This is a genomic window from bacterium (genome assembly GCA_021372535.1).
In the GTDB taxonomy this organism is placed as follows: Bacteria; Latescibacterota; Latescibacteria; order Latescibacterales; family Latescibacteraceae; genus JAFGMP01.
The window spans coordinates 1-45,431 of record JAJFUH010000123.1; the positions used below are offsets into that span (position 1 = coordinate 1).

General features: G+C 50.3%; 34 protein-coding genes. 12 read left to right on the forward strand and 22 right to left on the reverse strand.

Annotated features, from left to right (window positions below; genetic code table 11):
* Together LLG96_11495 and LLG96_11500 are read left to right on the forward strand one after the other, a co-directional pair.
* A partial coding sequence (locus LLG96_11495) for a hypothetical protein (GenBank protein MCE5250833.1) occupies positions 1-835 on the forward strand: 835 nt, incomplete at its 5' end.
* A 13-nt stretch (positions 836-848) separates the two neighbouring features.
* Entirely contained in the window at positions 849-1,406 is a 558-nt protein-coding gene (locus LLG96_11500; protein MCE5250834.1) for a hypothetical protein, read from the forward strand.
* Positions 1,407-1,606: 200 nt separating this feature from the next.
* Here the strand turns inward: LLG96_11500 and LLG96_11505 are convergent, their stop codons facing one another.
* The 6 genes from LLG96_11505 to LLG96_11530 form a co-directional block, all read right to left on the reverse strand.
* The gene (locus tag LLG96_11505; GenBank protein MCE5250835.1) at positions 1,607-2,743 is read right to left on the reverse strand and encodes an MFS transporter; all 1,137 of its coding nucleotides are present in this window, start codon (positions 2,741-2,743) and stop codon (positions 1,607-1,609) included.
* A 109-nt stretch (positions 2,744-2,852) separates the two neighbouring features.
* A complete protein-coding gene (locus LLG96_11510; GenBank protein ID MCE5250836.1) occupies positions 2,853-3,908 on the reverse strand; it encodes a sugar phosphate isomerase/epimerase in 1,056 nt (351 codons plus the stop codon).
* 96 nt (positions 3,909-4,004) lie between these two features.
* Entirely contained in the window at positions 4,005-5,165 is a 1,161-nt protein-coding gene (locus LLG96_11515; protein ID MCE5250837.1) for a Gfo/Idh/MocA family oxidoreductase, read from the reverse strand.
* A 67-nt stretch (positions 5,166-5,232) separates the two neighbouring features.
* Positions 5,233-6,549, reverse strand: a complete 1,317-nt coding sequence (locus LLG96_11520; protein MCE5250838.1) for a Gfo/Idh/MocA family oxidoreductase — start codon at positions 6,547-6,549, stop codon at positions 5,233-5,235.
* Between the two features lie 98 nt (positions 6,550-6,647).
* Positions 6,648-7,379 carry a hypothetical protein gene (locus LLG96_11525; GenBank protein ID MCE5250839.1) on the reverse strand — a complete coding sequence of 244 codons (732 nt, stop codon included), beginning with the start codon at positions 7,377-7,379 and terminating at the stop codon, positions 6,648-6,650.
* A gap of 1,011 nt (positions 7,380-8,390) precedes the next feature.
* Positions 8,391-9,158 carry a hypothetical protein gene (locus LLG96_11530; GenBank protein MCE5250840.1) on the reverse strand — a complete coding sequence of 256 codons (768 nt, stop codon included), beginning with the start codon at positions 9,156-9,158 and terminating at the stop codon, positions 8,391-8,393.
* A gap of 411 nt (positions 9,159-9,569) precedes the next feature.
* Between LLG96_11530 and LLG96_11535 the strand changes: the two genes are divergently transcribed.
* The 3 genes from LLG96_11535 to LLG96_11545 all read left to right on the forward strand — a co-directional run bounded on the left by LLG96_11535 (position 9,570) and on the right by LLG96_11545 (position 13,247).
* Complete coding sequence (locus LLG96_11535) at positions 9,570-10,751, forward strand: M20/M25/M40 family metallo-hydrolase (GenBank protein ID MCE5250841.1); 1,182 nt, start codon at positions 9,570-9,572, stop codon at positions 10,749-10,751.
* Positions 10,752-10,862: 111 nt separating this feature from the next.
* A complete protein-coding gene (locus LLG96_11540) occupies positions 10,863-12,044 on the forward strand; it encodes a M20 family metallopeptidase (protein ID MCE5250842.1) in 1,182 nt (393 codons plus the stop codon).
* A 21-nt stretch (positions 12,045-12,065) separates the two neighbouring features.
* Entirely contained in the window at positions 12,066-13,247 is a 1,182-nt protein-coding gene (locus LLG96_11545; GenBank protein MCE5250843.1) for an ArgE/DapE family deacylase, read from the forward strand.
* A 50-nt stretch (positions 13,248-13,297) separates the two neighbouring features.
* On the opposite strand, the gene LLG96_11550 is transcribed toward LLG96_11545, so the two are convergent.
* On the reverse strand, positions 13,298-13,972 hold the full coding sequence (locus LLG96_11550) for a CYTH domain-containing protein (GenBank protein ID MCE5250844.1): 675 nt from the start codon (positions 13,970-13,972) through the stop codon (positions 13,298-13,300).
* Positions 13,973-14,414: 442 nt separating this feature from the next.
* Between LLG96_11550 and LLG96_11555 the strand changes: the two genes are divergently transcribed.
* From LLG96_11555 to LLG96_11570, 4 genes are all read left to right on the forward strand, one after another.
* Positions 14,415-16,925 carry a CotH kinase family protein gene (locus LLG96_11555; protein MCE5250845.1) on the forward strand — a complete coding sequence of 837 codons (2,511 nt, stop codon included), beginning with the start codon at positions 14,415-14,417 and terminating at the stop codon, positions 16,923-16,925.
* A gap of 120 nt (positions 16,926-17,045) precedes the next feature.
* Positions 17,046-18,095 carry an HlyD family secretion protein gene (locus tag LLG96_11560; protein ID MCE5250846.1) on the forward strand — a complete coding sequence of 350 codons (1,050 nt, stop codon included), beginning with the start codon at positions 17,046-17,048 and terminating at the stop codon, positions 18,093-18,095.
* Between the two features lie 2 nt (positions 18,096-18,097).
* A complete protein-coding gene (locus LLG96_11565) occupies positions 18,098-18,868 on the forward strand; it encodes a polyphosphate polymerase domain-containing protein (GenBank protein ID MCE5250847.1) in 771 nt (256 codons plus the stop codon).
* Positions 18,869-18,893: 25 nt separating this feature from the next.
* Complete coding sequence (locus LLG96_11570; protein ID MCE5250848.1) at positions 18,894-19,568, forward strand: DUF4956 domain-containing protein; 675 nt, start codon at positions 18,894-18,896, stop codon at positions 19,566-19,568.
* A 186-nt stretch (positions 19,569-19,754) separates the two neighbouring features.
* Here LLG96_11570 and murD read toward each other — a convergent pair whose 3' ends face one another.
* From murD to LLG96_11635, 13 genes are all read right to left on the reverse strand, one after another.
* Positions 19,755-21,143: a UDP-N-acetylmuramoyl-L-alanine--D-glutamate ligase gene (gene murD, locus LLG96_11575; protein MCE5250849.1), complete on the reverse strand. Its 1,389-nt coding sequence runs from the start codon at positions 21,141-21,143 to the stop codon at positions 19,755-19,757.
* 33 nt (positions 21,144-21,176) lie between these two features.
* Positions 21,177-22,013, reverse strand: coding sequence for an HDOD domain-containing protein (locus tag LLG96_11580; GenBank protein MCE5250850.1), 837 nt, complete (start codon positions 22,011-22,013; stop codon positions 21,177-21,179).
* On the reverse strand, positions 22,006-22,311 hold the full coding sequence (locus LLG96_11585) for a hypothetical protein (GenBank protein MCE5250851.1): 306 nt from the start codon (positions 22,309-22,311) through the stop codon (positions 22,006-22,008). Before LLG96_11585 ends, LLG96_11580 begins: the two co-directional genes overlap by 8 nt.
* 23 nt (positions 22,312-22,334) lie before the next feature.
* The gene (lgt, locus tag LLG96_11590; GenBank protein MCE5250852.1) at positions 22,335-23,261 is read right to left on the reverse strand and encodes a prolipoprotein diacylglyceryl transferase; all 927 of its coding nucleotides are present in this window, start codon (positions 23,259-23,261) and stop codon (positions 22,335-22,337) included.
* Entirely contained in the window at positions 23,182-24,420 is a 1,239-nt protein-coding gene (rodA, locus tag LLG96_11595; GenBank protein ID MCE5250853.1) for a rod shape-determining protein RodA, read from the reverse strand. The genes lgt and rodA overlap by 80 nt, the downstream gene beginning before the upstream one ends.
* Entirely contained in the window at positions 24,404-26,191 is a 1,788-nt protein-coding gene (gene mrdA, locus LLG96_11600; protein ID MCE5250854.1) for a penicillin-binding protein 2, read from the reverse strand. Before mrdA ends, rodA begins: the two co-directional genes overlap by 17 nt.
* A complete protein-coding gene (gene mreD / locus LLG96_11605; GenBank protein ID MCE5250855.1) occupies positions 26,157-26,672 on the reverse strand; it encodes a rod shape-determining protein MreD in 516 nt (171 codons plus the stop codon). Before mreD ends, mrdA begins: the two co-directional genes overlap by 35 nt.
* A 176-nt stretch (positions 26,673-26,848) precedes the next feature.
* A complete protein-coding gene (mreC, locus tag LLG96_11610) occupies positions 26,849-27,703 on the reverse strand; it encodes a rod shape-determining protein MreC (protein ID MCE5250856.1) in 855 nt (284 codons plus the stop codon).
* Between the two features lie 3 nt (positions 27,704-27,706).
* Positions 27,707-28,717: a rod shape-determining protein gene (locus LLG96_11615; protein ID MCE5250857.1), complete on the reverse strand. Its 1,011-nt coding sequence runs from the start codon at positions 28,715-28,717 to the stop codon at positions 27,707-27,709.
* A gap of 37 nt (positions 28,718-28,754) precedes the next feature.
* Entirely contained in the window at positions 28,755-30,368 is a 1,614-nt protein-coding gene (gene purH, locus LLG96_11620; GenBank protein ID MCE5250858.1) for a bifunctional phosphoribosylaminoimidazolecarboxamide formyltransferase/IMP cyclohydrolase, read from the reverse strand.
* A gap of 38 nt (positions 30,369-30,406) precedes the next feature.
* Positions 30,407-31,288, reverse strand: coding sequence for a phosphoribosylaminoimidazolesuccinocarboxamide synthase (locus LLG96_11625; protein ID MCE5250859.1), 882 nt, complete (start codon positions 31,286-31,288; stop codon positions 30,407-30,409).
* 387 nt (positions 31,289-31,675) lie between these two features.
* A complete protein-coding gene (gene aroQ / locus LLG96_11630) occupies positions 31,676-32,113 on the reverse strand; it encodes a type II 3-dehydroquinate dehydratase (GenBank protein ID MCE5250860.1) in 438 nt (145 codons plus the stop codon).
* 239 nt (positions 32,114-32,352) lie between these two features.
* On the reverse strand, positions 32,353-33,294 hold the full coding sequence (locus LLG96_11635) for a ribose-phosphate pyrophosphokinase (GenBank protein ID MCE5250861.1): 942 nt from the start codon (positions 33,292-33,294) through the stop codon (positions 32,353-32,355).
* A gap of 451 nt (positions 33,295-33,745) precedes the next feature.
* Between LLG96_11635 and LLG96_11640 the strand changes: the two genes are divergently transcribed.
* Positions 33,746-34,720, forward strand: a complete 975-nt coding sequence (locus LLG96_11640) for a class I SAM-dependent methyltransferase (protein MCE5250862.1) — start codon at positions 33,746-33,748, stop codon at positions 34,718-34,720.
* A 365-nt stretch (positions 34,721-35,085) separates the two neighbouring features.
* Here the strand turns inward: LLG96_11640 and LLG96_11645 are convergent, their stop codons facing one another.
* Positions 35,086-38,187, reverse strand: a complete 3,102-nt coding sequence (locus LLG96_11645; GenBank protein ID MCE5250863.1) for a T9SS type A sorting domain-containing protein — start codon at positions 38,185-38,187, stop codon at positions 35,086-35,088.
* 607 nt (positions 38,188-38,794) lie between these two features.
* On the opposite strand from LLG96_11645, the gene asnS reads away from it, so the two are divergent.
* Both asnS and LLG96_11655 read left to right on the forward strand, forming a co-directional pair.
* Positions 38,795-40,099 carry an asparagine--tRNA ligase gene (gene asnS / locus LLG96_11650; protein ID MCE5250864.1) on the forward strand — a complete coding sequence of 435 codons (1,305 nt, stop codon included), beginning with the start codon at positions 38,795-38,797 and terminating at the stop codon, positions 40,097-40,099.
* Positions 40,100-40,285: 186 nt separating this feature from the next.
* Complete coding sequence (locus LLG96_11655; GenBank protein ID MCE5250865.1) at positions 40,286-41,419, forward strand: aspartate--ammonia ligase; 1,134 nt, start codon at positions 40,286-40,288, stop codon at positions 41,417-41,419.
* A 235-nt stretch (positions 41,420-41,654) separates the two neighbouring features.
* Here the strand turns inward: LLG96_11655 and nifJ are convergent, their stop codons facing one another.
* Positions 41,655-45,239: a pyruvate:ferredoxin (flavodoxin) oxidoreductase gene (gene nifJ / locus LLG96_11660; GenBank protein MCE5250866.1), complete on the reverse strand. Its 3,585-nt coding sequence runs from the start codon at positions 45,237-45,239 to the stop codon at positions 41,655-41,657.
* Between the last annotated feature and the right edge of the window lie 192 nt (positions 45,240-45,431).

Sequence of the window (45,431 nt, forward strand, 5' to 3'; positions counted from 1 at the left end):
TTATTATGCAGGAGTTAAATATGGTGAGTTTGATTTGGATAAAATACTTGAAAGTATTTCCTTTAAAAAATCTGAACGCTATTACATAGGAATCAAAGAGGAAGGGGTATATGCAATTGAACAATATATACTTGCAAAACACCATATGAACGCACAGGTTTATCGACATAGAATAAGGGGTATTACCGACCAGATGATTATTCGAGGTATCGAATATGCAATTCAAGAGGGTGACAAAAAGTTAAAGCAGCTTTTTTCTTTTAAAAATGATGATTATTTTATTAAAGAATACATTAAATGGGATGATTTTTCATTAATGAATTATCTACTTAAAAGCAAAATTACCAAAACGAAAGAAATATTTGATATGTTATCCCAAAGGAAACTATTCAAAAGAATATACAAAAAGTCAATATATGATATAGATGATGATGCCCTAAAACAAATTAAATTCCAGAGAATGCTTCAAAGCATCGATTTTGAACTTTTAAAAGAGAAAGAAAAGAAAATTGGAAATATCAAATCGTTGAATTGTGATAAAGATTTTATTATTATTAATGTTGTGTCAATTAGTAATCCTTTATATAGGCTTCCTTCAAGAATGACAAATGATGAAGAAATTATTGTTATTTCAGATGATAAAAAAAACAAATCAAATCATAATAAAACAATTAAGTTAATGGATATTCCGTGGTCGATAATGGGATCAATAGCTATAGAGGATAAACATCAATATTTAGAAGTATATGCTCTTTGTGATCCTTTTGAAATAATGAAAAATGATAAATATTTGGATAGATTAGAAAAAGATATTTCAGAAATTCTTCTTAATTGAAAAGAGCATACATATGGACACTCTTAGTATTATTCTTGCATATTTTGTGAATGAAAAAGACAATATTAATGTTGGTCGTACACTTTTACAGAAAAAAATATTTTTTCTCAACGAACTCATTGATGGACCTATCAAATATATTCCTTATTATTATGGCCCATATAGTTTTGAAGTAGCTCAAACAATAAATAATTTAGTATCATCAGGAGTTATAAAAGAAAAAAAAGAAATTTATGATACCAATACTACTCCATGGGGTGAAGCAACACGATATTCATACTCAATTGACAGTGATTTAAAAGAGACAATTAATAGTTTTTTAAAACAAATTCTTGGAAATGAAGAATATGAAATATTGAAAGGAAAATTGTTCTTTATCAATTCAAAGAATGATTCGAATGATTATCAGGCTTTGTCAATAGCCGCAAAAGTATTTCAAATACTAAAAAATAAAAATACTATAAGAATTTCTGAATTTTCATCTGAAGCAAAAAAGCTTAATTGGAAGTTAAATTCTAAAGAAGTAGAGAAAGCTTTAAAATTTATAAAAGAAATTGATTTGATTCAATAATCCAATATAACTTGCAGTAATATAGTATTATTTACAAGTTTTAATAAAACATATGATAATTCCGTCTTTATATAAAACATAGTGCTCCCGGAACCTTTCCTCTCCGGGAGCACTGACCTGAAGCGTTCTCCTCTCCACTTCAATAATTCATTGCAACTGTCAATCGGTCATTATTTCAGCCTGTATCCCATCCTTCCCGGTCACACCCTGCCCATGATGATGGCGATGATGAAGAGAACGAACGCGGCGGCCATCCCGATCATGAGGCTCTTGCGGATGGTCATGCCCTTCGAGAAGGAGCCGATTGCCGCGGGGATGGTGGTTCCGCCGAGCAGGCCCACGGCGAAGATGATTCCGAACGCGCTGCCGTAGAGGGACGAGTCTATCTTAGAGAAGGTTACTCCCACGATGGTCGGGAACAGCGGCCCGAAGGCAAAACCGGTGATGAGAACGAACAGCGCCGCCGGCAGTTTAGATTTTGAGGCAACCATGAATCCGATCGACACGGTCGCCACGAGAGCGAGCAGTGTAATAATCCATGCGCCGATCTCGGGGGTCACAATTGCCGAGTTGATGAGCCGGGCAGCGAGAAGAGCGATCCAGAAACCAGAGAGGACCATGTTCGCGGATTTTCCCTCGAATCCGACGCTTGTCAGGTATGTTGTAATGAATCCCCCCATCGATACCTCGAGCCCGATATAGCAGAACAGGGCAAGCGCGGACACGATGATCACCGGGTTCGACAGGAGCCCGAACGCGCTTGCTACCGCCTGTCCCAGCGTGACACCGGTCTTCTCGATTGACGGGTATCCGGCCGTTACAGCGAATATCACCGGGACGAGCATGATGAACGCTATCACCATGCCGGTTCCCTTGTACCCCATCTTACCGAGCAGCAGGCCAATGAGAAGCGGGGTGATGAACGCCCCGACACCGAAGAACACGTTCCCGAAATTCGAAGCGGCAGTGGGATTCTGTCCCCCGAACAGCACCATCGGGATGAGCGTATTGCCGAGATTGAGGCACATGGCCCCGATGCCGAGCACGACACATGAAAAAACCGCCATGCCGTACGTTTTTGCCGAAATGAGCATGAACACCGCTATGAAACCGAGCACAAAACCCATGATTGCGATGGGTTTATACCCGAACATGTCCACGAGCGGGCCGAAGGCCAGAACGACGAAGATACTCGTAAACATCAATGCGGAAATCAATTTACCGAACTGGGCGTCATCGATTTTCAGCACCTTGGTCAGCTCGAGCTTGAGCGCGCCAAGCACCGAAAACGCGATGCCGAGTCCGAAAACACTGAGTAATGCAACGGTCTGGATCATAATACAGTCTCCTCACCATGCCTGATTGTTGAGCTTCCGGCTCCCATTGCCTGCTCGAATTCAGGGAAACCGAAGGCTCCATTCCTGTCAACCGAACGCCGGCTGCATATCACTGGAGCCCGAGAATCCTCCGGTTCATCGCCTCATCGGCGCCCGTTCCGGCGAAATCGTCGAACGCTTTCTCGGTGGTTCGTATGATATACTGGCTGATGAACTCGGCGCCTTCCACCGCACCCTGTTCGGGATGCTTGAGGGCGCACTCCCATTCGAGAACAGCCCATCCGGGGTAATCGTACTGGGCAAGTTTACTGAAAATTCCCATGAAATCCACCTGGCCGTCGCCGAGCGAACGGAACCGTCCCGGCCTGTCGACCCATGACTGGTAACCGCCGTACACGCCCGAGCGCCCGGTTGGATTGAACTCGGCATCCTTGACATGGAACGCTTTGATGAATTCATGATAGATGTCGATGTAAGCCAGATAATCGAGCTGCTGGAGCACAAAATGGCTCGGGTCGTAGAGAAGGCATGCGCGCGGGTGGTTTCCGGCCGCCTCGCGGAACCGCTCGAACGTGACACCGTCATGGAGGTCCTCACCCGGGTGAATCTCGTAGCACACATCCACTCCCGCATCGTCGAAGGTATCGAGAATAGGTTTCCAGCGTTTCGCCAGTTCTCTGAAGCCCGTTTCGACAAGGCCCGCAGGACGCTGCGGCCAGGGATACATGGTGTGCCAGAGCAGCGCGCCCGAAAATGTCGGATGAGCGTTGAGCCCGAGGTTACGGCTTGCCTGCGCACAGAGCTTGAGCTGTTCGACCGCCCACTCGGTGCGGGCTTTCGGGTTACCGCGGACAGCTTCCGGCGCAAAACCGTCGAACAGGGCATCATATGCCGGATGTACCGCAACGAGCTGACCCTGAAGGTGCGAGGAAAGCTCGGTTATATCGACGCCAAGAGTTTTCAGCTTCCCTTTGAGCTCATCGCAGTACGTTTTACTTTCGGCCGCCTTACGGATATCGATGCAGCGGGTATCCCAGGCCGGGAGCTGTACTCCGACATAGCCGAGGTCCGCCGCCCACTTCACGATATGTTCGAGCGTGTCGAAGGGCGGTTTGTCCCCCATGAACTGCGCGAGGAAAATTCCGGGGCCTTTTATTGTTCTCATATGTCTCTCCTTTCCTTGTTGGCATATTCCGGTGTAAAAAAACAGTCCGGATTCAGAGCGGGCGAAGGGCATAACCACCGACCGCAACAGCTTTCATCACCAAGCCTTGAAGGGAACCCACTTCCTGTCGCTCCTGCCCGATTCCACGACGGTCTCGATGAATGCCATGCCGCGGACGCCGTCCTTTACCGACGGGAAATCCATATGCTCCGGTTTCGGCTTTCCACCGTCAAGAATCGCCATGAGGGCAAGAATATAGTTACGGTAGATATTGGCAAACGCCTCGATGAATCCTTCCGGGTGCCCGGCCGGAATCCGTGAATTTATCCTCGACCGTTCCGACAGGTACGGGTTGTTAGTCCGCAGCAGCTCGGCGGGTCGGTCCATCCATTTCGCGATGAGGACATTCGGGTCCATCTGAACCCATTCAAGGCCGCCTTTCTCGCCGTACACACGGATTCGCAGGCCGTTTTCCTCCCCAACGCTGATCTGGCTGGCGTAGAGGATTCCGCGGGCGCCGTTGTCGAAGTGCACCAGCACATTGCCATCGTCGTCGAGCACGCGGCCCTTGACGAAGGTGGTAAGGTCAGCGCAGAGCTCGGTTATTTTGAGGCCGGTGATGTACTCGGCCAGATTTTCGGCATGCGTTCCGATATCCCCCATGCAGTTGGCTATGCCCGAACGCTTCGGATCGGCGCGCCATTCGGCCTGTTTATAGCCGGTGTCCTCGAGTTTCGTTGCGAGCCATCCCTGCGGATACTCGACCACGATCTTGCGGATTTTACCGAGCTTGCCCGTTCTCACCATCTCGCGCGCCTCTTTCACGAGCGGATAGCCGGTATAGTTATGGGTCAGGCCGAAGAGAAGGCCGGTTCTGTTGACAACCTCTTCGAGCTCCTTCGCCTCGGCAAGGCTGAATGTCATGGGTTTATCGCATATTACCGGAAACCCGTTTTCAAGCGCCATTTTTGCCGCCGGGAAATGGAGGTTGTTGGGGGTCACGATGGAGACGAAGTCCATGCGCTCGCCCGCAGGAAGCTTCTTTTCACGGTCGATCATCTCTTTGTAATCACCGTACACCCGTTCCGGCGGGAGGTACAGCGCCTTTCCCGATTCTTTCGACCGTTCGGGAGTGCTGCTGAAAGCCCCGCATACCAGTTCGCAGTGACCGTCCAGCGCGGCGGCCATACGGTGTACGGCTCCGATGAAGGCTCCCTTGCCGCCGCCGATCATTCCCATTCTGAGTTTTCTGTTCATAGCACACTCCTGATCATGATACATGAGCAGACAATCCGTATACGTTTCAACCGGTTCAACCGGTCGGTCATGTCATATTGAGCGTCCAGGGACTCCTCATCGCCCGTGATAGCATCCTGTCCGCTTCCGGATCGTTGACAAAGCGCTCCGTGTCGGGATTCCATTTCACCTTTCGGCCAAGCTGCATGGATATGTTGCCGAGGTGACCGATCGTAATCGACCGGTGGGCGACCTCGATCGGAGTGATTGTCAGCTCACGCGAACGGACACAGTCGATGAAATTGGCATAATGATTCTCTGATTTATAAAGATGAATTTCATCCTTGCCGATTACCGTGGTAAGCAGCGATTTCGGCTCCGCATCGAATTCCGAACGGCTTACAAACACCCATCCGTCGGAGCCGATGAACTTGACTCCCTGCTTGTTGTCGGGACGTGTGTTGTTACCGACATCCACGACGATCCCGTTCTTGTATGTGCAGACGAAGTGATACTCGGTAGCCGCGTTCCAGAGCCCGTCACGGGGGAAATTGCCCTCTCCCTCGACCTCGACAGGCCCGGTATATTCGGTACCCATTCCCCACTGGGCGATATCGCAGTGATGTGCCGCCCAGTCAGTGAGCTGTCCGCCCGAATAGTCGAGTATCCAGCGGAAATTCCAGTGACACCGTTTCTCCGTATAGGGCGCCAGGGGAGCCTGACCGAGCCAGAAATCATAATCGAATCCCTCGGGCACCGGCATTTCGGGCTGTGAGCCAATGGCGCTTCCGGTGGGCAGCCCCACATAGATTTTCTTGAGCTTGCCGATACGCTCGTTGCGGACAAGTTCACAGGCGGTCCGGAAATTGGCGACCGACCGCTGCCAGCTCCCCGTCTGCCACACGACGCCGTTGCGGCGTACCGCATCGGACATGGCGCGCCCCTCCGCTATGGTAAGGGCGAGCGGTTTTTCGGCGTAGATGTCCTTTCCGGCGTTCGCCGCCATGATGGCGGGTATCGCATGCCAGTGATCGGGCACCGCAATCGATATGAGGTCGATATCCTTACGATAGATGAGATCCCTGAAATCGTTGTAATGATCGCAGCCCTTATAACGGCCGGACAGCATTTTTTCGGCGTACTTCTGCTCGACGATCTCCTTGGCGTTGAGACGGTGAAGCCGGTCGACATCGCAGACTGCAACGACCTGTACGTCCTCTCGCTCCAGAAAGTTCTTCATGTTTCCGGTACCCATGTTGCCCACACCGATGCATCCCATGGTAAACCGGTTGCTCGGAGTGTTCTGCCCGAACACCGTCGAAGGAACAATATACGGAGCACCGATGGCGGCAACCGAAGCGGCCTTTAAAAAATCACGGCGCTGTATGCCCTTTTTCCCGCTCATGTGTATCCTCCTGAAAATGATATATCACAATTAGTTATATTCCATCCATATTGAACATGCTGCCATGTAACGCTCTGTTGACCGGTCGATATCGTTTGCTATTTTTTTGCGCCGAACGTATCCGCCCAGAGCAGAAGACCCTGGGTTGCCGCACGGTTGACATCGGGATCGGTGGTCTGCCTTGCCCGTGCAAGCGTTTCCTGCGATTTGCCGTCGCCGATTTTGGAGAGCGCATGGATTGCGGCAAGCGCCACCTGTTTTGCTTCTTTTTCCTTGTCCTTGTCCTCGAATTTCCTGTCGGAATAAAAAACGAGCTTGCCGATGGCATCGACGCTCTGACGGTCATCACGTTCACCGAGGGAGTTGATGATACCGATCAATGCCGCACCCTCGGCCGTTTTCAAGCCGTCGCGAAGGGCATTCGACGCTTCGGGGGCGGGATTAGTCTGGAGAGCGTAACGGGCCATGTCGGATGTTTCCTTCACAGTCAACAGTTTCGCAAGGGCGGGCACCGATTCTTTCGTGCCGATAATCTTGAGCTGACGGCAGACAAAGTCCTTGCACTCCAGTGTCGCCTTTTCATTCCCGAGCTCCCTGATGAACGCCTTCTCGAGCTGTGACCGCCCGCCGGCATTGCCCGTCGATGCCCTGACAGCATCTGCAACCTCGGTCAGGGCCTCGCGGCTGTCTCCGAACTTATATGTTTCGCATTTTTTCAGCGCAGCTTCCCAATCGGCTGCCGCAACCGGTATAACCGCTGAAAACAGAAATACAACCGTCAGAATCAGTCCCGACGCCATCCCTGTCAGGGATGCACTTCTTCTGTTCATATCCATTCAACCGCTCCTTGAGAAATAAACCCGTATCATACATGAATTTCGCTCCAGTCAGCGATAACTCAATGAATTGAGCTCCATTCATCACGTATGAAAGGGAAATTGTTTATACAACACCTCGTTATGTTTTCTGAGCCTGTGGAGAGGAAACGACCGGTTTACATCTTTTCACAATCATGCTCCCTTATAATGGAAACAGGGGGACATAAAGTCAATCAAAAACATCTGGCAATCCCTATTTTTTAAAAAACACTTTTTTAATAATACGATACTTTCCTTTGCGCGCCCAAAGGAAAGTATCCAAAGGAAAGGGCGCCCGTGAAAAGCTTTTATCCTCATTCGCTTCACTGTTTTCGGGAAGCGCAAAACTTACACATCTTCGATGTGCTCGAACAGTTGCGCTTCTGTTTCCGAAAACCGCTCGTTCATTCGGGGCTTTTCAACGGGAATAATATTCACCAATCAATAGTATCCGGTTAAATTTCATTTCAATTTGCATAATGTATTGAAAACACTATGGTTTTCAATGAATCTCCACAATTTTCAATGTACTATCTCTTATTCTTTACAACGGCCCCCTTCGGCGCTTACGCGCCTGTTTCCCCCGAAGGGAGCACCATAGTGTGGTGCTTGCAGTTATGTCCTGCCCCCTTGAGGGGGAAGGATGTCACGAAGTGACAGAAAGGGGCTTTTTAAAAAACTTGACCGTCAGTTCTGTTCACCAATATTAAAGGTCTATATTTTATTCATAATCAACGTATTGCAATACATAACAATACTATTGACTTTTCATGGTCACCAGAATCAAAAACATGGTGTTTTCAATACCATGGGGGTTTGGTAAAAAGAATACTGCGCAGGATATGGTGAATCGTGTCTGGAGATGATGGTTTTACGACATAAAAATACGAATCGGATTCGGTCAGAAAACAAAAAACCGGAATCCCATTACACTGTATGGGAATTCCGGTTCCATGTTCAATAGTGAACCGCTTCGGTAAACGGTTACTTCGACTTTGTTTCACCCTTGAGCACTTTGAGCGTTTCCGTGGCTTCGAGCCTGACCTCGTAGGTTCCGCCTGAATCCTTGTGGGCATCGGTTTTTTCGATGTTCTCCAGGACAGGTATAACGGAAGCGTCGCCGAAGCTTCTCATCGCAACAACCGTATAGATTCTCACATTAACATCTTTGTCGGTGAGATTGGCTTTCAGACGGTCACGAATCATATCCCTGTCTTTCTGGGCAAAGATTTTTCCGGATTCGTCCAACTGGGACATTTTATGGAGTGTCAGAGCGGCCCGTCCCCGTGTATCGGCGCTCGCGCTCTTGAGCGAGTCGACTACCGCGGGTATCACCGATGGCCCGATAGCGAGCAGGCCCTGCGCAACAAACGGGTTGCCGCCGCCCCACATGACGCTCATGATGGTGAGGAGCATCGGTTTTGTCCGCTCGTCGCCGGTCATGCTCAGAACCTTGATGATATCGACGATATTCCAGCGCTGATCCTCCGCGAGTTTCAGCTCTTTCTTTGCAGCCTCGATAAGCGCCGGAACAGCGGGTTTCAGCGCGGCTTTCCCCTTGGCTTCGTACATGTCGGAAAGCTTGTAGAGCACCTCGGCGACCGCATCGGGATTGTCGCCTTTCAGTTTCTGGGCATCGGCATCGGTGAATGTATCATTCTCCGCCGGGTAGACGGTTCCCGGAACAGCAGTAAAAACGCACATCACCAGTACAACCAGTAAAACACCTGCAAACGAAACGTTTTTTCTCATGGTACTACTCCACTCCTTTACAGACTTCTTTATCGTGCAATATAATATGTCCGGAAATCATGAAAAACAGGAACACGGGCAAAAAGCGCCCTGTTCAAGGATACATAAGAAATGATTTAAAAAAACCGGTATAGATAATCAATATATAGATTATTGTATCATGAATCAAGAAAAAAAGCCAAACCTGTGCCTTCCTCCCATATAAACCCTGACACCGTATCAACAGTATTCAGTTGTTCCGTTTCGGAACTCCGGTGAACTCTTTTAAATAAAGGTATGAACAGGTTTACAGAAACAGACGTTTTTTCTGTAAAGGTTATGCTTGTATTTCAAAACGCTCTGAATCATATTACGACATTTATAAATTTTCGCTGCAGATTGATCGTTACTATAAAAAAGGGGTAAAGCATTATGGCCGATAGAGATCGTCTTTTTGATCTTATCGATGACGAGGAAGTAATCCAGGTGACCCATGACATGGTTGCCATACCATCGGTAACAACCCACGAGGGGCGGGGCATGCTCGGATTCATGGAACAGTGGTTCGATGATCTCGGCATCCCGTACCGTGAATATGAAACCGAAGACAGAAGAGCGAATTTCTTTGCCGATTTCGGTGCTGTAAGCGGCCCCGGCCGGTTTATATTCAACGGTCACCAGGATACGAAACCGGTGGACGGCATGACAGTCGATCCGTTCGGCGGCGTGATCAGCGACGGGAAGATGTACGGCCGCGGCGCATGCGACATGAAATGCGGCCTTGCGGCGATTCTCTGCGCTTTCAAGGCGCTCGTCCGTGGTGGTTTCAGACCCGCCCGGGGTATAACCTTTTACAGCGACATCGAGGAGGAATTCGGCGGCCCCAATGGCATGACCCTCATGATCAGTCGCGGCCTGCTGGAGGGTTACGAAGGTTTGATCTCCTGCGAGCCGACAAACCTCGATGTTCAGATCGGGGACAAGGGAGGGCTCACGACCTGCTTCGAAACGATCGGGAAATCGGCCCATTCCGGGCTTGCCCACCTCGGAATCAACGCCATACAGAACATGGCCCTGTTCATAGGGGAATTCCTCGAACTGCCCTACCTGAAAAAAAAGAATCCCTATTTCGGCATGAGCACCATCAATTTTGAAAAAATCGACGGCGGACTCTACCTTTCCGCAGTACCAGACCGCTGCACCGTATGCGTCGATTCTCGTCTTATTCCGGAAACACCGATCGAGGAAGTGAATAAGGAAATCACCGACCTCATGGAGCGGCTCAACCGCGAGCACGGCATCAATATCCGTGAAATCGACCCGCCAGCAAGCTGGCGTCCCCGCAGGGGAGGTATCTCATCACAGCATATTTCTCCGGATCATGAGCTTACGAAACGGGTAATCCGCGCGGTCTCGGCGGTTACCGGAACGAAAGCAACCGTTTCCGGGTGTCCCGGCGCAACAATTGCGAGCCAGATGATTGTGCGCGGCACACCGGCGATAATCTGCGGTCCGGGTGCAATCGAGCAGGCGCATACCGAAGACGAATGGGTCGACATAACGCAGATACCCAAAGCCGCCCGAATCTATGCACTTCTTATGGCTGACATGTGAAAACAGGATATTTTTTCACCGGATGACCGGGAACGTATTATATTGGAATAAGTAACTGATTTCTGAAACTGGGATTCTCAATGTACATATCTCAAGAAGGATGCACCTGCCATGCCCCACATTGATAAACTGCTTTCATTGCTCGATGACGACGAAATCATCCAGGTCACCCGCGAGATGGTGGCCATACCCTCCATCACTCACCATGAGGGAATGGGGATGGTCAACTATCTCGTGAAATGGTTCAAGGACCTCGGCATCCCTGCCCGTCTCTATCCCTACGACGAGGACCGCTCGAACTTTTTCGCCGATTACGGTACAACGAGCGGGCCGGGCCGGTTCATGTTCAACGGTCATCAGGATATCAAACCGGTGGACGGCATGACTGTCGATCCGTATGCAGGAGAAATCCGCGACGGCAGGATGTACGGGCGCGGAACCTGCGATATGAAAGGCGGTATCGCAGGGGTGCTGTGTGCATTCAAAGCGCTCGTCCGGGCAGGAGTCAAACCGAAGGGCTGCATAACGCTGTTCAGCGATATCGAGGAGGAATACGGCGGTTTTGGCGGATATTACTGGGCACGGGACCGTGGATTGTTCGAAGGCTGCGAGGGACTGATTTCCTGTGAACCCACCGAGCTCCAGATCCAGATCGGCAACCGTGGCGCCTTCGCGACGAGCTTCGAAACAAAGGGCCGTTCCGCCCACTCCGGACTGGCGCATCTCGGAATCAACGCCATCCATAACATGGCGCTGTTTATCAACGAGTACCTCAAGCTTCCATACCTCAAGGTCGAAAATCCGTACTTCGGCAGGCCAACGGTCAATTTTGAAAAAATCCAGGGAGGACTGTATCTCTCCGCGGTGCCGGATCGCTGCCAGGTATGCGTCGATTCACGGCTCATCCCTGAAACCCCGCCGTCGCTCGTTCAGAAACAGGTGGACGAGCTCATGAGCCGTCTGAACCGTGAGCACGGCATCAACATCAGCGAGGTTCCCGAGCCCGAAGGCTGGCGCGCCAGAAGCGCCAAAAACGGCGCCGCATCCATTTCACCCGATCATCCCTTTACGCAACGCGCGGTCAGGGCTTTCAAACATGCGCTCGGCGTCGATCCGGTTATCGGCGGCTGCCCCGCGGTCACCATCGCCATGGTGCTCATCGAAATGGGTATTCCGGCCATCATCTGCGGCCCCGGCTCGATTTCCAAGGCGCATACCGCGGACGAGTTCATTCCGGTCGATGAACTCCTCAAAGCAGCCCGAATCTATACCGCTCTCATGGCCGAAATGTAATCCGGAAGGGAGAAATTTTTCGTGGCGGATATCGAAAAACTGTTCAGCCTGCTCGATGAAGACGAACTCGTACAGGTGACCCGCGATCTCGTGGCTATCCCGTCCATCACCCACCATGAGGGAATGGGGATGGTCGATTATTACGTGAAATGGTTTGGGGATCTCGGAATACCCGTACGCATCTATCCCTTCGATGACAACCGCGCGAACTTTTTTGCCGATTACGGCTCTGCTGACGGCCCCGGACGGTTCATGTTCAACGGTCATCAGGATATCAAACCGGTGGACGGCATGACTGTGGACCCCTACGCCGGAGAAATCCGCGACGGGAAGATGTACGGCCGCGGCACCTGCGACATGAAAGCCGGGCTTGCTGCGATACTGTGCTCGCTTAAAGCACTTGTCCGCGCAGGAGTGAAACCGGCAGGCGGTATCACCTTTTTCAGCGATATCGAGGAAGAATACGGCGGAAAAGCCGGATACTACTGGGCGAAGGATCAGGGTCTCTACAACGGTTTCGAAGGAATGATCTCCTGCGAGCCGACCGAACTTGAAATCCAGATCGGCAACCGGGGGTGTTTCGTCACAAGCTACGAAGCGAAGGGCAAATCAGCTCACTCCGGCCTGCCGCACCTCGGAATCAACGCAATCCACCATATGGCCATGTTCATCTCCGAATTTCTCAAGCTGCCATACCTCCAGGTCAAAAATCCGCATTTCGGGAAACCGACGGTCAATTTCGAGAAAATCGACGGCGGCCTCTACCTTGCCGCCATTCCCGACCGGTGCCAGGTCTGTCTCGACTCACGGATCATTCCCGAAACACCGCCCGAGGTTGTACAGAATCAGGTGGACGACCTTCTGGAACGACTCAGCCGCGAGCACGGTGTCACCATTACCGAGGTGCCGGAACCGGAAGGCTGGCGTGCAACAGGCGGCAAGCTCAAAGCGGAATTCATCCCGCATAATCATCCCCTTGCTCTCCGTGTGGCGGACGCCGAACGTAAAGCTCTCGGCCGTAAACCGGTCATCAGCGGCTGCCCGGGAGTCACCGCGGCGATGGTTTTCATCGCCATGGGCATTCCCGCTGTCATCTGCGGGCCGGGATCGGTCGCGCAGGCTCACACCGAGGACGAATACATCGAAGTGGAACAGATACCGAAAGCCGCCCGTATCTATACCGCGCTCATGGCGGGCATGTAACCGGTGATTCGTTAAAGTCCGTTCGCAGGAAATGCGCTGTCCCGATGCTTTCAGTACATTCCGCCGACAAGCTCCATTCCGAGGATATACTTCGAGGGTCCCGCTTCTTTCAGATCGAACCGTTCATTGAGCCATTGTCCGATACGGTTAAGGCCGTTTTCCGCTCCGGCCAGCGATTCGACCTCCAGCTCCAGAACCGCTGCCTTCCCTTTCGCACCGCAGAAGGTGACATCATCGAGCACAAGTTCGTAGTCCGCTTTTTCACCGCCGCGGGCAAGAAGTATGACTCGCCGGTTGTTGACCGATTCGAGGCTCCTGAACAGGTTCACGATTCCGATACGGTCAAAAAGCGCACTGACAGGCGGCAGGTCGGGAAGATGCCCGTGAACGATGTCCTCCGCTGTCGCCATGGTTTCGGCTTCGACCTCTATTCGGCGGAAAAAGCCCTCGCCGGAGGGAGCCTCGGCCTTGAGCGCAAGCACCGAGCCATGCCCGGTTGTCCGGAGCCTGAAGACGATTTTTTCGCGGCACATCCGGTAATCGACGGTGTCAAAGTAGGTATCGGTGTGACGGATTATTCCCTGATCCAGAGTCCGCCATGAGGCGATTTCATCGAGCGCCGCGATACGGTCGAATACAGTCCTGTCCGTCACGGTGAATTTGATTTCGGATTCGATGGCCATACAGCCGTTTTTCTCCCCTCTCCTTTTATTTCCTCTGTCCATCAGTTTGATCACCGGACAACACTTGTATTCTATATATAGAGCGACTGCAGCGCAAGGTGTTTATACCTTTATGTCTGACAGGAGATGATGAGATGCTCGACATTGCTGCTATTACGAACTTATTTTAATTCCTCAAAAATTCTCAATGCATATAATAAATATATTAAATACATACAGTTACGAATTAGTATAATTCAAGTATTACAAAAGTTAATATTCAGTGAAAAAAATGATAGAGAATCATTAAACCATTTTTATTAGTCGTGAGTCGAAATTAACGAGTGAGATTTACCACAGACAATGCCATGTACTGTAGTATCGGCATGAACATCTTTGATCTTTTTCCAAAAAAAACCGATGATTGCATGGTATGTTTTTTTCGAATCCCCATGATTTGCCAGTGGATACATGAAATAAAATACCGTTTGGAAGGGTTGCTGTCATGAACCGTATCAATCTTCTGTTATTGTTGATATCAGTATTGGTCTATCCATGCGCTGCGGATGCAAAGGATGGTGTATTTCTGGAATACATGAATTTATCCGATGACGGCCTCATGACACTGCATGGTGGAGACACCGTATCGGGATTGTATCAGGAAACCGAGTTACGAACCATCTATCTTGAGTTCGCCCAGGCAAACTGGTGGCAGCTGCTCACATGGAACTATATAACCGATACCGATATTCCTGCCAATCTGATTTTTGAAGGGGTGACATATCCGGGCGTCGGTGTGAGATTCAGGGGAAACACATCGTACATGATGGTCATGAATTCGTTGAAAAAAAGCTTTAACATCACGATCGATTATACCGACCCCGATCAGAAGCTCATGGGTTACAAAACGCTCAATCTTCTCAATTCGAATGCCGATGCCTCTTTTCTCCATGAAGTTCTGTTTTTCACCATCGCCCGTAACTACATCCCATGCCCCAAAGCCAATTTCGTCAAACTGGTCATCAACGGCGTAAATTGGGGAGTATATATAAACAGCCAGCAGGACAATTCCGACCTTATCGATGAATGGTTCCTGAGCGATGACGGCGATCGATGGAAAGCCGTTTCCGGCGGAGGTATAGCCATGAATCCGCAGATTCCGGATTCGTTGAGGACTAATCCGCAGATTTTCGGCTTGAATAAAGACGCCGAACGTCCCAATCAGGGCGGAGGGGGAAATCCGGGAGGCGGTTTTGCCAGCGGGGAAAAAGCGCTCATGTGGCTGGGCAGCAATACGTCGGCATATCAGGCGGCCTATGAACTCAAGACCGCACATTCCGCCGATCCGTGGGCATCTCTTATCAGAACCTGCGACATTCTCAACAATTATCCTCTCGAACAGCTTCCCGATTCGCTGGTCACCGTCATGGATGTCGACCGGTGGCTGTGGTTTCTTGCGGTCGAAAACGTATTTGCCGATGACGACGGTTATCTGGTGAAGGGGGCCGATTATCTGCTGTACTTCGAGCCGGAATCGGGGCGGCTGCACCCCATTGAGCACGATGGCAATGAATCATTCCTGGCGCGCTCCGTCAATTTGAGTCCTTACGATGGTGAAACCAACGTCAACCGTCCCGTCATAAGCCGTCTTCTGGCAGTACCCGAATTCCGTCAGAGATATAACGCCCATGTGAGAACAATAATCAGCGATTTTCTCGACTGGGCGGTACTGGAACCGAAGATTTCGGCATACAGGGCATTGATCGAAGAGGAAGTAAAGGGGGATTCGATAAAATTATATTCCGACAGAGAGTTCGAAAACAGCTTTACCCAATTGGAGAATTTTGTGACATCACGGCGCAGCTACCTGTTGAGTCTCAATGAAATCAACAGGCAGGCGCCGGTAATTATTTCGGTAAGCTGCGAAAATGTCAACGGTAACAATAATTCCGCTCTCCCCCTGAATTCGGTGGCTGTGACAGCCACAATTGGCGGCGCGGTTGTGACGGGGGAAGTGAATCTCTATTACGCCTCAGGGCTTACGGGGCCATTCCTGCACAGCAGGATGTTCAATGATGGCGCTCATGGAGACGGAAAAGCCGGAGACGGAACATGGGGCGGTTTCATCCCATCATCCTTAACGGGGGCTGCTGTCCGCTACTATATTGAAGCCCGTGCTTCCGATGATGCCGGGACAACCGCTTATTCACCATCTGGGGCCGAACACGATGTGTATTATTACTCAACAGCCGTAAAAGTCGCTGAGGACACACCGGTCGTGATCAATGAATTCATGGCTTTGAACAAATCGACGATTCAGGATCCGCAGGGTGATTACGATGACTGGATCGAGCTCAAGAATGTCAGCACCCGGGAGGTCGATCTTACGGGAATGTACCTGAGCGACTCTCCCGGCAATCCCAGGAAATGGGCTTTCCCCGAAGGAACGACGATTTCTCCGGGAGCCTGGCTGATAATCTGGGCCGACGAGGACGGCGGCGACGAGCCCGGGCTTCACGCCAATTTCAAGCTCTCGGGTGACGGCGAATCGATTCTCCTGGTCGATACGGACGATCGGTCGAACCAGATTCTCGATTCGGTCGAATATGAAACTCAGGAAGCGGATATTTCATACGGCAGATATCCGGATGGCGGAGATGCGTTTATCACCCTGTCGGCTCCCACACCTGCATCGGCAAACGAATCGAACCCGTCGGATATCGATGAATCGACACCGCAGGATTTCATTCTCAAACAGAACTTTCCCAATCCGTTCAACAACTCCACGATGATAAGTTTTACGCTGCCTGAAAAAGAGTTTGTCGAACTGGACATATACAGTGTTTTAGGTCATAAAGTCGGTACAGCGGCCCGCGGTTACTATAATGCGGGAAGCCATAATGTTACCTGGGACGGAAGAGACGAACGGGGAAACGAGCTGGCAAGCGGGATATATTTCTACCGCCTCAAAGCGGGGATTTATACGAAAACATGCCGGATGATGTTCCTGAGGTAGAACTTTTCCGGACGCTCCCTGATAACCTGCTCCGGCACCGTAACTTAAAGAACGGAAACAGCACCGGGTTCGTCACGAACACCATTGTATCCGCCCGAACCCTGGAAAAAGAGAATGATTATGCTGCGTTTTATAATAACCATAACAATTGTCGTGACCATTGCGGCGATTCTTTATGCCGTACCGGTAAAAATTCCCTATTCCATCGAAGCCCCCGGAAAGATAGTCCCGCTGAAGGAATGGATACTCGTTCGGGGCGAGGATGGTCTTCTCTCGGCCACGCTTTATAACAATGTTCTCAATCTTCCCGAGAGTTACAGCATCACGCATGTCGAGAGAGGTGATCATGTCACCTTCAGGCTCAACGAAAAATTGATGTCCTGCGAATCGGTAGCCGCAGGGGATACTGTCGGATTTGTCAATTCACATAATGTGGAACTCCAGTGGGCACAGCTCAGGGGAGAATTATCGACTGAACTTGCCACGCTCAAGCTCTATGAGACCGGAGACAAAGAATCTCTTGTCAGGGAAGCCCGATTCCAACTGGATTATGCTCAGAAGCAGGTGGAACACCAGAAGACAGAGATTTCACGTCTTGTCTCGCTGGCCGAGAAAAAAATGATACCCGAAGCGGACATGGAACGCGAGGAAACTACCCTGAGGCTGCTGGAAATCAATACCGATATAGCCAAAGCCCGGCTCATCACGGCTCAGACCGGTTCCAAAAAAGAGCAGAATGACCTGGTGCGTGCACGCATCACGGCTCTTCGGGACGAGATCGACGTTCTGGAAAAGCGGCTGCGCCTGTCAACGATAACATCGCCTATTTCCGGACGTCTCGTTCGCTTTTCACGGAGCGACACGCTGGCAGTCGTACAGTGCGATACACGCTATGCGGTGGTTTTTCCTGCACGATGGGAGGATCGCACCGACATCGTTCCGCATCAGCGGGTCAGGTTGTCAGTGGAAGGTCTGGAAACTCAGCCCGAGGGTGAGATCGAGCATCTGTGTCAAAACGTATTTGTGGTTAACGGCCGCCAGCTCCTGCGTGTTGCCGCTGTCATCGAAGAAGGAACAACGGAGCTCTCGCCGGGTGTGATAGCGAACTGTTCAGTTATATGCCCGCCGGTGAGACTGTATGAATATATATTGAGATATTTCGGACAATAACAATGGGCCGTCTTGAATATAAATACCTCGTTCCGGTTGAAAAACTACCGGAACTTCGCCGCGCATTCTTACCTTTTATCGAGATGGATGAATATATGCCGAGTGAAACCGGTGAATACAGTGTTCACAGTATATACTTCGATACCCTCTCCCTCAATTGCTATTACGAAAAGCTTGCAGACATTCAACATCGTAAAAAAATCCGTGTCCGGGGATATAACAACCAGTCCGGGGATTCGCTCATTTTCCTCGAAATAAAGCATAAAAAAAACAAATCCGTGACTAAAAACAGGGCGTCGTTCCTGTTCAGGAATATGGAAGCCCTGTTCAACAGCAGGGATATCGGGAGATTCATAAAAAACGGTGACGGAACATCACGTGCATACGAAGACGCCAGGCTGTTCTTTTACCAGATCGGCAGACATTCCCTGTTCCCGGTCATCAATATCCATTATGAGCGCGAAGCCTATTTCTGCAGATTCAACAAATCGCTGCGGATTACATTCGATAAAAACATCAGGAGCACAGCTTATCCGGATATTAAGGATTTATTCAAAGAAGACAGAATTCTCTATTCCAAGCGGGGTTTTTGTGTTCTTGAAGTGAAATTTCATGACTTTTCCGGAGATGTGCCCGGATGGATCGGAGAGATACTTGAACGTTTCGATCTGAAGAAGACATCCGTTTCGAAGTATACAATAAGCCTGGACACCCATCAGATACCTAAATGCTCTGCCTCATATTTAATTTCAAAGTTCGTTTATACCGGCTAATTCGAAACAAAGGAATTATGTATCCATGAACGGAATCCAGGACTTGAACAACCTTATTCAATTTTCGCTTAATCCGGGCCAGTTTATCAGGAATCTCCTCATAGCGCTGATATGCGGTTTTCTTATTTCCCGTTTTTACCGCTGGACCTCGAAACCGTCGAATAACGCGAAAACGTTTGTAAATTCATTGATTACCCTGACCATGATCACAGCCGTGGTCATCATTGTTATCGGGAACAATCTTGCCCGCGCATTCGGCCTGGTGGGCGCCATGTCGATAATCCGCTTCCGGACAGCGGTGAAGGACGTTCAGGATATCGTGTTCATTTTCTTCAGTCTTGCTATCGGAATGGCTTCGGGCATCGGTTTGCTGATGATATCTCTTGTCGGCACGGTCACTATCGGTATGGTAATGCTCGGAATTGCCCATGTACAATCATACACGCACATGAAAAGGAACTATCTGCTTCAGTTTTCCATACCCGCACAAGCCGACAATGATGCACCGTATCTCAAGATATTCGAAAAATTCTGCGCCAAACATCATCTCATCAATATGAAATTCTCCGAATACGACGATCATTTCGATCTCTCATTCTATATCAAGTTAAAAAACCAGAATGAACGGGACAGTTTTATCGTGGAGCTATCCCATATCGATGGAATGAAAAACGTCAATCTCCTGTTCGAAGAAGAATAAAGCGGCACAGAAGGACTAATTTCGATAAAAAACCCCCGATGTCTGCACCGGGGTGAATGTACATTCTACTGAAACTTTTCCGGCATCTTGCCTTCTGACATGCCGCCTGCTGCACGGGATACAAAAACTCACCAGGTTGTGCCCGAATTCAGTTTTTGGCAGTTTGCCACCTATCTGCTTCTGTCACTATGAAATTCCGTCAATATAATGTCTCACAAGCTCCCTGAAAGCATCGCCCCGCTCGACGTAGTTGTTGAACATGTCGTACGATGCACACCCCGGTGTCAGCACGACGATATCCCCGGCGCCCGCCCGCACGACGCAGGCATCGAATGCGTCCCCGAGGGTCGGATATATGTCAGATTCCACACCGGCGTCTTCGAGCGCCCGCGCAATCATCGGGGCTGTGACTCCGATGAGCGCTGCCCGGAGGACATGCCCCGACACACGGCGCGCCATTTCCCCGAACGAAACTCCCTTGTCATAACCGCCGAGAATGGGAATGACCGGACGGTCGAAGGATGTTATCGCCGCTGCCGCCGCTTCGGGAGTGGTCGCTTTGGAATCGTTGTAGAACAGCACCCCCGAACGTTCCCCGATAAACTCGATCCGGTGGGGCACTCCCCGGAAAGCGGTCAGACCCCGTACTATCGAGGCGTCGTCAACGCCCAGCTCGAGCGCGCATGACGTTGCGGCCATCGCGTTGAGGATGTTGTGCCTGCCGGGAACGAGAAGCTTCGATGTGTCGAGGATACGGCGGTCCTGCACGCCTGTGCGAACCACAATCCAACCGTCGAGCAGGGTCACACCGTCCCCTTCAAGCGCCGTGCCAATCCTGATGAGCTTTCCTTTCACATGGCCGCGGAGCGAAGCCGAGCCGGGGTCGTCGCTTACGAGAATGGCGCAGTCGTCAGGTGTCTGGTGATCGAGGATGACCGCCTTTGCCGCGCGATAGTCATCGAAGGTGGCGTGACGGTCGAGGTGGTTGGGCATGACATTGAGCACTGCGGCAATATGGGGACTCCATGACATCTCGTCGAGCCATTCGAGTTGAAAAGACGATATCTCGAGAACGACACGGTCTCCGGGTTCGATGCGTTCTATGTCGGACAGAAGGGAGCCGCCGATATTGCCGCCAATCCAGAACCGTTCCTCACACTGTTCGAGAATCGACTGTATCATGGATACGGTGGTGGTTTTACCGTTCGAGCCGGTGACGCCGCATACCGGTGCGGGACACTGTTCCACGAAAAGATTCAGCTCCGTTGTGAGGATGGCTCCCGCATTCCGGGCGGCGGTAACATATGCGGAATCTCTCCGGACGGCGGGGCTTGCCACGACGATGTCGGCGCCGGTGAAGTCGTTCATCTCGTGCCTGCCGAGCACAAACCGCACTCCGAGATCGTCGAGAGCTTTAACCGAATCGCCAAGATTTTCAGCGGTCTTCAGATCGGTAACCGTGACACGGGCGCCCCGGAGCGCCAGATATCGGGCAGCACCGATACCGCCGCCGAAACTCCCGAGTCCCATGACGGTCACCCGCTTATTCCTGAGATCGTCCGATGTTTTTTTCATTGGACCAGCACCGTGACAGGAAAAACCATGATTTCATATGATGAGCGGTTTTAATTTCATGTTCATGATGGTAAGCACCATGTCACGCAGTTCGGTATTCGTAAAACCGAGTATATCGAGCGCCTTTTCCGACATTCCGTGTATTTTCTCCCATGGCGGTCCCGAATAGTTGACCGCCAGCGCGAGTACATCCGCGACATGGATGACCGCGGTCTTACGGGCATGATAATGGGCCGGATCGAACCGGTGGTGTTTAGCCACCGAGTCTGAAATGTTTTCGGGAAGCTTCCATTCCTCGAGTGTCCAGCCGCCCACATCGGCGTGGTCGATATCGAAAAGCTCCCGCTCCCCGACGAAGATGGGTACACTGTGGTCGATGGCATACTGGCGGGCTTTAAGGTATTCGTTGGGGAAGTACATCTCGAGAATAAAGGCGCCGATGTCATGAAGGAGGCCGACAACGGCGATTTCCTCAATCTTGTAGAAATTCGCCTCCTGAGCGAGAAACCGGGCAATCTGCGCAGTCTGCGTGCAGTGGCTGAACAGCCGGTGGTTCCGTGTGCTCATCTGCGAAAGAATCGTGGAACCGAGCGCGAGCATCTTTATGGCGTTCCAGCCGAGAAGGACAACGGCGTGGGAAATCGAGGTGATTTTCCGCCGGAATCCGTAAGCGCTCGAATTGGCAATTTCAAGAATCCGCGCCGAAAATTCGGGGTCCATCTCGATAAGCTTCGCAAGATCGGTGAGCGATGTTCTGTCATCATTGGCCATCGTGATGATCGGAACGGCGAGCTTCGGGACGCTGGCAAAGCCCGGGTGGGAAGCGATGGTATCTTTCAGCGTTTCCCGTGTGATAAACGGTCTATCCACGGTCGGGTGTGCTTTCTTTCAGAATGTCTTTTATCCACGTTTTGATAGTCATCATGAACGGATCGTCCTGAACATAACTGAAGCGTTCGTCTATATTTCCGAATGTCGCTTCAAGCGTGTCATACCCGGCGATGGTTCTGCTTTCCACGGACAGCGTCGGGACTTTCAGGGTTTTCAGAATGTCGAGTATCTGTCGTGTGACAACCGTTCCCGCAGAAAACAGGGTAACCTTGTTGACAACAATATCATCTGTCAGAATATCACCTACAACAACGGAATCGAGTGTAATGACCGACACTGAACGATACTCCCTGTTTTGATTTATATGATGGTACGATTTCTGAACCTGACAGAAAAATACACCAGCAGAATTGCGGAAACCACGAAAACACCGAGACTCAGAATCTGGCTGTGCGATAATCCCAGAAAAGTCATGGATGATTCGTAGTACCGGAAATAATCAATGATAAACCGGCCGGTCGCATACAATACAAAGTACAGCAGCGCCGTAAACCCGTAAAATTTCCTGTACCGCTCGAACGTGATGAGAAGGACGAAAATGGCCAGCCCCGCAAAGGAATTGTAGAGCTGGGCAGGATGAATAGGAGTTCCGGGATAGAAATAGCCAGCGGCGGAGTTCCCGGGGAATATCATACCAAAGACAGAGTCTGTCGGATGGCCGAAGCAGCATCCATTGAGAAAACATCCGATCCTCGTGAAAAACTCACCGAGCCCGAGCGAGGGAGCCAGGATATCCATGTATTTCATTATGCTCAGGTCATGTTTTTTAAGGTAGAAGGCGGTCGCTGCGGTGGCGCAAATAAGACCGCCATAGAGCACCAGCCCGCTGATCCCGACCTGACCGTCCGGTCCGATGGGCCAGAAGATATTTTTCATCACGATAAACAAGCCCGTAAAAAACGAGACACCACTCTCTGCGCGGAACTCATCGAAATGTGAGAAAACGTAATAAAGGCGGGCGCCGATAAGCGAAGATATAACGATCCAGACAGCAAGATTATAGATGTTATCGGGGTTCTCTCCCAATTTTTGTGCTCTCCGCGCAGCAACAATTATCCCTGTCAGAAAACCGATTGCGAGCATGAGTCCGTAACCGCGAATTGCCAGCGGACCGAGGGATATAATTGTCGGGTGCATATAAATCCTTTCAATATTCGTGACGATTGACTGAAAAATTGAGGAGCAGCCCCACCATAAGAGCGCTGTTAAGACAGGATGATCCCCCATAAGAGAGAAAAAGCAGGGGAAGACCGGTAACCGGCATGATTCCTATCGCCATCCCCACATTTACAAACATATGGAACATGAACACGGTCGATATGCCGATAGCGGCAATGGATATAAACGGGTTCTTGACCGAGGAGGCAAGCATTATGCCCCTGTATACAATATAAAAAACGATGCCGAGAATAACAACCGCTCCTATGAAACCGACTTCCTCGCCAACAACGCTGAATATGAAATCGGTATGCGAATGAGGCAGAAATCCCAGTCCCGTATATTTCCCCTGGCCGATTCCTTTTCCGAACAAACCTCCCGACCCGATGGCTATCTTTGAATTGATCAACTGGTATCCCGAATCCAGAGGATCGGCATCAGGATTGAATAAGGTCGTGATACGTTTCTGCTGGTAGGGTTTGATCTTACCGAAGATATACGGGGTTGCGATTCCGGCGACAATGTTGATGAATATGTTGAATCCCATGCTGTAGAGCGTATACCGGGCCTGGTACAGAACCCAGAGAAGCAGAAACATGAATATCACCCAGGTTACCCAGTTGAAAAAAGGGATAAACGGCGCGCTGAAGATCGCCGAAAGAATGGGAGCGACGAGAAAGAACAACCGCACCGTATCGAGTCCCGCCCAGTAGAGCATGGGAAAAATAATGGCAAAGAAAACGAGCGAGGTGCCAAGGTCCGGCTGTTTTGAAATGAGCCCCATCGGAATGAACACGATGATAATGGGAATAATGACTTTTTTATAGGTGGTCGGCCTGTTCTTTTTAATGGAAAGATACCGTGCCAGCGCGAGGATGGTGGCGATTTTCATGAATTCGGAAGGCTGAAACCGGACAGGACCGATATTCAGCCAGCGTTCGGAGCCTCCTCCCACCGAGCCGTGAATCTCGGTTAAGATGAGAAGCATCAGAAACAGGCCGTACATCAGGTACGAAAACACATACAGTACTTTCAACGGTATCATCACGACGGCGAGCATGACAGCGACCGACAGTACAGCCCATACGACCTGCTTCTGCCAGATATTGTATACATCGGTGTTCTGTCCGGTGCTCGCGCTGTGGATCATGACGATACCGGCGATGAGGAGAACCAGAACGGCGAAAATGATACCGTAGTCTACGTTCCTGTCAATCAGCTTTAACATTTTCCACCGCCGTCCGATCCGGATAATAGATGAAGTACTCTTCAAGAACCCGTTTGACAATCCTTATGGCCATCGAGCCGGTATAGTTCCCTGTATTTTCGGCAACGCAGGCTATGGCTATGGTCGGATCGTCAAAGGGTGCAAATGCAAGAAACACTTTATGATCTGCTCCATGAGGATTCTGGGCAGTCCCGGTTTTTCCCGCTATCACATGCCCCGGAATACGCACCGATTTTGCCGTTCCGGATTCGCTGTTCACCACTCCCCGCATTCCCTCCCTGACCACATCGAAGGAATGGGGAGAAATCTCAATGATCTGCGCGGCTTTTTCGTACTGCGACCTGTTGAGATGAGGTGTTGTCTTTAAACCCTTTGACGCAATTATCCCCGCATAACGGGCCAACTGGAGCACGGTTACCACGACTTCGCCCTGGCCTATGGCAAGGTTCAGCATCATTCCCGGGGAATAATCCACCCCCGTGCGTTCATAATAGTCAAGCCCGGGCAGAATCCCGGTTACCTCACCACCCAGGTCGATCCCCGTGACCTGCCCCATACCGAGCAGCTTGCCGGTTGTCTCCCACCGCTCGATCCCGACTTTCCGTCCGAGCTGGTAGAAATATATGTTGCACGACTGGGTGATAGCTCCGATCATGTCAAGGGTACCGTGTTTTCGTCCCTGATAACAATGGTAGGGTCTGCCGAAATAATACACACCGTTGCACGGCGAAAAAGTCGTACGCTCGCTGAGGCCGCTCTCGAGGCCGGAAATCGCGGTGAGCATCTTGAAGGTCGATCCCGGCGGGTATGTTGCCTGGATGGCGCGGTTGAACATCGGCTTGTCGGGATTGTTCCAGAGCTCCCTCGATCGCGTTTCCGACATCACGCTTGCAAACTCGTTGGGATCGAAGGACGGCGACGAGCACATGACGAGTATTTCCCCGTTCCTCGGGTCCAGCGCCACAAGCGAGCCGAGGATGGAATCCCCGAACGCTTCTTCAGCCGCGACCTGGAGGCGGACATCGAGGGTCAGGTTCACATTTTCGCCCGGAACCGGGGGATCGGGCTTATATTCGTTTGAAATGCCAAGCGTCCGGTTCAGGTAGTTACGTTCCTCGAACTTGAAACCGTTTTTTCCCTTGAGGGTGCCCTCATAATACTTTTCGACACCGTACCGGCCGATAGCCTGCCCGAAGTAATAACCTGTGTCACGGAGTTTCTGATGCTCCTCGGGCGTCAGCTCTCCCATGTATCCGAGCACATGGCAGGCCAGCTCTCCGAGGGGATAATTGCGCCGCTGGTCAAACACGCATTCCACACCGGCAAGCTCACGGTTATGTTCCTCGATGACCGACGCCAGACGAAAATCGGCGTCTCGTACAAGTTTTTGAGGATTCCGGTATTTGGAAGTAATTGTATTGACCGTCCCGGTAAGCTTCTGAACATCTTCACCAAGAAAAGATGCAAGCCGGGGAATGGTCCGGTCGAATTTTTCACGCTCGATGGGGTCGATCGTTATAGAATAGCTCATACGGTTTTCAGCCAGAACAATGCCGTTTCTGTCGTAGATATATCCCCGTCCGGCTTCGATGACCTGGCGTTTTAGCCGTTTATCGTTCGATACCTCAACATATAATCTCCACTGAACGACCTGGAGCTGGAACAGACGAAGAATCAGAACAGCCATGAAAATGCCCGAGATAAAAAGCAGCGCCCACGGCTTTCTTCCTACTGGCCTATCTTCGGTATCCCATGAGTTGTTTGAAAACAAAGAGCAATCCTCCTTCTTCAATCCACTCCCAGACGGTCATCAACACCACTGACAGCACCGAGGTAAAGAGCGCTCCCGCAATACTCCACCTGAGAAACAGACTTAACATCATCGAAAGATCAAGGTGCGAGTAAAAGGTGAGATAGAGTAAATCATGTGCAAGACAGGCAAGCAATGTCATAAACAGGCGGACCGCTCCCCTCTCGACCGTAATCCGCTCCCTGATAAATCCCAGTGCGAAACCGACCAGGGACATGACCAGAGAGTTATACCCCAGGTATTCGGGAGAATAAACATCCTGCAGAAATCCGATTAAAAAACCATAGAGGGTGATTTCAAACGATTCGGAAGTACTTGCCAGATAGAGCAGGACGAGCATAGCCAGATCAGGCCGTACGCCAAATATGGTGAAACGGCCGATTACGGTCGACTGGACAAGAAGCGCAAGGGCTATAATAAGTATGTTTTTAATAACATTCATGCCAATACCGGCTTACATGAGAGAGTGCAGTACCGGAAAAACATCTGAATTCATTCCGTCCCGATACCTGTATACTTATCACCGATTACCATGGCACCATGAGACACGCTGTTATCTCGCGTTCTCTGCCGGATATAAACGGAATACGGAAAATAAACTCTACCCAACAACTGGCATCATTGTGTTTCCGGCCTTGTGAATTGTTCCGAACCGCCGGCTCCTTCCCACACATCGGTGCGCTCGGACCCCCTGAGAACGAATACTTCCTGGAGATGCGAGAAATCAACGGCGGGTTTGACAAGAACGCTGGCATACAGCTCGACTTCACTGATCGATTCTTCCGCGACTGTCCCGATAAGCAGACCCGCAGGGAATATACCGCCGAACCCTGTCGTATAGACCTTTGCCCCCACTTCGGGAGTTTTCTGGCGCAGGAGACCATACATGACAAGGCTGGGACCGCCGCGCCAGCTTATAATGCCATATGCATCGCTGTTTTCCACAACGGCCGAGACTTTTGAATTAACGTCAACGACAATCTGGACACTCGATGAGGAGCGGTAGCTTTCGAAGACTTTCCCGACAAGACCTTCCGCCGTGATAACCGCCATGTTCTTACGGACACCATCGGCTGTACCGGCATCGATGATGATGGTATTGACCACGCGGTCGACGTCACGGCCAACGACGGTCGCTGCGACGACGGAATCCCCGAAGGAGAGATGCTGGCGGAGACCAAGGAGCTGCCTGAGGCGCTCGTTTTCACGGATGGCGGTATTACTGTAACTGATCTGGTCTGAAAGTATCAGGTTCTGGAGCCTGAGGCGTTTGTTCTCACGCCACAGGTCAAGCATGTAAATGCCCCATGAGAAGGTAAAACGGCCGGTATTGAAAACGGCGGTTGTAACCGACCGAGCGAAGCGTGCTTTTGAACTGTCCTCCAGGATCATCATGGAAAAGGACAACAGAACAGTCACGAACAGGCTGACTACCCGCCTGTGCTCTGTGATGAACTGGATAGCCCTTCTCATCCGTTAAAAAAGAACCTTTCTGTAGGCGGAGATATTTTCGAGAATCTTCCCGGTTCCGCGAACAACACAGGTCAGCGGGTCCTCGGCAACGTGGACGGGCAGATTGGTTTCATTGCGGATCCGGCGGTCCATACCGCGGAGAAGCGCACCACCGCCGGTAAGGATAATGCCCCTGTCCAGAATGTCCGCTGCAACCTCGGGCGGTGTGCGTTCGAGGGAGAGCATGACGGCATCGGTAATGGCATTGAGCGGCTCGGCAAGCGCTTCACGGATTTCGACCGAGCTAATGGTTATGGTTCTGGGGATGGCCGCCACGAGATCACGTCCCCTGATCTGGGTTTCAAGTTCTTCTTCAAGCTCGCAGGCGCTTCCGATCTCTTTTTTAATTTCCTCGGCTGTCCGCTCGCCTATGAGAAGATTATAATTCTTTTTGAGATACTGAACGATTGCATCGTCGTGCTTGTCACCGCCGATACGAATCGATGTGGCGCCGTTGACGATACCGGAAAGCGCAATGACCGCGATTTCCGATGTTCCGCCGCCGATATCGATGACCATCGAGCCGACGGGCTCATGAACGTTGATACCAACGCCGATAGCGCCGGCCATGGGTTCCGACACGAGATAAACCTCACGGGCGTTCACCCGTTCCGCCGAGAGCCGCACCGCCCGTTTCTCGACTTCCGTAATGCCGGACGGTACACCGATCACAATTCTCGGCCTGACGAGAAACCGGTTTTTAATAACACGCTTGAGCAGAATGCGAAGCATCTCCTCAGTTACTTCAAAATCCGCAATGACACCCTCGCGGAGCGGCCGGACCGTCATGATTTCACCGGGAGTCCGTCCGACCATTTCTTTTGCCTGGTGACCGACAGCGAGAACGCGCCGTGATTTCGATTCGATAGCAACAATCGACGGTTCGTTGACAACGATGCCTTCACCGCGGACACAAATAAGAATGTTGGCTGTACCGAGATCGATTCCGATATCGCTCGACAGGAAACCGCTCATCAAACCCATATGTACAACTCCATGAAAACATGTTATGTTAATGGAGGAAATGTCTCATTCCGGTAAATACCATAGCCACGCCGAGCTCATCGGCAGCGGCAATAACCTCATCATCCCTGACAGACCCGCCGGGCTGGATAATATAGCGGACGCCGAGGGCAGCCGCCTCGCGTACGGTGTCATCAAAGGGGAAAAACGCATCTGAAGCCAGCACCGATGCTGCCAGCCTGGCCTGAATCCACTGTTCGCGGTCGCCTCCCGGAGCCTGTTCATCGAACGCGTGCTCGAGGTTTTCCCGGGCTTTTGTAGCGGCGAGTTTACGCAGGCTGTCGACACGGTTCGGCTGTCCCGCACCCATGCCGAGCACATGATAAAAGCCCGGCTCATATTCCTCGCACAGGACAATCGCATTCGATTTCGTGTTCTTGCAGGCGATCATGGAAAATTTTGCAAGCTCTTGCAATGAACCGGGGAAACCGGCTTTTGTCACCACTTCCCACTTTTCCCACAGCTCACGGTCGGGGTCCTGCCGGAGCATGCCGCCAAGCACCTGCCTTAATGCCGGTGTATCCGGATTTCCGATTCCGGCGACATCGAGCCTGACCAGCATGATGTTCTTCTTCCTGCGGAGCTCATCGAGCGCCTCGGGGGTAAAATCCGGGGCAATGATGCTCTCGACCATCTTACCCTTCAGGAAACCGGCCGCTTCCGCATCGAACGGTACGGTACAGGCGATGACCGATCCGAACGCGCTTATACGGTCGCCGTCCCACGCCGCGCTGAGCGCCGATGCAACCGTTCTCCCCGTGGCGAGACCGCAGGGATTGGTATGCTTGATAACCGAGACCGCAGGGGCCGGAGCGCAATCCTTGACCGCCATGACCGCACCGGTCATGTCGACATAGTTATTGTACGAGAGCTGCTTGCCCCAAACCTGCTCGGCATCGGCAAGGGTCGGACAGGTTAATCCCTCCTCCCTGAAAAACATGGCTTTCTGGTGCCAGTTTTCACCGTAACGGAGCGCTGTCCCGCCGGTGTACTTCAACCTGAGTATATGTTCGCCCAGGAAACGCTCCGAAAGGAAACGATCGATCGCCGCATCATAATCGGCGGTATGACGGAACACCTTTGCCGCAAGATACTGCCGCGTTTTATCCGACAGTTCCCCCTGCGCTTTCAATTCATCGAGCACGAGCCCGTAATCGCGGGGATCGGTCACCGCGCCCACATAGCGGTTGTTTTTGGCGGCGCTCCGCAGCATGGTCGGCCCGCCTATATCGATATTCTCGATGGCATCATCGATGGTGACATCATCACGGGCCACGGTTTTTTCAAACGGGTAGAGATTGACGACCACGAGATCGATGAAACCGATGCCGTTCTCTTTGAGCTGGCGAATATGATCCTCGGAGTCACGGACAGCGAGCAGGGCGCCGTGAACCTTCGGATGAAGCGTTTTCACACGGCCGTCGAGGATTTCGGGAAACCCCGTCACCTGGTCGATAGCCGTCACCGATACTCCCGCCTCGCGGAGTGTCCGGGCGGTGCCGCCGGTCGATATGATCTCCACGCCGAGACCGGCCAGCGTCTGAGCAAATTCCACGATACCTGTTTTATCCGATACGCTGACAAGCGCTCGTTTCACTTTCATTGCAAATGCCCCCCTGGTGCTGTTTCATACATCCGCATTCAGTCATTTAACAGGAGATTCCGTACCTCGCGGTACTTCTCGATAGTCTTTTCAACAATATTTTCGGGAAGCGGCGGAGCAGGCGGAGTCTTGTCCCAGTCGAGACCTTCCAGATAATCCCTCACAAACTGCTTGTCGAACGACCGCTGCGATCTGCCGGGCTCGTATTCAAGTGCCGGCCAGAACCGTGACGAATCAGGTGACAGAATCTCGTCGATCAGTATCGTGCGGCCGTCCACGCTCCCGAACTCGAATTTCGTGTCGGCGATTATGATGTTTTTCGTCGCAGCATACGCCCGTGCTTTTTCATACACCCCGAGGGTCAGATCGCGGATTTCATCCGCCTGCTTTCGACCTATCATGCCTGCTATGACATCGAAGCTCACATTGATATCATGTCCCGATTCGGCCTTGGTCGACGGAGTGAAGATATTTTCGGGGAGTTTTTCCGACTCCCTGAGCCCTGAGGGAAGCTTGATACCGCAGATTGCCTGCGTTTCACGGTACTCCTTCCATCCGCTGCCCGACAGGTATCCCCGGACGATACATTCCACATCGAAACGCTGTGCCTTTCTGACGAGCATGGAACGTCCCTCGAGCTGGTCGCGATAGGGTTCGAGAACACCGGGAAAATCCCCGAACCGGGCGCTTACGAGATGATTGGGAACCACATCGCTTACATAATCGAACCAGAAAAGAGACATCTCGGTGAGTATCTTTCCCTTGCCGGGGATTCCGTTGGGCATGATGCAGTCAAATGCGCTGATCCGGTCGGTTGCCACGATAAGCAGCTCGTCACCCAGATCATACACATCACGAACCTTGCCGTGGGCATAGAGAGGTACAACGGGGATATCGGTGGTTATGAGCGCTCTTTCCAAAACACCTCCCGAAACACTACCGGTTTTCTCTGTAAGTACGTTGAAGAGGACGGAGAATAAGTATCTTTTTCACGCCCCGACGACAAAAAAGTGAGCTTTTTTATTGTCGGCGTAATATTTCATTACTGCGTGATGACTCCCGACAATGTATACCCATATTATCAGTAATTTTTATCATGCATGTAAATGATTACTACACAAGATACTGTCATTTTGCCGTATAATACCACATTATACTGCTGAGCGCAATAAAAATGCCGATTTTTCAAGCGCTTTTTCAATATTTTTTCTCATACGTATTCACGAAACGGAACCGACAGGGCGGGAATAATAATAAATATTTGTAATACAATAAGTTATATCAGAAGTGGCTATTTCCGGCATTTTTCACTTATCAAGCAGTCGCCGCAGAGCCTCTATTCCGAGAATGTACGAAAAGGGGCCGAAACCGCTTATCTGTCCGGCGCACACGGGAGCAATCACCGAAATGCGGCGGAATTCCTCACGGTTATGGATGTTTGACAGGTGAACCTCGACAAAGGGAATGGCAACAGCCGCGATGGCGTCCCGGACCGCGATGCTGTAGTGGGTGAACGCGCCCGGGTTGATCACTACCCCCTCAAACCGTGAGGGAGCATGGTGAACAGCATCGATAAGAGCGCCTTCACTGTTGGACTGAAAGGCTTCCACCTCGAATCCGATGGAGCTTCCAAACCGTACTGCCTCGCTCGTGATCGCTTCAAGGGTCGTATCGCCGTATACCGAGCGTTCGCGTGTTCCGAGGAGATTGAGATTCGGCCCGTTGATGATGAGGATTCTGTGCATGTGATTGTACCTCGATTTGGGCATCCGTTTAACCCGATCACAGTATACATTTAATAGAAGGCGGATTTACGCGGATCGGGCGGATTTGTATTTAAGTGTATGAATTATATAGAATAGCTGATTGCCTGATACATATAATCTTTATCTGACTATTCAATTACACCGGATTATCCCCAAAAACAGCTGCCGAAACGGTATCGTTCGCGGCGTTCGGGAAAAGGGTAACGGTTCCCCTGCCGCTACAGAAAGAGCTTCGATACCGATGTGCCCATGTGTATGGCCGCAATAGCGTCGCCGAACAGCCGGGCAACACTCAACACATGAATTTTCTTGTAATTACAGAACCGGGTCTGATCAATGGTGTTCGTGGTGACAAACTCCTTGATATCGGATTCATCGATCCGCTCGCATGCGTTGTCGCAGAGAACACCATGAGTGCAGCCGGCATAGATGTCATTCGCCCCGTTCTCCTTGAGCGTCCGGCATGCTTCGATCATCGAGCCTCCGGTGCTGACCTCGTCATCGATAAGGAAACAATCCCTGTTATCGACCTCCCCGATGATACGGAGCACCTTGGCTTTTTCATTATCGCTGTACCGCCGCTTATCGAGAATAACCATGGGCACATCGAGACGGCGTGCATATCCCTCGGCGCGTTTTGCCGATCCCACATCGGGTGCGGTTATCACGTAATTTTTGAGTTTTTTGGAACTTATGTAATTACACATCATGTGTTTTATCTGAAGCTGGTCGACAGGGATACGACCGAATCCGCCGATCTGGGGCGCATGAAGGTCCATGCTCAGGATACGGTTGGCGCCGGCGGTTTCGAGCAGATCGGCGACGAGACGCGCGGTTATGGAAATACGGGGCTCGTCCTTTTTATCGGAGCGGACATAGGGATAGTACGGCATCACCGCGGTAATCCGTGAGGCGGACGCATACTTCAGCGCATCGATGATGATGAGGAGTTCCATGAGCGCTTCGTTCGTATCGGGGTAACCGGACTGAATAACAAAAACATCGTCCTCGCGGACGCTTTCTTCAATCCGCACCTTGATATTATCGTTCGTAAATTTTTTATAGCTCATCTTGCCGAGATCGATGGAGAGACAGGAACAGATCTCTTTTGCAAGTCCCTGATTCGAAAGACCGGCAAAAATCTTGAGCCGCCGTTTCACTGCACACCCCCCTTGCAGAATAGCTGTGGTTTATCGACCGTATCTATTCGCACGATTCAATAGAACACGGATTTACGCGGATTGAGCGGATTCACATGGATAAATTTGAAAATGTGAAGTTCTGAGTGTCACTTACTGTTTAATAAATAATATATTATTAATTTTATTAACTTCGCGGAAAAATTATCGATACATCATTCATAATAATTCCCCGACAGAAAATTTACACAATTTCCGGGGTGATTTCAACTGATAGTTAAGCAGTCGACGAAAAAGAATATTATTACACGTCGCCCTTGATGACCGGTTCTGCATGCACCTTTTTTACGGCCTGTATCAATAAAAATGTACCGTCAGGTCATATACCCGTTATATTTATGACACCACCGTCACCATGAACAATGCATACTGGAACAAAAGACAAGCTCACCGGAAAAGGCGCCTTTGAACAATGGGTACGGAAACAATAAAAGAACATCCCGGATGCCCGATATGCGGGGAGACAGTTTTTTCGCGGCCGATCATGGAAAACACCGTCTTCGGGCAACCGTTCGACGTTTACTTCTGCGTTTCATGCGAGCTGTATTTTCTTCCCAGCCAGCCTTCCGGGGAGCTTATCCGTGACTATTACGCGAAGGAATATTATTCGACACAGCAGAGAAGCGCCGTTTCCTATGCGCTCCGTTCATGGTTTTCAAAAATGCGGGCATTGAGCCAGTACCAGTATATCGGGCGCCATACCGGCCCGGCCGGCGGGAAAGAAATGATGGAAATCGGCAGTTCCGATGGCTCGCTCATCGCGCTCTACAAACAAAACGGCTGGAAGGTAAAGGGGCTGGAATACAGCGAGTTTTCAATAAAGAAGGCGCGTGAAAAATATCGGATCGAACTCGAACCGAAAGACATCTTTGAAATACATCCGGATCGCTGTCGATTCGATCTTATTATATTTTCGCACGTTCTCGAACACATGCCCGACCCGCTCAGGGTACTGGAGCACTGCAAAACACTCCTGAAACCGGGCGGGATCGTGTTCATTGAGCTTCCCCAGGCGCCGCTGGGCAGCGAATGCAGAAAGGAAGAGCTGTTTCAGTACCTTAATACAACCCATCTCTTCGATTTCAGGACACAATCGCTGGCAAAACTGATAGAGAAAGCTCACCTGTCGGTGGAGTCAATGGACCGGTATTTCTACCATGTCCCGCGGCTCTTTAAGAAGTATGAGGGCATGTTCGGCAGGATACTGATGACAAGCGAGGTACAGTCGAGGAATCCGTTCACACTGCTGATGCTTCTTTTCTGCCTGATCAATATCAATATCAGGTTCGTGTGCGGTATCGACCCCATGATGAAAATCCGGCCCGATTCTTCCTGGACTGGTTTCGGCGACATGATACGGGCGCTGGCAAAGAATACCGATGCCTGATACATACCATCTGATCATGAAATTGATAGAACGCGGATTTTCGCGGATTTGAATTTTATATTGTTCCGGTGATTAAACAGTGACATCATTTATTACTGTTTTGTTTGGGAAGCCCCCTTTCGGCGCTGACGCGCCACTTTCGCTTCGCGGCTCTCCGCTTCTCTCCGTGTCCCCCATTGGGGGCAAGCGCCCATTCTACCGTGCTTTTTTCCTGCCCCCAGTTGGGGGAAGGATGTCCGCAGGACAGGAAGGGGGCATCTTTAAAAATCCACAGGATTATAATATTTATTCGCCGACGCAATATATCATTTTTATGTCAAAGATAGTAATAATCCGGGATATATGACCACGCCCGTGCACCGATGCTATTTCACGAGCATCATCCTTTTTATGTCAACATTGTTCCCCGCGATGAGCCTGCAGAAATATATCCCGCTCGCATATTGACCGGCGTCCCACTTAAGTGAGTGGATTCCGGCCGAATAATAACCATCAGCCAGTTCGGCGATTTCTTCGCCCACGGCATTGTACACTTTGAGCGAGATTCCGCACTCTCCGGGGAGAGAAAAGGTTATCGTCGTGACCGGATTGAACGGATTCGGGTAATTCTGGAACAGGGAGAACTGCTTGGGATTCACGGATTCATCCACCGCCGTTATTTCTCCGGCCGCGAATATGCCTATGACCGAGATTCCGTTCGGATTGTATGTACCGTTTCCCGAAGTGAAAGAAGTGTAAACGTCATATGTTTCCCCGGAAGACTTATCCCAGAAAACGAACTGGCAGGTTTCCCCCGGAATGATCCCGTCTTTCACCGTTGTCTGGTCATTATCGCCCCAGACGGTAATCGCAAGATTGTTGTTCTCATTCCAGACCCCCACGCCCACACAGATTCCATCGGGAGAAAACACCCCGATTTCATCGCCGGTGGATAACGGCTGTCCGTTTACGACCGGATTGGTATCGTGCCTGAGCAGAATTGTCGCGTTATTCCCCGTATTCTCGACAGGAACGAAGTACGCGGGAGCCAGAAATTCGCTCTTCTGCTTTTCTCCGGCGTTACTGTACGTGAATACTGCGGGTTTCTGGACATATACCCAGTATCCTTCCCCGCTGTGCATCGTGCCGATCTGATCGATGGCGAATTCAGGCCAGAATACTTTTCCGGAGCCGTTTTTAACGATAATCTTGGTGTCATTGAGCGAGCTGAACGCAATCGATGGATTAAGCCCGTCCGATCCGACATAGCTGATAAGGTTCCAGTTTTTCGTGAGATTATAGGCCACATCCGGTGTAAAAACTTCCCATCCGGATAAAACAAGCTCGCCGCTTTCTTTCATAAACACCTGGTAACCGTCGGAGATAACACATTCACCGATCTGATCGATGGCATATGAAGGAAGATACGCCTGCCCTTTTCCGTTTTTAACACAAACCACATTATCCGAGACATTTTCAAAAATCTTTTTCACATTTTTCTCGTTCAAAATGACCGGAAAAGAAACGAGATTCCACCCATCGGAAAGCTGAATCGTGCATTGCGCAACAGTCGTTTCGAGGGATTTCAGAACGGAAATCCCATCGACCTGGTAGGTTTCAGGGCCGCTTTCGAATACCGGAGTAACGACATACTCTTTTTTCTCCGAGACATCCCAGATTTTAAAACGATAGAGTTCCCCGACCATGAATCCGTTGACACCTTCGGCATACCCGTCATCACCCCAGACAGTGACCGCAAGATTATCACCGGACCAGATTCCCGCGCCGGCGCATAAACCACCCGGAGTGAATACACCGATTTCATCGCCGTTACCAATCGGAGTTCCGTTCACTACAGGTATTCTGTCAGACGGAATCAACACCAGCGCATTGTTTCCCGTGTTTGCCATAAATGCGAAATGGGACGTCGATTCGCTATTACCCTGTGATACCCACTTATTTCTTCCCCAGACAATATATGCCTTGCCCGCATACTCTCTTCCATAGGGGCATGCCATGTGTGCGCCCGTAAAAGCATCGGCAAAGCCATCGCCATTCAAATCACCGCATCCTGTCCTGAATCCGACATACTCGCTTGGACTTTCGGTATAAATTTTTATTACATCCCGCCGGGAATCCGTAACACTGATATGCTGAACCGTATGTAAATCCGTACTGCCAAAAATAATATACAATGCTCCTCCGGCTCCGGCCCACGCGGCGCCCATGACAATATCATCTATACTGTCTCCATTCATGTCACCTATGGAGGGACATAAACTGGTGCCGATCCCTTCTCCGTAAACCGTTGTGAAAGCGGTAACCAAAGGATCGAGTGGAATTTTTTCATGCGAGGAAATATTTAGCTCCCCATAAACTATATACAGTTTCCCGCTGCCGATGGCGCTGATGATAACATCATCATACCCGTCATGGTTGACATCGCCGGAAATCACGATATTCCCGGCCTGATCATCGGAATGTGCCCCGGGAATCCGCAGCATCCCCGTGACAGGATCACGGAGGTCGATCTCGTGCACTGTCGAAATGGTTGACGAGCCAAAGATCACATACGTTTCCCCGGCCCCCTGCATGCCATCGGGGTCTGCCACACGGGAACCGATGAGCAGCTCGTCGAAGCCGTCGCCGTTCAAATCCCCCGAACCTGTAGCCCATGGTGCGCTGTCGCTGTAATTATCGATAGAACCGATTCCAAAGACTTTCAATACCCCGTCAGGAGTTCCGACCAGGTCAATATCGCTGTGATCCGGAAGGTCTTTCGAACCGAAGACGACATATGTAGTACCGGCATCGACCCTCCCCAGAGGATCGGCAAGATAGGCTTTGAGGATGGCATCCTCGAAGCCGTCGCCATTCAAATCGCCCTTCGAACCCAGAAATCCCAGGTTATCCCCATCCGCTTCTCCCGAAACGACAACCATTGGACCATTATAAGAGGACACATTGATCTTACTTAATGCAGAAATCTGCGCCGAGCCGAAAATGATATATACTTTCCCCGCACTGTTGCGACCAATCGGGTCGGCCTGCATCGCCGGAATAATAAGATCATCATACCCGTCGTTGTTCATGTCGGCTGCCTGAACCCAGCTTCCCAGCAGGTCCCCCTCGTTCGCTCCCTCGATTGTCAACACTCCGGAGGGATTTTCCGCGAGATCGAGAATCGTCTTTGATGACATGTTGTTCGAACCAAAAATGACATACGTTTCCCCGGCTTTATACTTCGTGCCGATTGAAACTTCCGTTGCCCCGATTATAGCATCGTCGAAGCCATCACCGTTGATATCCCCCGACGCCACGGAAAGCCCGATCTTGTCGTCCGCCTTTTTTCCCGCCACCATCATGATATTACCGGGTGACAGATTGCTCAGAAATATATCGGCCGATACTTCGGCCTGTTCCGCGGCCAGAGAAGCGGATAAGGAAATGAATACCATCGTTAGTGTAAGAGAATAAAATTTACTCATGACCAGCCTTCCTTTCTGAGAAACCTTATTACATATTCATCCATAATAAAAATATAACATACTTAATAAAAAAAACAATGATAATTTGACCATAATTTACGACGGTAATCTTTCTTACTCTGACAATGAACATAAAAAATCGTTCCAAAATTAATAATTTATTTGAAAATAAGCATATAGACTAATCGCACATAAAGTGCCGGTTACTTTTTACTGTCCGTTTCCGAAACAATAGATGTGCGATTACGGACAGTGATATTAATAAGCCGACTACTCCTGAACTGTATTTCACACCATGATTGACATGATGTATTTTTAAAAGAATAAAAATCATGCAAATCCTGTTTTGTATACTCTTTCCTTTTTACCTGTATTCCTTTATCGAACATATGAACTATGAAGTGAAGCGAAGCGAAAAGCAGACAGAAAATTCTTGTAAAAAGAAATTGGAGTACGTAATATTTATTCATACAGGGATTACAGGAATTTATGTGCTCCCATGATTTTAATTTGGAGAATATCGATTATTTGGAAAAGTGCATACAACGTTCGAAGAAATCACATAATCCTTATATGAACATCAATAGTTAATAATAAGGGAGAAGGTATGAGCATACCATGGGTATATATCAGTTCCGTGGGACGATATTCCGGGCAAACAGTATGTATTAAAGGTTGGTTATACACTAAGCGCTCTTCAGGTAAAATTCATTTTTTACAATTGCGTGACGGCACCGGATTTATTCAGGGAGTGTTGTCCAGGAATGATGTAGATGAAGAGACATTTTCTGCAGCCGATAGAATAACTCAGGAATCATCATTGATAGTAACCGGCATAGTTCGTGAAGATAAACGAGCCCCATCGGGATATGAACTTGCAGTGGTATCTCTGGAACAGGTACAGAATGCTGCCGATTACCCGATAACGCCCAAAGAACACGGCACCGCATTTTTAATGGAGAACCGTCATCTATGGCTCCGGTCCAGCAAACAGAGGGCATTGCATCGTATCCGGAATATGGCGGAAAAAGCCGTAGTGGATTTTTTCTTCGATAATAACTTTATTCGCACCGATACTCCTATCTTAACGGCTACTGCTGCTGAGGGAGCATCAAATTTATTTGCGACGCAGTATTATGATTTAGGAACGGCATATCTGGCTCAAACCGGGCAGCTCTATCTGGAAGCAGCAATATTTTCCCATGGACTGGTGTATAATTTCGGCCCGACTTTCCGTGCTGAGAAATCTAAAACACGCCGCCATCTTTCAGAGTTTTGGATGGCTGAAGCCGAAGAAGCTTATTATGATAATGATGACAACATTGCCCTGCAGGAACGGCTTGTTCAATATATTATCGGCAGTTGTCTTGAGAATTGCAGGGAAGAATTAAAAGTACTTGAGCGCGATACCGCCGGATTGGAACAGGTGGTTAACGCTCCGTTTGCCCGAACCATGTATGATGATGCAATCAAAATACTGCAAGGGATGGGAAATCCCATTCAGATGGGCGATGATATCGGTGGAGACGAGGAAACGTCCATCAGCCAGCATTTCGGTAAGCCGGTATTTGTAATGAACTATCCCAAAAAGATCAAAGCTTTTTATATGAAAGAAGACCCTCAGAATCCGGAACGGGTCAAATGCGCGGACTTAATTGCTTCCGAAGGTTATGGAGAGATAATAGGGGGCAGTCAGCGTGAGGATGATTATGATAAACTGTTAGAGAGAATGGAACAATTCAATATACCAATAGAACCTTACCGCTGGTATGTGGACCTCCGGAAATACGGTTCGGTGCCTCATTCGGGATTTGGGATTGGGATAGAACGGACTGTAAGCTGGATAGCAGGAATATCTCATGTAAGAGAGGCTATTTTATTCCCCAGAATGCTCTATAGAATATATCCCTGATAATCGAAACCTAAAGATAATCACATTTTCAGGGTCAGTGCCTTCACATGCGGCACCGCTTTACACATAATATTACGCCAGTTGACATACAGTGAACATCATGCCGAACTCGTTTCGGCATCTATTTATTTTCTTTGTATCATTATCTATTCGCCGAAGTAATAATATCCACAACACAGGAGGTATATGTTGGCTGACAAGAAAATGGATCTGGCAGGACCGGGCATCAGCACTTATGAAGAGGTGGATAAAATTCTGCCTCACAATTATGAGGCGTTGTTGGGCCCCAAGGAGAGAATGAAGGCACTATACAAGATAAAAAATTTTATTGAAGAGAACCTGTGCAGAGAACTCAACCTTTTTATGGTTCAGGTACCGCTCATCGTAACCAAGGAGAGCGGTGTCAATGATTACCTTGACCGTGATGGATCACGCACGCCTGTTGAATTTCCTTGTGGGCTCGGTCTTGAAAAAAGAATCGAGACTCAGGTGGTCCAGGCGGCCACAAAATGGAAACGGATGGCCCTGAAACAGTTCGGCTGTGAAGTGGGCGAAGGAATCTGCACGGATATGAGGGCAGTCAGAAAGGACTATTTCCTGGACCATGACCATAGCGCCTATGTTGATCAATGGGATTGGGAACGGGTTATCACTAAGGATATGCGTAATCTGGATTTTCTGCGGGATGTCGTCGAGAGAATCTGGATGGTTATCTATGAGGCAGGTCAGATGGTCAAGAAAGACTTCCCCGGACTCAATACCGATAAATATCCGGATATACCAAAAAAGTTGAAATTTTTTCATGCGGAGGAAATCCTGGAACGCTATCCGGACTTTACCCGCAAACAGCGGGAGTCAAAAATGATCCAGGAGGTGCATCCGGCAATCTTTATCATCGGCATCGGCTATGTCCTGGAAGACGGATATCCCCATGAGATGCGAGCAGCGGATTATGATGACTGGATCACCCCAACGATTAAAAAGAACGGAAGGCAGCTTCATGGACTCAACGGCGATATCCTGGTCTGGAATCCGGTGACGAAACGTCGTCATGAACTGACATCCATGGGTATCCGTGTGACGAAAGAGACCATGGTGCAGCAGCTCAAAGAGGCCGGACAGGAAGATTTTTTAAAGTTGCCCTACCACCAGGCGATACTCAATGATGAGATACCAATAAGTATTGGAGGCGGCATCGGTCAGTCACGTACATTCATGTATCTGTTAAGGACCGCTCACATCGGCGAGGTGAGCACCACAGTCTGGCCTGATGTCCTCAAGTCGATTTGTAAAAGAAAAAACATCCATGTATTGGAATAAATATTGACCTGTTCCTCACACTCTTTTTATTTTTGACATGATTTACAGGATTAAATAATAAAAAAACAATCTTGTCAATCTTGTTAATCCTGTCTCATATTCTTTTCTTTTTAAACAAAAACGGGAAGCTCTGTTCAGCCTCCCGTTCTTTTTATTTAGACATGATTTACATGATTAACAAGATAAAACAAATAATAAAAAACATCCTGTCAATCCTGTCTCATGATTTTTTGTGTTACTCCTTTTTCTCGTACGGAACCGCCGCAAGACTGCGATACATACGCTGTGACTGGTCGACATCCTTCTGTGCGAGTTTCGAAAGTTCCTCTGCATGAGCGGGATTCATCTTCTTGAGCACCATGTAACGGTTCTCGCCGAACGCATAGTCAGCAAAGGAAATCGTCGGTTCCTTGGAATCTATCTGGAGCGGATTCTTCCCTTCATCGGCAAGACGCGGGTCGAACCGGTAAAGCGGCCAGTGACCTGATGCCACCGCTTTCTTCTGCTCGTTGAGTCCTTCGGTCATGTTGATGCCATGGTTGATACAGTGCGAGTAGGCAATGATGAGCGACGGGCCGTCATAGGAATCAGCTTCTGCGAACGCCCGCACCACCTGGTTGGGATTGGCGCCCATGGATACCTTGGCTACATAGACATTGCCGTATATCATGGCCATCATGCCCAAGTCCTTCTTAGCCATCGGCTTTCCTGATGCGGCAAACTTTGCGGTTGCTCCACGCGGTGTTGATTTGGACATCTGTCCGCCGGTATTGGAGTACACCTCGGTATCGAGCACGAGGATGTTCACATTGCGGCCGCTTGCCACCACGTGATCGAGTCCGCCATACCCGATATCGTATGCCCAGCCGTCTCCACCGAGTACCCATACCGATTTCCTCACGAGGTAATCTGCGAGGTTCGTGAGCTGAGCGGCGGTGGAACTGCTGTCCTTTTTCGGTTCGAGGGCCTTACGGAGCTCATCGACATGGGCACGCTGGGCTTCGATACCCTCCTGAGAGGACTGATCCTGTCCGGTAATCCTGTCCGCGATTGCCTTGTCGACCAGACCTTCCTCGACCGCTTTCTGGAGATATTCACCAGCCTGTTCTTTGAATTTGTCGAGTGTGAGACGGTAGCCGAAACCGAACTCGGCGTTGTCCTCGAAGAGTGAGTTCGACCATGCCGGTCCTCTTCCGTCCGCGCGTTTTGCATAAGGCGTCGTGGGAAGATTGCCGCCGTAAATCGACGAGCACCCCGTTGCGTTGGCAATGATAACGTGATCGCCGAATAACTGGGACATGAGCTTGACATACGGTGTCTCACCGCATCCCGCACAGGCTCCTGAAAACTCGAAGAGCGGACGAATAAGCTGGCTTCCCTTGACCGTATCGCGTTTGTAGTGGGACGGGTCGGTTTCGGGAATATCGAGGAAGAAATCGAAATTATCGGCCTCGCGTTTTCTGATTTCGAACTGACTGACCATGTTGATTGCCTTACGGTCGGTTTTGTTGCCATCGGCATCCTTCTGGGCAGCCGGGCAGTTCCATACGCACAGACCGCAGCCAGTACAGTCCTCGGGCGCCACCTGCACGGTGAATTTCATGCCTTTGAACTGCGGCCCCTTTGCTTCGGCGGACTTGAAATCAGCCGGGGCTTTTGAAAGTACTGCCGGATCATATGCCTTGATCCTGATAGCGGCGTGAGGACAGACAAGCGAACACTGTCCGCACTGAATACAGGTGTCGACATCCCACTCGGGAATCTGCACGGCAATGTTGCGCTTTTCGTACTGTGTTGTTGCCGTGGGGAATGTGCCATCCACCGGCATTGCACTGACCGGAAGGGTATCCCCGTTGCCGCTGATGATTGCCGCGGTAACCTTCTGGACGAATTCCGGAGCATGGAGCGGTACAATCGGCGGTCTTTTGACCGTCGAGGTTACCTTGTCGGGATACTTGACACGGAAAACGTTTTCCTTTGCCGTATCGACCGCCTTATAGTTCATCTGGACGACTTTTTCACCCTTTTTACCGTAGGTCTTCTTGATGGCTTCCTTGATCAACGTAATGGCTTCCTCTTCGGGAATAACCTGGGAAATCACAAAGAAAGCCGTCTGCATGATCATATTGATACGGGCGCCGAGACCGAGCTTCATACCGAGATCAACACCGTCCACCACCCAGAATTTGAGTTTCTTCCCGATGATCTTCTGCTGGACCTCGACAGGCAGCTTGTCCCATACCTCATCGGGACCATACGGGCTGTTGAGGAGGAACGTACCGCCCTCGACGATAGTATCGAGCATTTCATATTTTTCGAGGAAAGAAAAGTTGTGACATGCCACAAAGTTTGCATGGTCGATCAGGTAAGGCTTGCGGATGATCATCGGACCGAACCGGACATGGGATGTCGTGATGGTTCCCGCTTTCCTGGAGTCATACACGAAGTATCCCTGTGCATAATTGTTGGTGCTTTCACCGATGATCTTGATGGTATTCTTGTTTGCCCCGACTGTGCCATCCGCGCCGAGGCCATAAAACATGGCATTAAAACCCTTTTCCACGATACTGAAGGAGGGATCGTAATCGAGGCTCGTACCCGTGACATCATCGGTGATACCGACCGTGAAGTGGTTTTTCGGCTTTTCGAGCGAGAGGTTGTCGAATACCGCCTTTACCATCGACGGGGTGAAATCCTTCGATCCGAGGCCATAGCGGCCGCCGACAATCTTCGGATATTTCTTGATGTGACATTCGCCTGTGCTCATAACCTCGCCCAGCGCGGTCCGTACATCGATGTAGAGCGGTTCGCCGATGGCGCCGGGCTCCTTGGTCCTGTCGAGGCAGGCGATTGACTTGACTGTAGCCGGAAGCGCATCCACAAGCGCTTTCGAGTCAAAGGGCCGGTAAAGCCGTGCCTTGATGAGCCCGACTTTTTCGCCTTTTGAAACGAGGTAGTCGACGGTCTCGTGCACGGTTTCGGTCGAGGATGCCATGGTGATAATCACCCGCTCGGCATCCGGGGCGCCATAATATTCGAATAATTTATACTGACGGCCTGTCAGTTTGGCGAATTTATCCATGCATTTCTGAACGATTGCAGGTGCGGCATTGTAGTATTTATTGCCTGTTTCACGGCCCTGGAAGAAAACATCGGGGTTCTGGGCGGTACCCTTCATGGTGGGTCTGTCGGGTGTCAGCGCACGGCCCCGGTGTTCCATGACAAACCTGTCATCGATCATGGCCCGCATGTCATCAAAGGTAAGCTCTTCGATCTTTGCAACTTCGTGTGTGGTACGGAACCCATCGAAGAAATGGATAAAAGGAATACGTGATTCGAGCGTCGCAGCCTGGGTGATGAGAGCGAAATCATGCGCCTCCTGAACACTCCCCGAAGCAATCAGACCGAAACCGGTGGAGCGGACCGCCATGACATCGGAATGGTCGCCGAAAATGGACAACGCATGACTCGCAAGGGCGCGGGCGGACACATGGAAGACAGTCGGGGTAAGCTCTCCCGCAATTTTAAACATATTCGGAATCATGAGGAGCAGCCCCTGGGAGGCAGTGAATGTCGTGCTCAGCGCACCGGTTGAAAGGGCGCCATGCACAGCTCCAGCAGCTCCGCCTTCGGACTGCATTTCCGCAACATGGGGTATAGTGCCCCAGATGTTTTTCAGCCCTTTTGCGCTCCGTTCATCAGACTCCTCCCCCATGCCGGACGAGGGAGTGATGGGGTAAATGGCAATGACCTCATTGGTTGCGTGGGCAACATTTGCCACGGCAGTATTACCGTCTATGGTTATCATTCTGCGACTCATGCTTACTCCTTGTTTATACGTGTATGAAAGGTTAAACAATATAGTTTCAACAGGTTCAACGATAATATAACATTATGTTCACTATATTTTTTCAGGACTTTCCCCATGAAAATTCTCATCATAAATAAGATATATAATTTACAATAAAAATAATTTGAAGTCAAGAATGGTATTCACACTTTTCAATATCCG

Bases quoted from the DNA above. Each gene is read 5' to 3' on its own strand.
- LLG96_11525 (MCE5250839.1), bottom strand. From the start codon at position 7,379: ATGAACAGAAGAAGTGCATCCCTGACAGGGATGGCGTCGGGACTGATT.
- purH (MCE5250858.1), bottom strand. From the start codon at position 30,368: ATGAAAGTGAAACGAGCGCTTGTCAGCGTATCGGATAAAACAGGTATC.
- mreD (MCE5250855.1), bottom strand. From the start codon at position 26,672: ATGAATGTTATTAAAAACATACTTATTATAGCCCTTGCGCTTCTTGTC.
- murD (MCE5250849.1), bottom strand. From the start codon at position 21,143: ATGAAAAAAACATCGGACGATCTCAGGAATAAGCGGGTGACCGTCATG.
- LLG96_11560 (MCE5250846.1), top strand. From the start codon at position 17,046: ATGCTGCGTTTTATAATAACCATAACAATTGTCGTGACCATTGCGGCG.
- rodA (MCE5250853.1), bottom strand. From the start codon at position 24,420: ATGTTAAAGCTGATTGACAGGAACGTAGACTACGGTATCATTTTCGCC.
- LLG96_11640 (MCE5250862.1), top strand. From the start codon at position 33,746: ATGGGTACGGAAACAATAAAAGAACATCCCGGATGCCCGATATGCGGG.
- LLG96_11570 (MCE5250848.1), top strand. From the start codon at position 18,894: ATGAACGGAATCCAGGACTTGAACAACCTTATTCAATTTTCGCTTAAT.
- lgt (MCE5250852.1), bottom strand. From the start codon at position 23,261: ATGGGGGATCATCCTGTCTTAACAGCGCTCTTATGGTGGGGCTGCTCC.
- LLG96_11515 (MCE5250837.1), bottom strand. From the start codon at position 5,165: ATGAACAGAAAACTCAGAATGGGAATGATCGGCGGCGGCAAGGGAGCC.
- LLG96_11500 (MCE5250834.1), top strand. From the start codon at position 849: ATGGACACTCTTAGTATTATTCTTGCATATTTTGTGAATGAAAAAGAC.
- LLG96_11530 (MCE5250840.1), bottom strand. From the start codon at position 9,158: ATGAGAAAAAACGTTTCGTTTGCAGGTGTTTTACTGGTTGTACTGGTG.
- LLG96_11520 (MCE5250838.1), bottom strand. From the start codon at position 6,549: ATGAGCGGGAAAAAGGGCATACAGCGCCGTGATTTTTTAAAGGCCGCT.
- LLG96_11615 (MCE5250857.1), bottom strand. From the start codon at position 28,717: ATGAGCGGTTTCCTGTCGAGCGATATCGGAATCGATCTCGGTACAGCC.
- LLG96_11535 (MCE5250841.1), top strand. From the start codon at position 9,570: ATGGCCGATAGAGATCGTCTTTTTGATCTTATCGATGACGAGGAAGTA.
- LLG96_11555 (MCE5250845.1), top strand. From the start codon at position 14,415: ATGAACCGTATCAATCTTCTGTTATTGTTGATATCAGTATTGGTCTAT.
- LLG96_11645 (MCE5250863.1), bottom strand. From the start codon at position 38,187: ATGAGTAAATTTTATTCTCTTACACTAACGATGGTATTCATTTCCTTA.
- LLG96_11565 (MCE5250847.1), top strand. From the start codon at position 18,098: ATGGGCCGTCTTGAATATAAATACCTCGTTCCGGTTGAAAAACTACCG.
- asnS (MCE5250864.1), top strand. From the start codon at position 38,795: ATGAGCATACCATGGGTATATATCAGTTCCGTGGGACGATATTCCGGG.
- aroQ (MCE5250860.1), bottom strand. From the start codon at position 32,113: ATGCACAGAATCCTCATCATCAACGGGCCGAATCTCAATCTCCTCGGA.
- mreC (MCE5250856.1), bottom strand. From the start codon at position 27,703: ATGAGAAGGGCTATCCAGTTCATCACAGAGCACAGGCGGGTAGTCAGC.
- nifJ (MCE5250866.1), bottom strand. From the start codon at position 45,239: ATGAGTCGCAGAATGATAACCATAGACGGTAATACTGCCGTGGCAAAT.
- LLG96_11540 (MCE5250842.1), top strand. From the start codon at position 10,863: ATGCCCCACATTGATAAACTGCTTTCATTGCTCGATGACGACGAAATC.
- LLG96_11655 (MCE5250865.1), top strand. From the start codon at position 40,286: ATGTTGGCTGACAAGAAAATGGATCTGGCAGGACCGGGCATCAGCACT.
- LLG96_11510 (MCE5250836.1), bottom strand. From the start codon at position 3,908: ATGAGAACAATAAAAGGCCCCGGAATTTTCCTCGCGCAGTTCATGGGG.
- LLG96_11505 (MCE5250835.1), bottom strand. From the start codon at position 2,743: ATGATCCAGACCGTTGCATTACTCAGTGTTTTCGGACTCGGCATCGCG.
- LLG96_11550 (MCE5250844.1), bottom strand. From the start codon at position 13,972: ATGGACAGAGGAAATAAAAGGAGAGGGGAGAAAAACGGCTGTATGGCC.